The 55488-nt window shown below is 64.9% G+C and carries 53 protein-coding genes and 1 pseudogene (1 of these 54 only partly in view); 28 read left to right on the forward strand and 26 right to left on the reverse strand.

From position 1 onward, the window contains the following. From FCT00_RS19645 to FCT00_RS19670, 6 genes and pseudogenes are all read right to left on the reverse strand, one after another. Positions 1-322, reverse strand: a pseudogene (locus FCT00_RS19645) (pyrroloquinoline quinone biosynthesis protein B); the annotation flags it as partial. 3 nt (positions 323-325) lie between these two features. Then, a complete protein-coding gene (pqqA, locus tag FCT00_RS19650; protein ID WP_008335771.1) occupies positions 326-406 on the reverse strand; it encodes a pyrroloquinoline quinone precursor peptide PqqA in 81 nt (26 codons plus the stop codon). Positions 407-525: 119 nt separating this feature from the next. Continuing rightward, positions 526-1578 carry a LysR family transcriptional regulator gene (locus tag FCT00_RS19655; RefSeq protein ID WP_138424348.1) on the reverse strand — a complete coding sequence of 351 codons (1053 nt, stop codon included), beginning with the start codon at positions 1576-1578 and terminating at the stop codon, positions 526-528. An 82-nt stretch (positions 1579-1660) separates the two neighbouring features. Beyond that, complete coding sequence (locus FCT00_RS19660; RefSeq protein WP_138424349.1) at positions 1661-2782, reverse strand: Fic family protein; 1122 nt, start codon at positions 2780-2782, stop codon at positions 1661-1663. A gap of 641 nt (positions 2783-3423) precedes the next feature. Further along, positions 3424-4503 (reverse strand): ParB/RepB/Spo0J family partition protein, encoded by a 1080-nt coding sequence (locus FCT00_RS19665; RefSeq protein WP_138424350.1) that lies wholly within the window; start codon positions 4501-4503, stop codon positions 3424-3426. 3 nt (positions 4504-4506) lie between these two features. After that, positions 4507-5904, reverse strand: a complete 1398-nt coding sequence (locus FCT00_RS19670) for an AAA family ATPase (protein ID WP_138424351.1) — start codon at positions 5902-5904, stop codon at positions 4507-4509. 514 nt (positions 5905-6418) lie between these two features. Here FCT00_RS19670 and FCT00_RS19675 point away from each other — a divergent pair. After that, positions 6419-7600 carry a replication initiation protein gene (locus tag FCT00_RS19675; protein WP_138424352.1) on the forward strand — a complete coding sequence of 394 codons (1182 nt, stop codon included), beginning with the start codon at positions 6419-6421 and terminating at the stop codon, positions 7598-7600. A 2-nt stretch (positions 7601-7602) separates the two neighbouring features. Here the strand turns inward: FCT00_RS19675 and FCT00_RS19680 are convergent, their stop codons facing one another. Next, on the reverse strand, positions 7603-9558 hold the full coding sequence (locus FCT00_RS19680; protein WP_138424353.1) for an oxidoreductase: 1956 nt from the start codon (positions 9556-9558) through the stop codon (positions 7603-7605). A gap of 469 nt (positions 9559-10027) precedes the next feature. On the opposite strand from FCT00_RS19680, the gene FCT00_RS19685 reads away from it, so the two are divergent. The 6 genes from FCT00_RS19685 to FCT00_RS19710 all read left to right on the forward strand — a co-directional run bounded on the left by FCT00_RS19685 (position 10028) and on the right by FCT00_RS19710 (position 15580). Next, a complete protein-coding gene (locus tag FCT00_RS19685; protein ID WP_008327678.1) occupies positions 10028-11197 on the forward strand; it encodes a C4-dicarboxylate TRAP transporter substrate-binding protein in 1170 nt (389 codons plus the stop codon). Between the two features lie 144 nt (positions 11198-11341). Then, a complete protein-coding gene (locus FCT00_RS19690; RefSeq protein ID WP_050771922.1) occupies positions 11342-11884 on the forward strand; it encodes a TRAP transporter small permease in 543 nt (180 codons plus the stop codon). After that, positions 11881-13185: a TRAP transporter large permease gene (locus FCT00_RS19695; protein ID WP_008327674.1), complete on the forward strand. Its 1305-nt coding sequence runs from the start codon at positions 11881-11883 to the stop codon at positions 13183-13185. The genes FCT00_RS19690 and FCT00_RS19695 overlap by 4 nt, the downstream gene beginning before the upstream one ends. 31 nt (positions 13186-13216) lie before the next feature. Further along, complete coding sequence (locus FCT00_RS19700) at positions 13217-14131, forward strand: SDR family oxidoreductase (protein ID WP_138424354.1); 915 nt, start codon at positions 13217-13219, stop codon at positions 14129-14131. A gap of 1 nt (position 14132) precedes the next feature. Further along, on the forward strand, positions 14133-14936 hold the full coding sequence (locus tag FCT00_RS19705) for a sugar phosphate isomerase/epimerase family protein (protein ID WP_138424355.1): 804 nt from the start codon (positions 14133-14135) through the stop codon (positions 14934-14936). After that, complete coding sequence (locus FCT00_RS19710) at positions 14933-15580, forward strand: EthD domain-containing protein (RefSeq protein WP_138424356.1); 648 nt, start codon at positions 14933-14935, stop codon at positions 15578-15580. Before FCT00_RS19705 ends, FCT00_RS19710 begins: the two co-directional genes overlap by 4 nt. A gap of 34 nt (positions 15581-15614) precedes the next feature. Here FCT00_RS19710 and FCT00_RS19715 read toward each other — a convergent pair whose 3' ends face one another. The 5 genes from FCT00_RS19715 to FCT00_RS19735 all read right to left on the reverse strand — a co-directional run bounded on the left by FCT00_RS19715 (position 15615) and on the right by FCT00_RS19735 (position 20801). Next, positions 15615-17297: an FAD-dependent oxidoreductase gene (locus FCT00_RS19715; protein WP_138424357.1), complete on the reverse strand. Its 1683-nt coding sequence runs from the start codon at positions 17295-17297 to the stop codon at positions 15615-15617. 106 nt (positions 17298-17403) lie between these two features. Further along, the gene (locus FCT00_RS19720) at positions 17404-17961 is read right to left on the reverse strand and encodes a nuclear transport factor 2 family protein (protein WP_138424358.1); all 558 of its coding nucleotides are present in this window, start codon (positions 17959-17961) and stop codon (positions 17404-17406) included. 25 nt (positions 17962-17986) lie between these two features. Continuing rightward, positions 17987-19135 carry a thiolase gene (locus FCT00_RS19725; protein ID WP_138424359.1) on the reverse strand — a complete coding sequence of 383 codons (1149 nt, stop codon included), beginning with the start codon at positions 19133-19135 and terminating at the stop codon, positions 17987-17989. Continuing rightward, on the reverse strand, positions 19132-19506 hold the full coding sequence (locus FCT00_RS19730) for a Zn-ribbon domain-containing OB-fold protein (RefSeq protein WP_138424360.1): 375 nt from the start codon (positions 19504-19506) through the stop codon (positions 19132-19134). The genes FCT00_RS19725 and FCT00_RS19730 overlap by 4 nt, the downstream gene beginning before the upstream one ends. Before the next feature lie 11 nt (positions 19507-19517). Then, a complete protein-coding gene (locus FCT00_RS19735) occupies positions 19518-20801 on the reverse strand; it encodes a CaiB/BaiF CoA transferase family protein (protein ID WP_008327666.1) in 1284 nt (427 codons plus the stop codon). Positions 20802-20977: 176 nt separating this feature from the next. Between FCT00_RS19735 and FCT00_RS19740 the strand changes: the two genes are divergently transcribed. Genes FCT00_RS19740 through FCT00_RS19760 form a run of 5 tightly spaced genes read left to right on the forward strand, consistent with a single transcriptional unit; the run spans position 20978 to position 25103 of the window. Further along, complete coding sequence (locus FCT00_RS19740; protein ID WP_008327665.1) at positions 20978-21739, forward strand: SDR family NAD(P)-dependent oxidoreductase; 762 nt, start codon at positions 20978-20980, stop codon at positions 21737-21739. Positions 21740-21759: 20 nt separating this feature from the next. After that, a complete protein-coding gene (locus FCT00_RS19745; protein ID WP_008327662.1) occupies positions 21760-23046 on the forward strand; it encodes an aromatic ring-hydroxylating oxygenase subunit alpha in 1287 nt (428 codons plus the stop codon). Beyond that, on the forward strand, positions 23030-23497 hold the full coding sequence (locus tag FCT00_RS19750; protein ID WP_138424361.1) for a MaoC family dehydratase: 468 nt from the start codon (positions 23030-23032) through the stop codon (positions 23495-23497). The genes FCT00_RS19745 and FCT00_RS19750 overlap by 17 nt, the downstream gene beginning before the upstream one ends. Next, positions 23494-24237, forward strand: a complete 744-nt coding sequence (locus tag FCT00_RS19755) for a ThuA domain-containing protein (protein ID WP_138424362.1) — start codon at positions 23494-23496, stop codon at positions 24235-24237. The genes FCT00_RS19750 and FCT00_RS19755 overlap by 4 nt, the downstream gene beginning before the upstream one ends. Continuing rightward, positions 24234-25103, forward strand: coding sequence for an alpha/beta fold hydrolase (locus FCT00_RS19760; RefSeq protein ID WP_008327647.1), 870 nt, complete (start codon positions 24234-24236; stop codon positions 25101-25103). The genes FCT00_RS19755 and FCT00_RS19760 overlap by 4 nt, the downstream gene beginning before the upstream one ends. Here FCT00_RS19760 and FCT00_RS19765 read toward each other — a convergent pair. Together FCT00_RS19765 and FCT00_RS19770 are read right to left on the reverse strand one after the other, a co-directional pair. Then, positions 25100-25426, reverse strand: coding sequence for a Rieske (2Fe-2S) protein (locus tag FCT00_RS19765; RefSeq protein WP_008327645.1), 327 nt, complete (start codon positions 25424-25426; stop codon positions 25100-25102). The two genes, FCT00_RS19760 and FCT00_RS19765, sit on opposite strands and share 4 nt — an antisense overlap. Positions 25427-25435: 9 nt before the next feature. Beyond that, positions 25436-26599 carry an acyl-CoA dehydrogenase family protein gene (locus tag FCT00_RS19770; protein WP_138424363.1) on the reverse strand — a complete coding sequence of 388 codons (1164 nt, stop codon included), beginning with the start codon at positions 26597-26599 and terminating at the stop codon, positions 25436-25438. A 127-nt stretch (positions 26600-26726) separates the two neighbouring features. On the opposite strand from FCT00_RS19770, the gene FCT00_RS19775 reads away from it, so the two are divergent. Genes FCT00_RS19775 through FCT00_RS19785 form a run of 3 tightly spaced genes read left to right on the forward strand, consistent with a single transcriptional unit; the run spans position 26727 to position 30150 of the window. After that, positions 26727-27692: a thiamine pyrophosphate-dependent dehydrogenase E1 component subunit alpha gene (locus tag FCT00_RS19775; RefSeq protein WP_138424364.1), complete on the forward strand. Its 966-nt coding sequence runs from the start codon at positions 26727-26729 to the stop codon at positions 27690-27692. 12 nt (positions 27693-27704) lie between these two features. After that, a complete protein-coding gene (locus FCT00_RS19780) occupies positions 27705-28730 on the forward strand; it encodes an alpha-ketoacid dehydrogenase subunit beta (protein WP_138424365.1) in 1026 nt (341 codons plus the stop codon). 1 nt (position 28731) lies between these two features. After that, positions 28732-30150, forward strand: coding sequence for a 2-oxo acid dehydrogenase subunit E2 (locus tag FCT00_RS19785; protein ID WP_171043064.1), 1419 nt, complete (start codon positions 28732-28734; stop codon positions 30148-30150). 74 nt (positions 30151-30224) lie between these two features. Here the strand turns inward: FCT00_RS19785 and FCT00_RS19790 are convergent, their stop codons facing one another. Beyond that, on the reverse strand, positions 30225-30887 hold the full coding sequence (locus FCT00_RS19790) for a GntR family transcriptional regulator (RefSeq protein WP_202795869.1): 663 nt from the start codon (positions 30885-30887) through the stop codon (positions 30225-30227). A gap of 244 nt (positions 30888-31131) precedes the next feature. On the opposite strand from FCT00_RS19790, the gene FCT00_RS19795 reads away from it, so the two are divergent. From FCT00_RS19795 to FCT00_RS19805, 3 genes are all read left to right on the forward strand, one after another. Then, complete coding sequence (locus FCT00_RS19795) at positions 31132-31674, forward strand: VOC family protein (RefSeq protein ID WP_138424367.1); 543 nt, start codon at positions 31132-31134, stop codon at positions 31672-31674. A gap of 10 nt (positions 31675-31684) precedes the next feature. Then, positions 31685-32488, forward strand: a complete 804-nt coding sequence (locus FCT00_RS19800) for an SDR family NAD(P)-dependent oxidoreductase (RefSeq protein ID WP_138424368.1) — start codon at positions 31685-31687, stop codon at positions 32486-32488. 70 nt (positions 32489-32558) lie between these two features. Next, a complete protein-coding gene (locus FCT00_RS19805) occupies positions 32559-32753 on the forward strand; it encodes a hypothetical protein (protein ID WP_138424369.1) in 195 nt (64 codons plus the stop codon). Here FCT00_RS19805 and FCT00_RS19810 read toward each other — a convergent pair. Genes FCT00_RS19810 through FCT00_RS19820 form a run of 3 tightly spaced genes read right to left on the reverse strand, consistent with a single transcriptional unit; the run spans position 32742 to position 35989 of the window. Further along, complete coding sequence (locus FCT00_RS19810; protein ID WP_138424370.1) at positions 32742-34406, reverse strand: class I adenylate-forming enzyme family protein; 1665 nt, start codon at positions 34404-34406, stop codon at positions 32742-32744. The two genes, FCT00_RS19805 and FCT00_RS19810, sit on opposite strands and share 12 nt — an antisense overlap. Continuing rightward, entirely contained in the window at positions 34403-35221 is an 819-nt protein-coding gene (locus tag FCT00_RS19815; RefSeq protein ID WP_138424371.1) for a ThuA domain-containing protein, read from the reverse strand. The genes FCT00_RS19810 and FCT00_RS19815 overlap by 4 nt, the downstream gene beginning before the upstream one ends. Positions 35222-35227: 6 nt before the next feature. Next, positions 35228-35989, reverse strand: coding sequence for an SDR family NAD(P)-dependent oxidoreductase (locus FCT00_RS19820; RefSeq protein WP_008327622.1), 762 nt, complete (start codon positions 35987-35989; stop codon positions 35228-35230). A gap of 238 nt (positions 35990-36227) precedes the next feature. On the opposite strand from FCT00_RS19820, the gene FCT00_RS19825 reads away from it, so the two are divergent. The 5 genes from FCT00_RS19825 to FCT00_RS19845 are packed head-to-tail and all read left to right on the forward strand — an operon-like array spanning position 36228 to position 42378. After that, positions 36228-37013: an enoyl-CoA hydratase-related protein gene (locus tag FCT00_RS19825; protein WP_138424372.1), complete on the forward strand. Its 786-nt coding sequence runs from the start codon at positions 36228-36230 to the stop codon at positions 37011-37013. Position 37014: 1 nt separating this feature from the next. Continuing rightward, positions 37015-38442 carry a dihydrolipoyl dehydrogenase gene (gene lpdA, locus FCT00_RS19830; protein ID WP_138424373.1) on the forward strand — a complete coding sequence of 476 codons (1428 nt, stop codon included), beginning with the start codon at positions 37015-37017 and terminating at the stop codon, positions 38440-38442. Positions 38443-38451: 9 nt separating this feature from the next. Beyond that, positions 38452-39387 carry an aldo/keto reductase gene (locus tag FCT00_RS19835; protein WP_138424374.1) on the forward strand — a complete coding sequence of 312 codons (936 nt, stop codon included), beginning with the start codon at positions 38452-38454 and terminating at the stop codon, positions 39385-39387. Further along, complete coding sequence (locus tag FCT00_RS19840; protein ID WP_138424375.1) at positions 39384-41015, forward strand: GMC family oxidoreductase; 1632 nt, start codon at positions 39384-39386, stop codon at positions 41013-41015. The genes FCT00_RS19835 and FCT00_RS19840 overlap by 4 nt, the downstream gene beginning before the upstream one ends. Further along, positions 41008-42378 carry an FAD-dependent oxidoreductase gene (locus tag FCT00_RS19845; RefSeq protein ID WP_138424376.1) on the forward strand — a complete coding sequence of 457 codons (1371 nt, stop codon included), beginning with the start codon at positions 41008-41010 and terminating at the stop codon, positions 42376-42378. The genes FCT00_RS19840 and FCT00_RS19845 overlap by 8 nt, the downstream gene beginning before the upstream one ends. Here the strand turns inward: FCT00_RS19845 and FCT00_RS19850 are convergent. From FCT00_RS19850 to FCT00_RS19860, 3 genes are all read right to left on the reverse strand, one after another. Continuing rightward, positions 42375-44078, reverse strand: a complete 1704-nt coding sequence (locus FCT00_RS19850) for an FAD-dependent oxidoreductase (protein ID WP_138424377.1) — start codon at positions 44076-44078, stop codon at positions 42375-42377. The genes FCT00_RS19845 and FCT00_RS19850 overlap by 4 nt on opposite strands. Continuing rightward, on the reverse strand, positions 44075-45832 hold the full coding sequence (locus tag FCT00_RS19855) for an FAD-dependent oxidoreductase (RefSeq protein WP_138424378.1): 1758 nt from the start codon (positions 45830-45832) through the stop codon (positions 44075-44077). Before FCT00_RS19855 ends, FCT00_RS19850 begins: the two co-directional genes overlap by 4 nt. Before the next feature lie 92 nt (positions 45833-45924). Continuing rightward, entirely contained in the window at positions 45925-46884 is a 960-nt protein-coding gene (locus FCT00_RS19860; RefSeq protein ID WP_171043065.1) for an AMP-binding protein, read from the reverse strand. Positions 46885-46951: 67 nt separating this feature from the next. Between FCT00_RS19860 and FCT00_RS19865 the strand changes: the two genes are divergently transcribed. After that, the gene (locus tag FCT00_RS19865; RefSeq protein ID WP_138424380.1) at positions 46952-47671 is read left to right on the forward strand and encodes an SDR family NAD(P)-dependent oxidoreductase; all 720 of its coding nucleotides are present in this window, start codon (positions 46952-46954) and stop codon (positions 47669-47671) included. Positions 47672-47713: 42 nt separating this feature from the next. Here FCT00_RS19865 and FCT00_RS19870 read toward each other — a convergent pair whose 3' ends face one another. Genes FCT00_RS19870 through FCT00_RS19880 form a run of 3 tightly spaced genes read right to left on the reverse strand, consistent with a single transcriptional unit; the run spans position 47714 to position 50636 of the window. Then, positions 47714-48586, reverse strand: coding sequence for an SDR family oxidoreductase (locus tag FCT00_RS19870; protein ID WP_008327601.1), 873 nt, complete (start codon positions 48584-48586; stop codon positions 47714-47716). Beyond that, the gene (locus FCT00_RS19875; RefSeq protein ID WP_138424381.1) at positions 48583-49374 is read right to left on the reverse strand and encodes an enoyl-CoA hydratase/isomerase family protein; all 792 of its coding nucleotides are present in this window, start codon (positions 49372-49374) and stop codon (positions 48583-48585) included. The genes FCT00_RS19870 and FCT00_RS19875 overlap by 4 nt, the downstream gene beginning before the upstream one ends. A gap of 8 nt (positions 49375-49382) precedes the next feature. Further along, positions 49383-50636 (reverse strand): aromatic ring-hydroxylating oxygenase subunit alpha, encoded by a 1254-nt coding sequence (locus tag FCT00_RS19880; RefSeq protein WP_138424382.1) that lies wholly within the window; start codon positions 50634-50636, stop codon positions 49383-49385. Positions 50637-50750: 114 nt separating this feature from the next. Between FCT00_RS19880 and FCT00_RS19885 the strand changes: the two genes are divergently transcribed. Together FCT00_RS19885 and FCT00_RS19890 are read left to right on the forward strand one after the other, a co-directional pair. Next, positions 50751-51275 carry a VOC family protein gene (locus FCT00_RS19885; RefSeq protein WP_171043066.1) on the forward strand — a complete coding sequence of 175 codons (525 nt, stop codon included), beginning with the start codon at positions 50751-50753 and terminating at the stop codon, positions 51273-51275. Between the two features lie 62 nt (positions 51276-51337). Then, on the forward strand, positions 51338-51655 hold the full coding sequence (locus FCT00_RS19890) for a 2Fe-2S iron-sulfur cluster-binding protein (RefSeq protein WP_008327595.1): 318 nt from the start codon (positions 51338-51340) through the stop codon (positions 51653-51655). Positions 51656-51664: 9 nt separating this feature from the next. On the opposite strand, the gene FCT00_RS19895 is transcribed toward FCT00_RS19890, so the two are convergent. Together FCT00_RS19895 and FCT00_RS19900 are read right to left on the reverse strand one after the other, a co-directional pair. Then, positions 51665-52051 (reverse strand): nuclear transport factor 2 family protein, encoded by a 387-nt coding sequence (locus tag FCT00_RS19895; protein WP_171043067.1) that lies wholly within the window; start codon positions 52049-52051, stop codon positions 51665-51667. Beyond that, positions 52048-53676 (reverse strand): class I adenylate-forming enzyme family protein, encoded by a 1629-nt coding sequence (locus tag FCT00_RS19900; protein WP_138424385.1) that lies wholly within the window; start codon positions 53674-53676, stop codon positions 52048-52050. The genes FCT00_RS19895 and FCT00_RS19900 overlap by 4 nt, the downstream gene beginning before the upstream one ends. A gap of 314 nt (positions 53677-53990) precedes the next feature. Between FCT00_RS19900 and FCT00_RS19905 the strand changes: the two genes are divergently transcribed. After that, the gene (locus tag FCT00_RS19905) at positions 53991-55133 is read left to right on the forward strand and encodes an ABC transporter substrate-binding protein (protein ID WP_138424386.1); all 1143 of its coding nucleotides are present in this window, start codon (positions 53991-53993) and stop codon (positions 55131-55133) included. Positions 55134-55215: 82 nt separating this feature from the next. Further along, positions 55216-55488, forward strand: partial view of a branched-chain amino acid ABC transporter permease gene (locus tag FCT00_RS19910; protein ID WP_138424387.1) — the 5' end (the start) only. Its footprint extends 618 nt past the window's final position; 273 of the gene's 891 nt are visible here — the first part of the coding sequence; the start codon lies at positions 55216-55218; its stop codon lies off the right edge, out of view.

Below are 55488 nucleotides of genomic sequence, written 5' to 3' on the forward strand. Positions count from 1 at the left end.
CGAGGGCATCGACCTCGCCATTGGCGAGCAGGACACCCGCAATCGGGCTGTCGCGAAGCTTTCCATTGCGCGGATGCAGTTCGGGTATGTCATTGATCTGCTGGCGCAGGTCAGGCGACGCATTCACGAGAAACCAGTTCTCGCCGTCCGCGCTGAAGGCAAGCGATGCCTGCCCGTCCGCCAGCGATGGATCGCGCCGCGCGGCCTGACACGACGCGCAGTTGCAGTTCCACTGCGGAACCCCTCCACCCGCCGCGCCACCAAGCACGATCAGGCTTAGTGAACCCTGCTTGGCGGGCGCGAATTCGGATGGAGGGGTCATCGATTACTTCTGCTTCGCGCAGGCGTACATGTTGATTTCCATGCCGACCGGAATCTCGCGAACCTTCGGTGCATCCCAAGCCATGTGGACCTCCCTTTCTAGCTTTTGAACAGCGGAATTGCTGCCCTGCGAGCCTAGAAATGGCCCCCCCGATCCGGCAATCTATGGCATCCATAGAGCCATTCGTGCGCGTATGGACGCGGCTACGACGCCGGGCCGAACTCGGGCGTGGGCTTGAGCAGAAAGGGCGGCGTTTCGCTGGCGGGCGGCGGCGCATAGGTGCGCCCGGCCGCTCCAAGCTCGTCGATCAGGCAGGAATAAAGCTCCTGCCGCAGATACTGTTTCGGCAGCAGCGCGACCACGTCACGTGCCGGGAAATCGACGCGGTAAAGCCGGACACCGTCGATCACGCGATCGCCCACGACACAGGACATCGCGGGCGCCAGACAGATGCCCAGCCCGGCCCGCACCATGCCGATGGCGACCTCGAAGCTCCGCGCCTGTGCGAAGGGCCGGTTTCCCGGCATCAGCCCGTCATACCAAGCCTGCACCCGACGGCTGTGCTGCGTTCCGAAGGCGAACTGGATCGACCGGAACAGGACGTCTTGATCCTTCGCGGAAAGATCGCGCGACGGGTCGGTCACACCCGACAGGTCGAGGTCGCTGGGCACGGCCAGAACATATGGGTCGGTGCAAATGTGAATCTGCTCGAACCCGGCACTGGCCGGCGCGATGGAATTCGACGAGATCAGGCCAAGGTTGATCCGCCGCGCATAGAGCATCTCGATGACTTCCGCGGGCGCGCTTTCGTGGATGTCATAGTCGATTTCCGAGAACTTCTTGTGCAGGGCTTCCATGGCGGTCGGCACCAGTACCCTGAGAATCGAATTCAGACCCGCAAGGCGCAGCGTCCGGCGCGACCCATCCCCGATGGCGCCCAGCCCGTCCTCCAGCGACTGCATACTCTCGAGGACTTTCTGCACATGGCGCATCAACTGCCGCCCGGCCTCGGTCAGCTCGAGAGAATTGGACCGGCGCTCGAAAAGCGGCATCCCGACGATGTCCTCGAGCGAGGCGATCTGCTGTGACACCGTCGGCTGCGCCAGCCCGATCTGCTTGCTCGCCCGCGTCAGGCTCGACGCGTTCGCGACCGCCCAGAAGATCTGAAGCCGTCGAAACGTCAGCCCGCCGCCCGTGCCCCCGACCTGACGCAACTTGGCTGTATTGTCCAAGGGCCCGTTTTCTTCATTGTTCATGTTCGGTCTCTACTGCGCTTAGGCCTCACTGGATCGCAGCATCCTCGCACTTGGACTCATTGGTTTTATCTATATTCAGAATTCAAGTCTGCCTTTGCGGCCGGTCCAGGTTCAGCCAGTATCGCGTGTATCGCCGTTCCCCCGTGCGCGTGAGGGCGCCGATCTCGACCAGATTTTGCAGATCCCTCGTCGCCGTTGCACGCGAGGTTCCGGTGATCGAAAGATAGTTCTCCGCGCTCAAACCGCCCTCGAATCCATCCGGCCCTTCGCGAAACATCCGCTCGATCGCCTTCGTCTGCCGTTCGTTCAGCCTGTCGCGGTGCCGGTCATAGAAATGCGCCTTGGCGATGAAAAAGCCCACGCGGTCCAACGTGACCTGCTGCGCGGCCAGAACGGCCTCGGCGAACCAGACCAGCCAAGGCGTGACGTCCAGTGTCCGCTGATGGCGTTCAAGCTGATCGTAATACGCCTTCCGCTGTCGCTCGATGGTGAAGGCAAGCGCGATGAGGCTCGGCTGCCCGATGTTCTGCGCCAAAGACTTTTCGGCAAGGGCACGACCCAATCGCCCGTTCCCGTCCTCGAACGGGTGAATGCTCTCGAAATAGAGATGACTGAGCCCCGCCCGCGTCAACGCCGGCAACGGCGCTTCGGCATCCGGCCCGGTCCGGTTGAACCATTCGACATACCTGTCCATTTCCGCCGGAACCTGCGCGGATGGCAAGGCCTCGAAATGCACGACCGGACGATCAGGCCGGCCCGAGACGATCTGCATGGCCTCTGCGTGCTGCCGGTATGATCCAATGACCTCGAGCCGCTTGTCGAAGGCCAGCAGCATCTCATGCCACCGAAAAAGCGTCGCGTGCTCAAGGGTCTCCGAAAACGTCGAATAGACGTCGACCATCATCTCGGCCACACCCTGTTCACGCGGTTTGCCCGGATAGCTGCCCGGTTCCAGTCCAAGGTGCCGACGGAGCGAGGATTGCACGCTGCGCCGATCCAGCATCTCGCCCTCGATGGCACTGGTCTTCATCGCCTCATCGCTCAAGAGGTCGATGCGAAGCTGATCGCGCTCGGACGGGGTCACATGATGCACGGCACCCAGCACTTCACCCGAAGACAGCAGAAAGCGCTGTTCGAGCGGTGCCAATGCCTCCGGTTCATACCGGAAGTCCGGCCAACCGGGTATCTGCCAGTTCCATGCCATGAGTGACAGCGTCCTTGCCTATAACTCATCAAATAACCATTTTTGAGGCATAGACGTCAATTCTATACCTCAAACTGCCTCACCCCTGCCCTCGCTTCACCCCCCTGCCCTTCTGCTGAGGTCAACACAAGGCGATTTGGAAACGGATGGCGCCCGCTACCGGAGAGGCGCAACACACGCCGCCGCCGTGTTAGACCTGCGCTTGACCAAAACGGCAACAATCTCAGGGGCTTCGACACGTTTCTGGGTGACTTGTCCCGCGACGGGTTGCAGGGTGCCAGTGTCCACGTAAGGACCGAGTCAGTCGGCTTCTACCGCCCAAAACTCGATCACTGCGGCGCTTTTCCCTACAAAATGGCAAGCAAAGCGCCCCACCCTACCGGATCGCGTCACGCCCGATAAGTCTGCGTTTTCAGGCGCCCCGCTAAGACGCCCCAGACCATGACAACGCCCCCCCCCGAAAGCGCCCTGCCGGACCGAGCTTCCGGGTCCGATACGCTTAGCTGTCCGGACGGCCCGGACTCGCGGCCGCCCGGCCCGCTTCCTCGTGACCCTCACCCAGACAGCAGGTTTGAGAAACCAAAAAAGGCCCGCGCGATGCGGGCCCTCTTCGTTAACCTTTGGTTTCGCCGCGAAACCTGTCAGGCGCGTGACAGTAGCCCCTCGACCTCCTGTGCGATGGTGCGCATCAACTCGCCGTTGACCCGCTCGCCCGACAGCCGCAGCACCCAGTCGGAGCCGTCCTGCTCGACCTCGACCCGCACCCCGGCATCCGTCGTGCGGCTGCGCGTCGTGCTCCGCTTGGGCCGCCCGCCGCGCGACGGATCGACGGTCGCCGGGGTCATCGCCTCGATGGTCGACAGGATCACCTGAAGCTCGTCCTCTGGCGTGTCGGGCGCCGCCTGCGCCAGCGCATCGCGCAGCGCCGCCTCGCCCCCCGACCGAAGCGCCGAGGCGAGTTTCAGCCCGTCCTTTTCGCGCAGGCTTTCGGGAAAGACGAGCATGTCGCCCAACTCCTCGAAGATCAGCGCGAAGGACCGGATCTTCGACCGCTTGGCCTTGGACCCCGTCGCGAAAAGCGCATCGACCGCCGCCTCGGTGTTGACGAACGCGCCCTCCTGCGCGGCCAGCACCGAAATGCGCCCGCGTTCGAAATGGCTCAGATCGGCGCGCACCTCGTTCTCTTCGACCATCGCCACGAAGGTGCCGCCCATCGCGCCGGGGTCGCGCACCACGGCCCGGATCGCGCCGTAGCGGTCCCCGCTCCACAATTGCCGCAGGCTGCGCATGGCCATGAACCGGCGGTAGCCCGACAACAGACCATACCGCTTTTCGCCGCCCGGCTCGGACCGCTCGAACACTTCGATCGGCAGGCGCAGACCATGCGATGCGATGGACCTTTTGAGTTCCTCCAACTCCTCGGCATCCATCGACATGCGGTCGCGGATCACGGCCATCTCGTCGATCTCGTCGAGCGGGATTTCCACGATCAGCCGCCCCGCCTCCTCGGCCTCGCGCAGCCGCTCCGCATCGGTCCGGTTGCGCGCGGCTTCCGCCCGCTCCTCGGTCGAGCGCAGATCGGCGGCCTGCGCCGTGTCGGCGGCCACCTGCGCGATGGGGGCCGACATCGGCCCCTTGAGCGGTGTGTCGCGCTGGAACTCCGCTTCGAGCCGGGTCAGATCATCGGCGCTCGGCGCTTCGAGTTTACGTCGCTTGGCCATCTATCACGCCTCCTCGCTTTCCGCGTTTTCCATCTGTTGATCGCGCCACCACGACCCGAGGATCAGCGATTTGACCTCGGCCCATGTGCCGTCGAACGTCTCGCGCCCACGGACATAGGTCTCTCGGTTAAAGTCGCGGTAATCGGTCTCGTATATCCCCGATACCTGCTCGCCCGCCTGTCCGACCATGGCGGTCAGCTCCTGCCGGTAGGCGGTCATGAAGTCGCCGAAATAAGCCTGGATCACGTTCGCCAGATCGGCCTGCTGTCCGGCGTCGAACCGGGTGATGATCGCCCGGACGGCATCCCATTCGAACTGCATTTCCGGCAGGTTGTCGCGCCGCCTGACCCGGTTCTCGCCCTCCTCGATCGAGGCGAAGGTGGAATAGATCATGTCGAAGAACCGACCCGTCGAATCGAATTCGAGGAACGATGCCCCCAGAGGCACGAGCAAAATATCGGCGGCGGCCAGCGCGTTGATGGTGAGGTATCCTAGGGCAGGGGGCGTATCGAGGAGGATGATGTCATATTCATCCAGCAGCCCCCCATCCTCCAGCGCGTTCTGGAGCGCATCCCACAGCGCCCAGGACCGGACCTGCATCCGCCAGACGGGCACCTGGAATTCGGCCCAGTAAAGGTTCAGCTGCGCGCCGATCAGGTCGATGTTGGGCCAGTGCGTTTTCTGGACGAGGTTTCGCGGCGAAACCTGCATCGCTTCGGTCAGGCTTTCGTCGAACGGGTAGGGGGCCTGCCCGGAGCGTTCGCGCACCTCGTTCTCGGCGGCCAGCGTCTTGGCGAAATCGCGCGCGATCAGGGGGAAGGCGGTCATCCATTCGTCCTCGACCTTGCCGCCGAGGATCGAGGTCATCGACCCCTGGCTGTCGAGGTCGATCACAAGCACCTTGTAGCCATCCAGCGCCGCGCTCATCGCGAGATGGGCGGCGGTCGAGGTCTTGCCGACGCCGCCCTTGAAATTCGCGACCGCCACAACCTTGGCCGGAAGCCCCTCGGGCCGCCACGATTTGTAAGCTTTGCCGGAAGCGCCTTCGGTGGCGAAGTGGTCGCGAATCTCCATCACCTCTTCCAGCGTGAACCACTTCGCGCCCGCTTCGCCCTCGCCCTGCGGGAGATCGGGGTTGGCCTTCAGCACACGCCGCAGGTGGGCGGCGGCGACGGGGATCAGGTAGCGGGTGATTTCCCAGATCGAGAACTTGCGGAGCCGTTTGTTGCCGTCGGGCGCATAGCCGCGTTTGGCGAGGTCGTCGCGGCCGCGCATGGCGAAGGCGGCGGCTTTTGCGAATCGGGACGTCTCGATAGGATCGGCCAGACGTTTCGCGGCGAAACCCGGATCGATGTTGAAGTAGGGGGGGAGATCCTGTTTGCCCGGAGATTTTGGTGCCATGAGTGCCTCTCAATGTTCGCTATTTCCTGCGATATCGTGGAAACTATCGCACATGCCGGGGCACAAGTGAATCGGTTTGGATTGTGCATCGAAAAATCCTGAAGAATTTAGAAAGCACAGACCGCCCGTTTAAGTTTTCTTTCAGGACTTTAAAGACTTTGACCGAATAAAATATCGACTTTCCAATGCTTTACGGCCAAAAGCGGACCTGAATACGGGTCGAAGGGCGCCTGAGGTCGGGATGAAAGGCACCCGGATACGGGAGGAGGGACTCCGATTCGCAGGGCAAGAGCGGCGATTCGTTCGGAAACAAGGGTTTTCTGCCGTATTAGGGCCTTTTCCGACTCGCGCGCCCGGACTTGTCCACAGCCCCGTCCCGTAGGCGGGTCCCTTTCGCCCGTGGCTCGATCCGTCAGGAACCCGGATACGGGACGGGCGCATAGGTGCCAAGAGCAGACTTGATCGCGGGTGCCTTATCGCGGAGACTGAAGAAAAAGAACGAGCAGGTGACAGTATGGACGAGATTGCGCGGGATCGGCTGACCGGTTCCCTTAGACGCGGGGCCGTGAAGAAACACGTGGCGGCCATTCACGTGTCGGGAAAACTGACTCTATTACAGCGGAAATTGAGCAATGTGCTGCTGCTCAACGCCTATGACACGCTGACCACCAGCCGCCGCCACCAGATCGACGCGCGCACGCTGTGCATGATGATCGGCTACAACTCCAACGATTTCGACACGCTCAAGGACAGCCTGCGCGGGCTGGCCGAGACGGTGGCGGAATGGGACATGCTGGACGAGCAGGGGCGGCAGGAGTGGGGCGTGTCCTCGCTTTTGTCCTATGCCAAGCTCAAGGGCGGGATCTGCGAATACGCCTATTCCGACGCGCTGGCCGAGAAGCTGCACGACCCGAAAGTTTTTGCGCTCATCAACCTGAACATCCAGCGGCGTTTCACATCGGGTCACGCGCTGGCGCTTTATGAGAACTGTTACCGCTTCGTGCGGACGGGGAGCACGGGGTGGTGGTCGCTCGACCTGTTCCGGCGGCTCATGGGGGTGGCCGACAGCGCGTATTATGAAAGCTACAAGCACCTGAACGCGAAGATCATCAAGCCGGCGGTGGCCGAGGTGAACAAGACGTCGAACATCATCGTCACGCCGGAGGTGAAGAAGATGGGGCGGCAGGTCACCGATATTCGGTTCCTGATCGAAGAGAACCCGCAGCTCGCGATCCTCGATCTTGACGACGGCGAGGGCATCCGCAATGGCCCGGTCTATCGACGGTTGCGCGACCTTGGGGTGAGCGACCGGCTGGCGCGCCAGTGGATCGCGGAACATGGCGAGGCCTATGTGACGCGCAAGGTCGATTACGTCGCCGGGCAGGACGGGGTGCGCGACCCGGTGCGGTATCTGTCGGCGGCGCTGAAGGCGGATTACGGCGGAGAAGGGCAGGGGGCCGCGACCCCAGCCCCGTCGAGCGAGCGGGCACGGCGGCTGGCCCGGATCAAGGCCTTGGTCGAGGGGCGCACGCCGACGCAGCGGGATGCGGACAAGCGCATGTTCCTGTCGCGGCTCGACGGTGCGGCGCGCGACGATTTCGAGCGGCACGGCTGGATGAGCGCGCTGAACGCCGAACGGATCGCGGCGTTCTGGGAGGAACTCGTGCCGGGCGCCTTCGAGGAGGACGCGGTGTAGCCTCAGATCAGGCAGGCGTTTTCATAGGCCTGTCGCGTGGCGTGCAGGATGCGGTTCGGCACATAGGCATCGCCGAAGATCTGCACCTCGGGGCCTTTGCCTTTCAGGGCGTCATAGAGCCCGGCATCGGGGGTGCCGCCGCAGGCCAGAACCACGGTGTCGAAATCCGTCATTTCGCTTTCCATGCCGGAATAGACACATTTCAGGGTGATTTTGTCGGGAGCGATCCCGGCCACGCGGGTCATAACGGTGAATGTCGCGCCCTGTCCTGTGAGTTTGCCCAGAATGCCACCGATGGAATACTTGCCGACGCCGGGCGCGACGCCCGGTGTCTGATAGATGACCCTGACCGAGCAGCCGCGTTCGAGAAGCGCGCTGGTCACGGTCAGGGGCTGCATGTGATCTTCGCGCGCGATGACGACGACGTTCCGGCCCACATCGGCGGTGCCCATCAGCACGTCGCGCGCCTCGACCACGAAGGGTGCATCGACGCCGGGGGCATCGAGGCTGCGGGGCCGGGTGCCGGTCGCGAGCAGGACCACATCGGGCGCGTCCGCGAGGATGGTGTCCGCCGTCGCCTCCTCCCCCAGTTTCAGGGTCACGCCCGCTTCGGTGAGGCGCGCGGTCTGGTGCTCGATGAAGGCGAGGTAGGCCGCGTTTTCAGGCACCGCGCCCGCGACGCGCATGAGGCCGCCAAGCTGGGGCGCGCGGTCCCAGAGTGTGACGCGATGCCCGCGCTCGGCGGCGACGGCGGCGGCCTCCATCCCCGCCGGGCCGCCGCCGACAACGGTGACGCGGCGCGGTGACGGGACCGGTGCGGGTGCCGGCTCGGCCTCGCGCCCCGCGCGGGGGTTCACGGAACAGCCGAAGGGCAGGCCGTCGATGGCGGCGGCGTGCAGGCAATCGTTGCAGCCGATGCAGGGGCGGATGGTGTGGGCGGCGCCGGCGCGGGCCTTGGCGACGAAATCCTCGTCGGCGAAGAACGCGCGGGCGATGGAGACGACATCGGCGTGACCCTCGGCAAGCACGGCTTCGCCCGCCTCGGGGTCGCTGACGCGGCCACCGTAGATGACGGGGATCGACAGCGCCGCGCGGAACCTGCCCGCCATGTCGGCCCACTGGGCGCGTCCGAAGACGTGCGGCTGGACATAACTGGGGGCGCCCCAGTTGTTGCCGATCACGCAATGGAGGTAGTCGATATGCCCCGACGCCTCAAACGCCTGCGCGATGCGGATGCCTTCGGCGAGGTCGTAGCCGCCCTCGAAAAACTCGTCCATGTTGAAGCGCATTCCGATGACGAAGCCGGGGCCGGTGACGGCGCGCATGGCGGCGAAGGCTTCCATGGGGAAGCGCAGGCGGGCGTCGAAGTCGCCGCCGTAGGCATCGGTGCGCCGGTTGGTGTAGGGCGAGATGAAAAGCTGCATGACGTCTTCGTGGTTCGCGTGCATTTCCACGCCGTCGAAGCCAGCCGCCTCGGCCTCGGCCGCCGTGAAGGCGTATTCGTCGATGGTGCGCTGGATCTCGTCATAGGTCAGGATGTGGGTGGGCTGGTTGTTGGTGTAGTTGGCGAGCACGCCCGAGGCCGAGTGCGGCTGCGCGCCCTGCATGATGATCTGGGCGGTGACGGCGGTGCCTTCGGCGTGCATGTCGTCGGCGAACCGCGCGAACACGTCGCGGAAGTTGGGCTTGCGCATGGTGCCGCGCTTGACCGCGCCGAGACCGGAGAGGCGCAGGCCCTGCGGCAGCATCCCGTTGTCGATGAAGGCGTTTACCCCGTCCATCCAGCCCAGCCCGGCGCGCGCGCGGGTGAGCCAGTAGGCGGCATATTTGTCGTATTCCCGCTCGGACACCTGCGGATCGGCGATGATGCGGCCGTGGGGCGGGGCCATGATGCGATTTCGCAGCGCCATGTCGCGGATACTGAGTGGGGCGAACAGGTGGGGGAAACGGGCGGTCATGAGCGGGCCTTTTCGGGTCTTTCAGGGGGTGCCACGATGCCCCGAACCGAGACCGAGCCGCGCCCTGCGTGTGTAATTATCCCGCTCATGTGTATTTTTGGAATGGGAGTCTGTCTACACTTTGCACAGCTCCCGAAATGCGCGAAACTCGGGATGCGGTCACGGGCCGTTTCGCGCTAATGGCGCTTTTCAAAGTGATTCTGAGCGAATCTCGGTGCCCGTCCGTCGCGATTTTTTCGCGCGTTGCGGGGCCGTCGATCCGCCGCAGGCCCCCCAAAAACACCAAAATCGCACCAGATTGTGCATATGGAAGAGATTTATATATACACAATGGAAAGTTTCGGTAATGCTATCGGGGCAGACGACTGGCGCCCGAAGCGGTCAAGGTCGTTGTGGCGGGTGGAGGAGACCTGCCGCGTGACATAACGAAGGTCGGTCGGGCGAAGGTCCGACACATTGGGAGGACGACATGACACTCATTCAGGACTTCAAAGGGTTTTCCGGGCTCAAGGGCGCCGCGGTCGCGGGTCTCGCGCTGGGTGCGCTGACCGTGGGCGGGGCACAGGCGCAGACGTTGCGCCATGCCGTCGGCCTGCCGGAAACCAGCTACAACTACGACGCCGCCGTGGCGTTCGGCGAGGCGATCGAAGCCAACACCGATCTCGAAATGAAGGTGTTCGCGCTGTCGCTTCTCAGCCTTGCCGAGATGTCGGGCGGTATCCGCGACGGTCTGGCCGACAGCGGGTTCACGCTGTTCCCGTATTTCCCGGCGGAATATTCGGAAATGAACCTGCCCGCCGACCTGTCGCTTCTGGCGATCTCGGACCCGGACACCAAGTGGCCCGGCCCGGCGGTCATCGGCGCGTCGATGGAATACGTGATGCTGAACTGCCCCGACTGTCAGGAGCAGCTCAAGGGTCTGAACTCGGTCTATCTGAACGGGGCGGCCGCCGTTGAATACGGTCTGGTCTGCAACAAGCCGGTGAAATCCATCGCCGACCTCGAAGGTCTGAAGGTGCGCACGGGTGCCGCCGATCAGGGCCGTTTCGCGGATTACTTCGGTGCCGTGCGCGTGGCGCTGTCGGGCAACGAAATCTACGACGCCCTGTCGACCGGCAACGTGGACTGCTCGTTCAACCAGGGTGAGAACCTCGTCGGCCTGCGTTACATCGAGATCGCGGATCACTTCACCACCGGCATCATGGGGTCCATGTTCGCGGGTCTCGCCACCACGATGAACCGTGACACCTGGCAGGGTCTGTCGGAAGAGAACCGCCGCGGCATCCTGACCGCCGCCGCCGTTCAGCCGATCGTGAGCTGGATCCTGAACAAGGAGCGCAACATCTCGGCCATCGAAGAGTTCCGCGCCGCCGGCAAGAACGTCTACGAGGCGTCGGCCGAGGATCAGGAAAAGATCGCCGAATTCATCGCCCAGGACCTTGAGGTCGTTCGCGCCGAATACAACGAGAAGTATGGCCTCGAAAACGTGGACGAGAAGATCGAGACGGTGACGGCCCTGATCGAGAAGTGGAAGGGTCTGACCAACGAGATCGACGTGATGGAGCAGGAGCCGTTCATCCAGCTTTACCTCGACGAAATCATGTCGAAGGTCGACGTCGCCTCCTACGGCATGGATTGATCCAAGCGGGCGGGCGCCTGACCGGGCGCCCGCCGTCTTCAAACCCGGAGGGGCCGCCATCGGTGGCCCGTCCCTGACCAACCCCAGAACAGGCCCCGACCGCATCCCGGTACGGGGCGGAGGCGAACCGGCAAGATGAGATCCGTGCTGAAAGTCGTCGACGCCATCACCCTTGTCCTGAGCATTCTGGCCGCCTTTGCGATCGTCATCATGATGGTTCAGGTCACGCTCGACGTGGTGATGGAGTTGCTCTTCAACAAACCGCTGCCCGCGACCCTGACACTGGTCGCCAAGTATTACATGCCGATGGTGACGTTCCTGCCGTTGGTCTATGTCGAACGGCTGAACCAGCATGTCGCGGCGGACGTGGTGACCCAGTTCCTGCCGATGCGGGGCCAGAAACATCTGGCGGGATGGATATTCCTTTTGAGCGCGGCGGTCTGTGCGCTGCTCACCTATGCCACCTGGGTCGAGGCCGTGGACAAGTTCCACACCGGGTCTTTCGCGATGGAGCGCAACATGAAGGTGCCGATCTGGCCCGTCCGGTTCGCAGCCCCTGCGAGTTACGGGCTGCTCACGCTGCTCTTCGTGCTCAAGTTCATCGCCTACATCGCCCGCAGCACTGCATTCGAAGACAAGCGGCATCCGTTTCCCGGCTTCACCGCGACCGGAGGGTATGACGAATGACCGACGTTCAGATTGGCCTTGCCGGGATCGGCATCCTGCTGTTCCTGATCGCCATGCGCGTGCCGATCGCCATCGCGCTGTTCACCGTTCCTTTCGCCGGCATCTACGCCATGTTCGGCTGGCGCCCGGCCTTCGGCGCGCTGAAGGTCATCCCCTTCGATTTCGCGGCGAGCTGGGAGCTGTCGTCGATCCCGATGTTCCTGTTGATGGGCTATCTGGCCTATCACTCCGGCATCACGGCGGGGCTGTTCGATGCCGCGAGGGTCTGGCTCGCGCGATTACCGGGCGGACTTGCGGTCGCCAGTATCTTTGGCGCGTCCGGGTTCGCGGCGGTCACCGGGTCGTCGGTCGCCACGGCGGCGGCGATGGGCCGGATCGCGGTGCCGGAAATGCTCAAGCACGGATACGATCCGCGCCTTGCCACCGGGACGGTGGCGGCGGCGGGCACTATCGGGGCGCTCATTCCACCAAGTATCCTGCTCATCCTCTACGGCATCATCGCCGAGGTGCCGATCAACAAGCTGTTCCTCGGCGGGGCAGGGGTCGGCCTGTTCTCGGCCTTCGCCTATGTCGTGCTGGTGATCGGCTGGGCGACGCTGAAGCCCGAGGTCGCGCCGCGGTCGGACGAGAAGCATTCGCTGCGCGAGAAGTTCACCGAATTGCGCAAGGTGGCGCCCGCGCTGCTTCTGGCCTTTCTCGTGTTCGGGGGCCTGTTCGCGGGCCTGTTCACGCCGACCGAGGCCGGGGCCGTCGGGGCCGCGCTGTGCGTGTTGATCGCGGCGGGGCAGCGCAAGCTCACCTGGCGCAACTTCATCACCTCGGTGGCGGAAAGCTTTACCACCACCTCGGCGCTTCTGTTCATCGTGATCGGGGCCAACCTCTTGGCGCGGTTCGTGGCGCTGTCGGGTGTGGACAGCTACATCTCGGACGTGATCGCGTCGATGAGTTCGTCGACCTACCTGTTCCTTGCGGGCGTCGTCATCATCTATCTGATCTTGGGCATGTTCCTCGAACCCACGGGTGCAATGATCATCACGCTGCCCATCGTGCTGCCGGTGGCGGCGACGCTGGGGGTCAATGAACTCTGGTTCGGCATCTTCCTCGCCAAGCTCCTGGAGGTGGGCATGATCACGCCACCCATCGGGCTCAACGTCTTCGTGCTGAACGGGGTCGTGGGGAAAGTGTCACTGGGGCAGATCTTCCGTGGCACGGCCCGGTTCATCGGGGCGGACATGGTGGTTCTGTTGCTGCTGGTGCTGATGCCGGGGATCGTTCTGTATCTTCCGAACCTCTTGAACTGACCCGCGCCGGAGGGCGCGAAAGGAGGCCGATATGAAAATCGCCGTGTTTTCCGCGACCGGGGATCAGGGGATCGCGCAGGTGCGCGAGGCGGCAGCGCAGGGGCACGAGGTCACCGCGATCTCGCGCAACCCCACGCGGGCCGATCTGCCCGAGGGGGTCGCGCCGCTGGCCGCCGATTACGGCGACCACGACAGCCTGCGCCGCGCGATGGCGGGGGCCGAGGCGGTGCTTCTGAACCTGCCGTCCACGTCGTTTCAGGCGGCCGAGCCGCTGCTGGCGGCCGTGCGCGTGATCGCCGAGGCGGCGGCGGCGTCGGACAGCCTGAAGGTGCTGGTCTTCAACACCTCGATGCCGGTCCCGGCGGAGCGGATGGGGATCGCCGCGCAGGACGCGCGGCTTGAGATGCGCGAGATCCTGATGGAAAGCGGTGCGCCGGTCATCACGATGCAGCCGGTGGTCTATATCGACAACCTGCTGCAAGGCTGGGCCTGGCCGTCGATCGAGCGGGACAACCTTTTGTATTATCCCCATGCCGAAACGCTGGACGTGTGCTGGATCAGCCATGCCGATCTGGGCAAGCTGATGGTGGCGGCGGCAAAGCGGCCGGAGCTTGCGGGCCGGATTTTCGACGTGGGCGGGGCCGAGGCCATTCGCGGTCCCGATCTGGCGCGGCGGCTGTCCAAGGTCTGGGACATGCCGCTTCGGTTCGAGAGTATGCCGCTGGAGACCTGTGGAGAGATCATGGCCGAGGTGTTCCGGGGTGTCGCGACGCTGGACGCCGATGTGCTCGCCCGCGAAATGACCAAGAAATACGCGTGGTACAACGACCCGGACGACAGGCCGTTTTTCGTCGATATGGGGCCGGTGCTGAAAGAGCTGCCGGTGGAGATGACCAGCCTCGAAGACTGGGCGGCGCGTCAGGTGCTGCCTGCGCGGGCGGGCTGAGATGGAGCGGCTTTCCCTGCACCAACTCGTGGCGATCACGGCGCAGCCGGAAGAGATGGTCGAGATCGCGGCGAAGCTGGACTGTCCGACCGTCACGCTGTTCGCCCAGCACAGCAAGAACAGCGGCGCGCCTTACGTGGAAAGCGTCGAGCGGGCGCGGGCGCTGAAAGCGAAGGCCGACGATCTGGGGGTCGGGGTCTACAGCCTTGAGGTGTTCGGGCTGGGGCCGGACGGGATCACCGACGACCTGCGCACCGGGCTGGAGGTCGGCGGAACGCTGGGGGCCAAGCGCCTGACCGTGGTGATCGGGGACGACGATCTTTCCCGCGCGCAGGACACGCTGGCGGCGTTCGTGCCCTTGGCCGAGGCGTATGGGATGTCGCCGCATGTGGAGTTCCACGCCTTCGGCAAAATCACGACCTATCCGCAGTTGTGCGACTTTCTGAGCGGGGTCGATGCGACCACGGCGATCAGCGCGGACGTGCTGCATTTCTACCGCAACGAGGGCGGAATAGGGTCGATGTCGCAGCCCTGCGCCGTGCCCATCGGTCACGCGCAACTGTGCGACGGGCCGCTGGAGCGGGCGCGGGACGAGTGGCTGTTTGAAGCCGTGAACGACCGCAAAATCCCCGGCGAGGGGGCGTTCGATCTGATCGGGTTCCTGCAAGCCCTGCCGGGCGACGTACGCATCGACGTGGAGGTGCCGACGGAGCCGGCACGCTTTCCGAACGGCACGCATTACGAACGCTGCGAGGCGGTCATGTCCGCTGCCCGCCGCATCCTGAACCAAGCGGGGGTCGCATGAGCGAGACGAAAGCGAACAAGCGGGTCGTGCTGATCGGCGCGAAGGACGGGATGACCCCGGCCGAGTTTCACGCGCACTGGTCCGGCCCGCACGCCGAGATCGCCAAAGACCTGCCGGGTCTGAGCCATTACGTGCAGAACCATGTGATGCGGACGCTGTGGCAGGGCGGCGGGGCCGAGGATCGGTTTCTGGGGATTCCCGAAGTGATGTTCGCGGACCCCGACCGGCTGCACGACACCATCGAGACATGGCCCCGGCGCGACGAGTTGAAAGAGGACGAGGCGCGGTTTCTGGGCGCGCGGATCGGGAACTGGGTGGCCCATGCGGACGACGCGCCGCCCATCGGACACCGCCGGATCATCGTGCTCTTGACCGCGGTCGGCGAGGCCGAGGTGCAGGCGGCGGTCGAAGCGATCGGCGCGGTCGCGCCCTGTCACGGCGAGCGGGTGGTGGACAGCGAGCCGGGCGGCGTCGACTGGATCATCTTCGTGGAACTGTCGCCGGAAGGGCAGGGGGCCGAGGCGGCGCAGGCGCTGCTGGCGGCGGACGGTCCGGTCCTGTCGCATGTGACGGGGATCGGTGGCACGGGGCTTGCCTATCTCACCTATTCTCAGGTCAACCGGCTGCCCTTCGACGTGATGTGACCCGCGCCGGTTCGTCCGGCACGGGTCGGCGCGGTCAGTTCGCGCCCGTGATGTCGCGCGACACGAGGTAGGCCATCGCCAGCCCACGCCCCAAGGCGATCCCGCTGTTATAGCCGGTGCCGGAAACCGTCTGCGCGGTGCAGGAGCCGACGGCGTGGAGGCCCGGAATGGGTTTGCCGTCCTCGGACAGCACCCGGCCCTCGCCATCCACATGGATACCGCTGTTGCCGACCGAGGCCGCGACGAAGCGCAATTTCATGCCGTGGAAGGGCGGCTTTTCGATGGTGCCGAGCACCGGGTTCGGCTTGTTGTTGGGGTCGCCATAGAAGCGGCGGACGAATTCCTTGGTGCCGCGCCCGAACTCCGCATCGTTATCGGCGGCGACGTAGCCGTTGAAGGTCTCGGCGGTCTGCGTGAGCCCCTCGGGGTCGATCCCCAGTGCTTCGGCCAGTTCGGCCAGCGTGTCCGCCGTGGTCACGAGGCCGTCGGGATAGGGCTCGCCCGGCGGGGTCATGCCCAGCCCGTATTTCTGGTGGCTCTGCTCGTCGAAGATCAGGAAGAAGGGCAGGTTTTCGTCCCGGTTGCTCATCGTCTTGTCGGCCACGTCGGGCCAATAGCTGTCGTCGCAATACCGCTTGCCCGCGCGGTTCACGATCATGGTGTGCGGCATGGCGGTGTCGGGGCCGTAGGAGAAGCCTTCGTTATAGTCCGACTTCCACCCCGGCTGCATGGTCTGGGCGGTGGGGGGCAGATTGACGGTCGCGCCGCCGACCTGACGCACCAGCTTGATCCCGTCGCCGCGCAGGGTCTTGGGGCCGACGCTGCCCCATTGATCCGGCTCCAGCCCGACGAATTCGCGCACCAGATCGGGGTCGTTGTCGAAGGTCGAGGTGGCGAGGACCACGGGGCCGTCAAACTCCGCCTCGCCGTCGTCGGTGGTGGCGATCGCGCCGGTCACGCGCCCGTCTCCGTCATGCTTGAGGCCCGTGACCCGGTGCTTCAGCTTGATCGTGATCCCCGGTTCGCGCGCCACGCGGGCGAGGAAGCTGGCGACGACGCCGGTGCCGAAGGTGAGCATGTCGGGCATGTCCGATCCCGCAGGCTCCGCATCGCGGCGTTCGGACTGGCCGAAGCCCTGCATCTGCTTCGGCTCGGCATCCTCATCCTTCATCACCGACTGGCGGCGGCCCTTCGCGAAGAGTTCCGCATAATCGGTGCCGACCGGGAAATAGGGGCTGACGAGCAACTTGTCCTTCCATTCGCCCAGCTCATCGGAAGGGAAGGGGACGTTGGTCAGGTAGCGGCCAGCGGGGCGGGCCCCGTCGGAGGCGTTGAAATAGTCGGCAAGACCGGGAATGACGGCCCATTTGATCGCGCCTACGTCTTCCCAATACCGGATCGCGTCGGGGGCGGTGTCGATCCAGCGCTTCATCGCGGCTTCGTCCAGAAACTCGGGGTTCCGGTGCGCGATGGCGCGGATGTATTTCTCGGCCAGTTCCTTGGTGTCGCCTTCGATCCCCTCACGCTCGGCCACATGGTTCGCGCCCGCCCAGACTTGCCCGCCGGAATAGGCGGCGGCCCCGCCCATCTTTTCCCCGGCTTCGAGGATCGTTACGGCGCGGCCCCGTTGCGCAAGGCCAAGGGCGGCGGCAAGGCCGGAAAGGCCCCCGCCCACCACGACGGCGGGTTCACGGTGTTCGGAATGGGTCTGGGTCATACTGGCTTTCCTGAAAATATCCCGCAGCACGCAGGGTTTCGCCCGCCCGCCCGAAAAGGGGGCAGGCGGTGGTCAATCGTTTCACGCCGTGGGGCGCGGGGCCGGGTCAGGCGTTTTCGTAATGCTTGGCCCAGGTGTTGTAGCAATCGAACGTCTCGGGGTAGTCCGCGTCGCGCTGATCGCCGTAGGCCCGCATCCGTTTCTTCGATCCGAGCGCCTCGGCGTATTCGTGGACCGGCACGTAGTAGAGGAACTTGAGCGTGCGGCTGGAGAACTGCCAGACGCCGTTCACGCGCTGGTAGGTGTCATCGTAGCGCAGGCTGCCGACGAGGGTTTCGCCGTTGCGGTGCGCCTCGGCATGGCAAAAGCATTCGCCGGTGGCCTGGTCCGGGTCGTTTTCGTCGAAGGTGATGATGTTGTCGTGGGTCCAGTGGACCGAGATGGCGAGCACTTCGAAGCGTTTGCGATACATGTCGAGCACGCCGTCGCGGCCGATCCCCTCCATCATGCCGTCCTGCGATTTGACCACCGCGTCCTCGGTGAAGATCGAACGCAGAAGCGGCACGTCGCGGTCGTCGCAGGCCTTGCAGTACTTTGCGATGAGTTCGAGGATCTCGTTGCGGCTTTCAAGCCGGTCGATCCGTTTCAGAATGTCTTGATCCATGTCTTTCCTCCCTGAAAGCGCTGGGTCACGCGGTGTCGGGCGACCCGAAGATAAGTGTGGCTTGGCTCGACAGCACACCGCCGTTGCCGTGGCTGACGGCGATGTTCGGGCTGCTGAGTTGGCGGTCTCCGGCCTCGCCCCGCAACTGGCGGACGGCTTCGACAATGGTGAACAGGCCGTACATGCCGGGGTGGCAGCAGGACAGGCCGCCGCCGTTGGTGTTGACGGGCAGGGCGCCGCCGGGGGCGATGGCGCCGGACGAGACAAAGCGCCCGCCTTCGCCCTTGGGGCAGAACCCGAGGTCTTCGAGGAACAGGATCGTGTTGATCGTGAAGGCGTCGTAAAGCTGAACGCAGTCCACATCGTCCGGCGTGATCCCGGCGGCCTGCATCGCTTGCGGGCCGGTGATCGCGGCCCCGGTGACGGTGAGGTCGGGCATCGCCGCGATTTCCTTGTGCGTCACGGTCTGCGCGCCGCCCAGAAGCGGGATCGGCGCGCGGGTGCTTGCTGCCCGGTCGGCGCGGGTCATCACCACGGCGGCGGCCCCATCGGTCACGAGGCAGCAGTCGCGGGCGGTCAGCGGGGTCGAGATCATCCGGGCGGAGAGCACATCGTCGAGCGTCATGTCGCCCTGCCGGAACGCCTCGGGGTTCTTGTTGGCCCAGGCACGGGCGGCAAGCGCCACATGGGCAAGGTCTTCGCGGGTCGTGCCGAAGTCGTGCATGTGCCGATTCGCGGCGAGCGCGTAGCCGCCCACGGGCATCATCGGACGGTGCGGGGTTTCATAGACGGAGGAACGGAGCGCCGAGACCAGCCCGCCCGAAGCGGTGCGCTGATTCGAGCCGTAGGTGATGAGCGCCACGTCGATCATCCCGGCGTCCAGCGCGAGCGCGGCGTGGATCGCATGGCACAGGAAGGACGAGCCGCCGGTGCGGTTGTTGTCGGTGATCTTGGGCTGGATGCCGAGGTATTCGGCCAGCGCGAGGCCGCCGAGGAAATCGTCGGGCAGGGCGGTGAACAGCCCGTCGACCTGATCCAGCGTGATCCCGGCGTCGTCCAGCGCGAGATGCGCGGCCTGTGCCGTCATTTCCATCGACGACCAGCCGGGGCATTCGCCCAGCCCGAAGGTGGACGCGCCGACGACGGCGGTGCGGGCGCGGGGAAAGCCGGTCATGCGCCCGGCCCGGCGGGTTCGAAGATCACATGCGGCGTCTCGGCATCAGCCACGATGCGGGCCTGCACGGCATCCCCTATGGCGACCGCATCGGCCGCGACCCCGGTCATCTGCGAGAGCATCCGCCCGCCTTCTTCCAGATCGACGAGCACGATGGCGCGGGCCTCGGCGTCGCGTTTCTGTTGGATCGTCACCGCATGGACGGTGCCGCGCCCGGACATTTCGGCCCAGTCGCCAAGCGGCGTGCCGGTGCCGGGCATCCGCAGGCGCGGCGGAAACACGGCGCGGCCCGAGATCGGATCGCGTTGCAGCATGAACCGACCCTCGGACAGGTAGGCGAGAAACTGGGCCTCGGTTCCGGTATCGGTCATGGGGTGTCCCGTCAGATGATGTTGCGCGCCCGCAAATCTTCGATCTGCTCGTCGGTCAGGGTCAACCGTTCGCGCAGAAGCGACTCGGTATGTTCGCCGGCGAGCGGGGGCGGGCTGTTGTAGACGACCGGGGTGGCCGAGAACTTCAGCGGGCTGCCGACGACGCGCACGTCGCCCATCACGTCGTGATGCAGGGTCACGAACATATCGCGTTCGGCAAGCTGTTCGTCCCGCTCGATGTCGGCCATGTCGTTGATCGGCCCGCAGGAGACCTTGGCGCCGTTGATGACCTTCATCCAGTGGTGTTTGCCGTGGTGCGACAGCGCCTCGGTCATGTCCTTGGACAGTTGCTTGCGGTTGGCAAGACGGTCGCGCGAACGGGCGTATTTCTCGTCCGTCGCCCATTCGGGGTGGCCCAGCACCTCGGCCAGACGCGCGAATTCGCGGTCGTTGAAGGTGGCGATGAGGATGTGACCGTCGGCCACCTGAAACACGCCGTTGGGCACGGCGGTCGGGTGATCGTTGCCGGTGCGCGGCAGCGGGGCCTTGGCGTTGAGCCAGGCCGACAGCGAGTTGAGCAGAAGCGCCACCTGACTGTCGAACAGCGAAATGTCGATCTGCTGACCCTTGCCGGTCTTTTCCCGGTCGATGATGGCCGCGAGGATGCCGATGACCGCGTTGTTGCCCGCCGTGATGTCGGCGATGGGCACGCCTACGCGCATCGGCCCGGCGCCGGTCATCCCGTCAGGCAGGCCCGTGACGGCCATCTGCCCGCCCATCGCCTGCACGAGATAGTCGTAGCCCGAGCGGTCGGAATAGGGGCCGGTCTGGCCGAACCCGGTGATCGAGCAGTAGATCAGGCGCGGGTTGATCTTGGCGAGGTCGTCGTAGCCCAGCCCGTAGCGGGCCAGCGTTCCGGTGCGGAAGTTCTCGATGAAGATGTCGGCCTCGGCCACCAGACCGCGCAGGATCTCGGCCCCGTCCGGGTGCGCGAAATCGAGGGTGAGCGAGCGTTTGCCGCGGTTCACCGTCTGGAAGTAGGTGCTTTGTTCGAGGTCGTCGGTGGGCGAGGTCACCCAGGGCGGGCCGAGGGTGCGCAGATCGTCGCCGCCGCCCACGCGTTCGATCTTGATGACGTCCGCGCCCAGATCGGCCAGCGTCTGTCCGGCCAGCGGTCCGGCGACAACGCGACTGAGGTCGAGCACTTTCATCCCAGCAAGGATTCCGCCGCCTACGCCGCTTGCGACCTGCGCAGCATTGGTTCCGGGGCTCGCTTTCGCCGAGCTGTCGTTCATGCGTTTCCTCCCTTGGTCCCGTTCCCGATGTGTGACATTTCGCCGTTATGCGGAAACAAGTTTCTGGGTATACAATAGGGCGGTCATGATATACCTGTAAAGAGCAATCATGCGCCATTGCCCGTTGCATCCGTGATTAGGACGCACGACCATGTGAGAGAGGGAGGACAGCTGACATGGAGCTTGGCCTGAAGGGAATGAAGGCAGCCGTGACCGGGGGAAGCCGGGGCATCGGCAAGGCGATCGCCATGCATCTGGCGCAGGAAGGATGCGACGTATCCATCTGTGCACGGGGTGAAGAGGGAATCGCCGCGACTCGGGCCGAGATCGAGGCGGAAGGCGTCAGAAGCTTCGGAACCGCGCTTCAGGGGCGCGACGGCGATGCGGTGCGCGGCTGGATGCGCGAGACCTGCGACGTGTTCGGCGGACTGGACCTTCTTGTATGCAGTTTGTCGGGTGGCGGTGGCACGAACGAGGAAGGCTACTGGCGCAGATCGTTCGAAATCGACGTGATGAGCGCCACGCGCGCGGTGGACGAGGCCTATCCGCATCTCAAGAAAAGCGGCAAGGGTTCGATCCTCGTGATCTCGTCCATGGCCGCTGCCGAGACATTCGTGTCGCCGATGGCCTATAATGCGATGAAGGCGTCGCTGGTCACGTGGTCCAAGCAACTGGCCGAGCAATATGCGCCCAAGGGCATCCGCGTGAACTGTCTGGAACCGGGGCCGACCATGTTCCCCGGCTCGAACTGGGAAATGATAAAGGTCGCCCGCTCGCGCACCTATGCGGGCGTCCTGCGCCAGCAGCCGACACGGCGCATGGGCGAGGTGGACGAGATTGCCAAGTCCGCCGTGTTTCTGGCCAGCCCGGCGGCAAGCTGGGTCACCGGCGCCACGCTGCGCGTCGACGGCGGATACACCAAGGGCGTGCAATTCTGACGTCGCATGAGGAGAGAGTGATGACCATTCAACGCGTCAAACCCGGCGATTTCACCAAGACGCCGGTGGACAAGACCGAAGACCCGGATTTCGGGACCGAGATGATTCCCAAGGAGCGGTATACGAGCCGCGACTTCATGCAGAAGGAATGGGATCGGCTCTGGACGAAGGTCTGGAACTGGGGCTGCGCCTCGCAGGATATCGAAGAGCCGGGCGACTACATCGTCACCTCGCTGGGCAAGGAGGAGATCCTTTTGACGCGCCAGCCCGACGGCACCGCGAAGGGCTTTTACAACGTCTGCCAGCATCGCGGGAACCGGCTGATGATGGGGCAGGGGAACGCGACCACGTTCAAGTGCAACTATCACCACTGGGAATACAAGCTGACGGGCGAGTTCGAGAACATCCCCGATATCGAGACCTTCCCCCAAGGTGCGCCGCCCTGCGGCGGGCTAACCGAGGTGCGGGTCGAGGAATGGAACGGGTTCGTCTTTTTCTGTCTCGATCCCGACGGCGAATCCTTCGACGATTTCATCCACCCGCTGAAGGAACACCTCGGCCCCTATCACTTCGACCGGATGGTGAAGGTCACCGACTGGACGGTAGAGTGGGAGTGCAACTGGAAGACCAGCGTGGATGCGTTCAACGAGTCGTATCACGTGCAGGGCATCCATCCCGAGCTGCTTTACTTCATCGAGGACAAGCACCTTCAGATCGACACTTATGAAAAGCACAACCGCTATCTCATCCCCTTCGCGACGATCAGCCACCGGGTGAACGAGACGACCGAGATCCCGCACCTCATCAAGCACGCGATGAAAGAGGCGGGGATGGACCCGGCGGATTTCGACGGGCGGATCAGCGAAATTCGCCCCGCGCTTCAGAAATGGAAGCGCGAGCATGGCGCCGAGCAGGGGCTGGATTACAGCGATCTGAACGACGAGCAGCTGACGGACGATTATCACTACATGATCTTCCCGAACATCACGATGAACACCCATGCGGATGATCTGATGCTGTTCAGGCAGCGCCCGCACGAGACGGACCCGGACAAGATGTATTTCGACGTCCAGATGTTCAAACTCCTGAAAAAGGACGAAGAGAAGCCGCGCCGCAAACCCAAGAACGAGCGTTTCAAGCATGGCGAGCGGTCGATGGGTCTGGTCATCGATCAGGATGCGGCGAACCTGCCGGGGGTTCAGCGGGGGATGCATTCGGAAGCCTACGAAGGGCTTTGGCTGGGCGATCAGGAACTGCGCATCCGGCATTTCCACAAGGTGCTGATGGATTATGTCGGCGAAGACTGATCCGCATCCCGCGCGCAAATGGGAAGACCTCGAGATCGGGGAGGAGACGACATCCTCGCCGCTGACCGTGACCGCCGAGGACATGGTGGAATTCGCGGGCCGCTATGATCCGCAGTATTTCCACAACGATGCCGAGGCGGCGAAGGAGTCGCTGTTCGGGGAACTGGTGGCGAGCGGTATTCACACCGCCGCGCTGTGGCGGATCATGGATCACGAGGTGAACGGGAACATCGACTGGGTCTGCGGGGTCCAGTGGGACAACGTGCGCTGGAGCCGCGCGGTGCGGGCGGGGGACACGCTGACCGCGCATTCGCGGGTGGTGTCCAAGCGGCCCAGCGAAAGCCGCCCCGGCGTGGGTCTGGCCGTGCTGGAGCATTGGGTGGTCAATCAGGACGGGGTGACGGTGTTCAGCTTCGCCTCGACCGATCTGGTGTATCGGCGGGCGGCATGAGGCTGCCGCCCCGCGTGGACGTGCTGCTGATAACCGGCGGCCCCTATCACGACATGGATCACGCGCGGCTGGCGCTGCTGGGCTATATGGCCGAGCACGAACGGATGCGCGTGACGGTGCGCGATGGCTATGCCGCAGACGATATCGCGGCGGCGGACGTGATCGTGACCTATACCTGCGACAGGGTGCCGGATGATCCCGCGCTCGATGCGCTGACGGCCTTTGTCGAGGGTGGCGGGCGGTGGTTCGCGCTGCACGGCACGAACAGCCGGATGGTGCTGGACGGCGACAAGCCCGTGGTCTGCCCGCCCTTGCCGGAGCGGTTGCTGGACCTGTTGGGAAGCCAGTTCGCCGCGCATCCGGTGCCGGGACGGTTCAAGGTGAAACCCGTGGGCGCGCATGACCTGACGCGCGGGCTGTCCGCGTTCTTCGTCGAGGACGAGCAATATCTTCAGCATCACCTGCCGGGCAACGAGGTGCTGCTGGAAACCGAGTTCGAGGGCGAGACGCCCCTGTTCGAGACGGCGCAGTGGGCGCGGGCGGCACATCAGGTGATGTATCTGCGCGCGCGGGGCGAGGGGGCGGTTCTATACCTGACGCTGGGCCACACGCGCGGGCGCTACGACATGCGGCCCGTGGCCGAGGAATACCCGTTCGTCGAGCGGGGGTCGTGGGATCACCCCGATTTTCAAACGCTGATCCGGCGCGGCCTGCGCTGGACGATGAAAGAGACGATATGACCATCCAGACCTGCGAGCCGGGCGCGACGCGCGTGACCTACAAGATGGACGACGGCGTGACGCTGGTGGGCGAGGCTTTCGGTGCGGCGGATGCGCCGCCCGTGATTCTGGCCCATGGCGGCGGGCAGACGCGCTATGCCTGGAGCCGGGTCGCGCAGCGGCTGGGCGATGCGGGGTGGCAGGCGGTCGCGCTCGACCTGCGTGGGCATGGGGAAAGCGACTGGCACGAGGGCGGCGATTACTCGATCCCGCGCTTCGGCCACGACCTTGACCATGTCGCGCGGCAGTTCGGGCAGAAACCCGTGATCGTCGGGGCCTCGCTGGGCGGGAATGCCGGGCTTCTGGTCGCGGGGCAGGGGGCCGATGCGCCCTGTCGCGGGCTGGTGCTGGTGGACATCACGCCGAAGATCGACGAGCGCGGGGTGGACAAGATCATCGGGTTCATGGGCCGCCATATGGACGAGGGTTTCGCCAGTTACGACGAAGCGGCCGAGGCTATCGCCGGATACACGAACCGCAAGGGGCGCAAGTCGAACCGCGACAGCCTGCGCCGGTATCTGCGCGAAGGCGAGGACGGGCGGCTGAGGTGGCACTGGGATCCGGCGTTCATCGTCGGGCGCAAGTCGTCGCGCATGGCGCCCGAAAGCCTTGGCCAGCTCGAAGGGGCGCTGGCCGCCGTGACCGTGCCGATCCTGCTTGTGCGTGGGTCGAACAGCGATCTGGTGAACGACGAAAGCGTGGCCGAATTCCTGAAGATCGCACCGCAGGCGCAGTTTCGCGACGTGACCGGCGCGGGCCACATGATCGTGGGTGACCGCAACGACGTGTTCGCCGAGACTCTGGACGATTTCCTGAGCGGGCTTTAGCGGTTCGGCTTCACCAGCACGCGGCGGCCTTCGATCTTCACGTCGAACTTCGGCAGGTTCGGGCAGGCGGATTTCGCCTTGCCCGTTTTTATGTCGAAGCGTGCGCCGTGGTGCGGGCAGGTGATTTCGCCCCCCTCCACCTTGCCGCCGTCGAGCTTGCCGAAGGAATGGGTGCAGAAGCCGGAGAAGGCCACGATCTCGCCGCGTGCGTCGCGTGACAACATGACCTCCTGACTTCCGATGGAGGTGAAGAAGACGCCCGTTTTCGGCACCTGCATGGTGGAACAGGCGTCTTCATAGTCTTTTTGTCCGCCGGGTAGCATCGCGCCCCCTCAGTTGGCCCGTTGGTTGAAGCGCCGCCCGACCATGGCCGAGGCGATGTTCACTTTCTGGATGTCGATCGCGCCGCCCGCAATCCCCCAGCCCCAGCTATCGCGCAGGCGCCGTTCCATCGGGTACTCTTTCGAATAACCGTAGCCGCCCATAAGCTGCACCGCCATGCCGGTCACTTCGCGGCTGATCTCGTTCGCATAGCACTTGGCGACCGAGCTTTCGAGGATCGAGGGCATCCCGTCCTGCGCGTTCGACGCCGCGCGGTGGATGAGCAGGCGCGCGCCTTCGCATTTGATCTGCATCTCGGCCAGCTTGATCTGGACCCCCTGAAACTCGACGATGGGGCGGCCAAATTGCTTGCGCTCCTGCACGTATTCGGTGACGTCCGCCAGTGCGCCCGAGGCTTGGCCCAGCGACATCGTGGCGTTGCCGCAGCGTTCGAGGTCGAAAGCTTCCATCAGCTTCTTGAAGCCACCCGCAGGCACGATCACCGCGTCGAGCGGCAGTTCCACGTCGTCGAAGTTGAGGTCCGAGGACGGCACGCCGCGGAACCCCATGAGTTCCTCTTGCGGGCCGAAGGACAGGCCGGGCGTGCCCTTTTCGACATAGACCGCGCCGATCCCCTTGGCGCCGGGGTCGTCGGACATGCGGCAGTAGACGACGTAACCGTCCGCGTGACCGCCGCCCGAGCACCAGCGTTTCGTGCCGTTGAGAATCACCTTGTCGCCGTCGATGACCGCGCGGGTTTTCAGATCGGTCAGCGCCGAGCCCGCGTCGGGTTCGGACATGGACACGGCCACGACCGCTTCGCCTGCGCAGACACGCGGGATCACCCGTTCCTTGAGGCTGTCCTGCGCGAAATGTTCGATGGCGCGCACGGGGCCGACGCAGCTTTCAAAGACCGGGAAGGCGACGGCGGAGGAAATCTTGGCGAATTCCTCGACCACCAGCAGGGCTTCGAGATTGCCGAGGCCCAGCCCGCCGTACTTTTCGGCCACGTTGATTCCAAGGAACCCCATCTCGGCGTAGCGGGCGAGCCACTCGGCCGGAACGGGTTCGCATTTCGCCTCGAGCTCCTTTGCAAGCTCGGGCAATTGCTCCTGCGCGAAACGCCGGGCGGCTTCTTGCAGGCTCTTCTGATCGTCGGTCAGCTTGAAGTCCATTCGGCCCTCTCCTCCGCTGTGAATACAAAAACAGGTCTTTTCATATACACAAAAATCTGAGATGAGTATATGCAATCGCTCAAAAAGCCGAGAAAGTGGGCTTTGGGGGCACAAACGGGAGGATACAATGCAGCAAAGCCCGGATCAGATCCGGCAGGCCTATCGCCAGATGCGGTTGATCCGCGAGTTCGAAGAGCGCCTGCATGTCGAGAACCCCAAGGGCGAGATCGCCGGGTTCACGCACCTCTATTCGGGGCAGGAGGCGATTGCGGTCGGCGTCTGCGAGAATCTGCGCGACAACGATTACATCATCTCGACGCACCGGGGGCATGGTCATTGCCTTGCCCGTGGCTGCGACCCCAAGGGGATGATGCACGAGATTTACGGGCGGGCCGACGGGCTGTGCAAAGGGCGCGGCGGCTCTATGCACATTGCCGATCTGGACAAGGGGATGCTGGGCGCGAACGGCATCGTGGGCGGCGGTCAGCCGATCGCGGTGGGCGCGGCGGTGGCCTGCAAGGCACGCGGCGACGGGTCGGTTTCGGTCAGCTTCACCGGCGACGGTGCGTCGAACCAAGGCACCGTGTTCGAGGCGATGAACATGGCGGTGGTGCTGAAGCTGCCCAAGGTGTTCGTGCTGGAAAACAACGGGTATTCGGAACACACCGGGGCAAGCTATGGGATCGGCGGCGATCTCAAGACCCGGACCGAGGGCTTCGGCATCCCGGTTTGGGAAGCCGACGGGTTCGACTATTTCTCTGTATACGAAGTGGCGGAAAAGGCCATTGAACATGCCCGCGCGGGCAACGGGCCGAGCGCCATTCTGGCCACGGCGACGCGGTATTTCGGCCATTTCGAGGGCGATCCGCAGAACTACCGCGCCAAGGACGAGGTGAAGAACTTCCGCGAAACCGTCGATGCGCTGAAACAGATGCGCGAAAAGGTGACGGGTGCGGGCATTTTCACCGCCGAGGAACTGGACGCCATCGACGACGAGGTTCTGGCGCTGATCGACTCGAGCGTCGAGAGCGCGCGCACCGGCCCGACGCCGGGCGCGGACACGATGATGTCCGATGTCTACATCGATTACTGAGGGAGGCGCGTCATGGCTGTTTTGACGATGCGCGATGCGCTGAACCAGGCGCTGCATGAGGAAATGGAACGCGATCCGAGCGTGATCGTGATGGGCGAGGATGTGGCTGGCGGGTCCGGCGGCACCTCGGGCAATATCGAGGCTGCGGGGGGCATCTTCGGTGTCACCAAGGGGCTGAAAACGAAATACGGCGCGGACCGGGTGATCGACACGCCGATCTCGGAAAGCGCGATCATCGGGCTGGCCAACGGGTCGGCGCTGGCCGGGATGCGGCCCGTCGCCGAGTTGATGTTCGCGGATTTCGTGGGCGTCTCGATGGACCAGATTTTCAACCAGATGGCCAAGTTCCGCTACATGTTCGGCGGCAAGGCCAAAACGCCGGTTGTACTGCGCATGAGCATGGGGGCGGGCATGAACGCCGCCGCCCAGCATTCTCAGACGATCTATCCGATGCTGACGATGGTGCCGGGGCTGAAGGTCGTGATTCCGTCGAACCCGGCGGATGCCAAGGGTCTGATGAAACAGGCGATCCGCGACGACGACCCGGTGATGTTCTTCGAGCACAAGGCGCTTTATTCCAAGAAGGGCGAGGTGCCGGAGGGCGAATACCTGACCCCGTTCGGGGAGGCTGATCTGGTGCGCGAGGGCAAGGATTGCACCGTCGTCGCGCTGGCCCGGATGGTGCCGTTCGCGATGAAGGCGGTCGACAAGCTGGCGGAAGAGGGGATCACCTGTGACCTGATCGACCCGCGCACCACGTCGCCGCTGGACGAGGATACGATCCTTGAAAGCCTGTCGATGACCGGGCGTCTGGTGGTCGTGGACGAGTCGAACCCGATGTGTTCGATCGCGTCAGAAATTGCGAGCATCGCGGCCTCCAAGGGCTTCGGCAGCCTGCGTGCGCCGGTCGAAAAGGTGACCGCGCCGCATACGCCGGTGCCGTTCGCCCGCGAGCTCGAGCGCCTCTATGTGCCCAGCCCCAACGATATCGAAGCCGCGATCCGCCGGACGCTGGCCAACCAAGTGGAGGGCGTGTGAGATGACCGGGATTACGCCGATCACGCTCCCCAAATGGGGGCTGGAAATGTCCGAAGGCACGGTGACCGGATGGCATCTGGCCGAAGGTGACAGCGCCGAGAAGGGCGCCGAGCTTGTGGACGTGGAAACCGACAAGATCGTCAATGTCGTCGAGTTGGATCAGGCCGGAACGCTGCGCCGGATCGTCGTGCCCGAGGGCGAGACGGTTCCCGTGGGTACCCTGATCGCCGTCTTTGCCGATGCCTCGGTGGATGACGCGGCCATCGACGGATTCATCGCCGACTACAAACCCGTCGATGCCTCGTTCGAGCCGGGGGCGGATGCACCCGCCGCGCCTGCCAAGCCCGAAGCGCCCGCGCCGGAGCCTGCGAAAGACGTGAAAGCCACGCCGCTCGCCCGCCGCGCGGCCGAGGCCGGGGGCGTCGATCTGGCCAGTGTCGAGGGCACGGGCCGGGGCGGCAAGGTCACCAAAGACGATGTGGCCAAAGCTTCGGGCGGTGCGCCCAAGCGCAGCCCCGAAGAGGTCCGCGCCGAGAACGACGGCGTTCATGCCAGCCCCATCGCGCGCAAGTTCGCGAACGAGGTCGGGCTTGGGATGAAGGGTCTGACCGGATCGGGCCGCAAGGGCCGGGTGTCGCTGGAGGATGCGCAGGAGGCCTCGATTGCGGGCGGTCTGTGGACCCGTCCGGCGCCCGTGTCCCGTGGGCCGGTCGCCACGGCGGCCCCCGCCGGGGCCGGGGCCGAACAGCCGTTCACGGGAATGCGCAAGTCCATCGCCAAGGCGCTGGTGCAATCCAAACAGACGGTGCCGCATTTCTATACGACCGTGGATATCGAGGTCGACGCGCTCATGGACCTGCGAAAGGGCATGAACGGTTCGGCGGACGAGGGCGATCCGAAGGTGTCGGTGAACGACTTCCTACTGAAAGCCTGTGCGCTGGCGCTCGCCAAGCATCCGGGCGTGAACGTCCATGTCTCGGACACCGGGGTCACGCCGTTCGAGCAAGCCGACATCGCCATGGCCGTGGCCATCGACGGCGGGTTGATTACCCCCGTGGTGCGCAACGTCGGCGGGCGTGGCCTGCGCGACATCGCGGCGGATGCCAAGGCGCTGGCCGGAAAGGCGCGCGACCGGACGCTTTCGGGCGACGAGATGACGGGCGGCACCTTCACCCTGTCGAACCTCGGCATGTTCGGGGTGCGGGAGTTCGATGCGATCATCAACCCGCCGCAAGCCGCGATCCTCGCCGTGGGTGGCCCGCGCCGGGAAGCGCGCGAGGTGGACGGTGGGGTTGGCTTTGTCAGCGTCATGTCCGTGACGCTGTCCGCCGATCACCGTGCCGTGGACGGGGCGCTGGCCGCCGAGTTCCTGCGCACGCTCAGAGGTTTGATCGAAGCTCCCCTGCGTCTGGTTTCCTGACGCGCCTTCGATCGAACAAAAAACCGCCGGGTCTCCTCCCCCGGCGGTTTTTTTCGTTTCGCGATGGTGTCGGGTCAGCCGTTGGCGGCGGCCATCTGACGGTCGCCGAGCGCGATGTATTCGGCCAGCACGTCGCCCTGCACGTTGGTGTGCTTGCGGAAAAGGTCGGCGGCAAGGTCGTAGTCGCCCGCGCAGATCGCCTCCATGATCGCTTCGTGGTCGCGCAGGTTGTTTTCCGAGCGGCCCGGATAGTTCAGCTGGAAGCGACGATAGGGGACGAGCTTGATGCCGAGGCGGTTTGTCGTCTCGATCAGTTCGTGGTTGTGGGTGCCTTCGATGACCATGAGGTGGAACTTGCGGCTCAGAAGGTAATACTTGTCCTGATCGCCGGTATCGAAGGCCTCGACCGAGGCTTCGTGCAGCTTGCGCAGCGCCGTGCGTTCCTGCGGCGTCATGCGGCGGGCGGCGAATTTGGCGCAGATCCCTTCAAGCTCCGACATCACCTCGAACAGGCGGATCATGTCGGACAGGTCGATCTGGGTGACGATCGCGCCCTGACGCGGCTTCTTTTCGACGAGGCCGGACTGGATGAGCTGAAGCATCGCCTCGCGCACCGGGGTGCGGGAGACCGAGAACCTTCGCGCAAGCGCTTCTTCATCGAGGGAGGCGCCGGGCGCCAGACGACCGGAGAAAATGTCGTTCTCCAGCGCGAGTCGCACCGTTTGCGCGTGTGTCATGCCCGAGGTTTTTGCCATCGACAGCCAGACCTTTCCGAGTTCTCGTTACTCACCATTCGTGTTTTTTACAGTAGCATTTGGAATACCTGACTTTCCAGACTTTTGCGCAACCACAGGACGATTCCGGCCACTTTCTTGGGCGGCGTGGCGGGATTTCGCAACAAACCCCGGTTTTTGGCAGAAGTTTCCCTTTCATACGGTATGCGAAGGGTGATATTTTGGTATACAAGAGAGGGAGGAGCGCATGAGCCGCATCTTTGGCGAGATCCGACAGGTCGCCTATATCACCGACGACATGGACAGGACGCTGGCGTTTCTGAGCGAAACGGCCGGGATCGGTCCGTGGTTCGTGGCGCGCGACGTCACGCTGAAAGACGTCACCTATCGCGGCACGACCTGCGATCTGAGGATCGGGGCGGCGCTGGCCAATTCGGGCGCGTTGCAGGTCGAGGTGATCCAGCAGCACAACGACGCGCCCTCGATGTACACCGAGTTCACCGGCCGCAACGGATTCGGGCTGATCCCGCAGCATTACTCGGCCTGGCCCACAGACTACGACGCCACACTGCGTCGGGCGCTGGATGCCGGGTTCGAAGTCATTCAGGAGGGGCGGTCGGCCTATGGGCCGCTGTCCTATCTTCAGCATCCCGAGACGCCGGATTTCTACATGGAGCTGACCGAGCTGACGGCGGAGCGGAAGTCGATTTTCGATCAGGTGCGGGACGCGGCGGACGGCTGGGACGGCAGCGACCCGGTGCGCGAAGGCTGGCCCACGCCGAAGGTATGAGGAGAGGGACATGACAGGACGACTGAACGGCAAGCGCGCGATCATTCTGGGCGCGGCGGCCGAGGGCAACCTCGGTCAGGTGACGGCGCGCCAGTTCGCCGCCGAGGGGGCCAAGGTGCTGGTCGCGGGCCGGCACGAGGGGCCGCTCAAGGCGCTGGCGGATGAGATCGGCGGGGCTTATGCCCTGTGCGACATCACCGACGAGGGGCAGCTTGCCGCGATGGTGGCGAAGTGTGTCGACAGCTTCGGCGGTGTCGATCTGGCGGTCAATTGCACCGGCTGGGGCCTGCTGACCCCGTTCCTCGACAACACGCGCGAAGAGCTGGAGAAGATGTGCGCCCTGCAATTCGTCGGGCCGTTCCAGTTCTTTCAGGCGGTTCTGCGCGAAATGGCGGATGGTGGATCGCTGGTTCAGGTGTCGTCGGCCACGGCCAAGATCATGATGGACGATCATTCGGCCTACATGGGCACGAAAGCGGGGATCGACCACGTGATCCGCACCATCGCGAACGAGTTCGGGTCGCGCGGCATCCGTGCCAACAGCGTGGCGCCGGGGTTCACCGCGTCGCCCATGACGGAACGCGCGGCGAAGAACCCGGCGGTGGTCGGGGCCTTCGCGAAGGAATATCCGCTGGGCCGGGTTGGCACGCTGGAAGACACCGCCGAGGCGATCACATGGCTTTGCACCGACGCCTGCTTCATGACCGGCGAAGTGGTTCAGGTGAACGGCGGCGTGACGCTGCGCCGCAACCCGACCAACGCCGAAATCGTGGCGGCGGCCAAGGCGGCCAAGGCTGCGCGTGAGGCTGGTTGATCCCCGAAGGGTTTGTTCGGCGCATCCGATGGCGTAGCATTTCCAACGTCGCGTCATCGGAGGTTGCCACATGGACGACACGCACGGCGAGGGGCCGAAAGCTGAGAGCACTGACGCCCGGCTTGGCACGCAAGATGCTTTGCGGCGGCTGCTTCAGCCCCGTCAGGACGGGCGCTTTGTGTCGCTCGACTCAGGCCGTGCGCAGACGCAGCGGATGCTGAATCGCAAGCGCGCCGAGCTGACGGGCCGGGGCCTATTGCCGTGACTTCGGGTCGATCTTTTCATCCCGGCTGAAATCGCGCGGGAGCTTGAATTTCTGGATCTTGGTCGTGGACATCGGCCAGTCCGACACGATCCGCACGTAACGCGGGATCTTGTAGCTGGCGATCTGGCCGATGCAGTGGTCCACCACATCCTCGGGCGTGAGGGATGCGCCGGGGACAAGCTCGACATAGGCCGCCGCGACTTCGAACAGGTGGTCATCCTCGACCCCGATCACTTGCGCGATCTGGATGTCGGGATGGGCGCAAAGGTAGGTCTCGATCTCGAGCGCGGCGACGTTTTCGCCGCCGATCTTGAGCATGTCCTTGAGGCGCCCGTCATAGGTGATGTGGCCATCGTCCGACACGTATCCCATATCGCCCGTGCGCAGCCACTTGCCGCCGTCGACCAGCGTTTCGGCGGTTTTCTCGGGGTCTTTGTAATAGCCGTCAAAGAGGCAAAAGCCGCCGATCCAGATCTCGCCGCGCTCGTCCGGGCTGCAATCTTTGCCGGTCACCGGGTCCACGGCCTTGGCGAGCACCCCGTCGAACACGCGGCCCGACACCTGCGTCGCCTCGGCGGGCGGGTCATTCGGGTCGGTGTAGCAGCACACGCCCGTCGCCTCGGTCAGACCGTAGGCGTTCACGTATTGCGCGCCTTCGAAAGCGCGGGTGTATTTCTCCATCAAGTCCGCCGGGCCGACCGTGTGGAGGAACCGCAGCGCCGACAGGTCGCGGGTTTTGAAATCCGGGTGCTGGATCACCTGATTGACCAGCGTCGGGAACGACAGGTAGCCGAAGCTCACCCGCTCCTCCTCCATCTGCCGCAGCGTGCGGGCAGGCTCGAAATGCGCGGTGCAGATCTGGGTCGCGCCGGAGGCACGGCAGGCGGCCATCGGCAGCATCGTGGACATATGGAAGAAGGGTAGCGGGTTCATCACGCTGTCGTCCGGGGTCAGCCCGAACCGCTCGGCGAAGCTGGCGCCGATCATCGACAGGGTGCGATGGGTAATCATGCAGGCCTTGGGATGGGCGGTGGTCCCCGACGAATACATCATCAGCGCATGATCGTCGGGGGAGGTGGCGCGGGTGAGCGCGTCGATCCGGGCGTCCGGCACCTTGTCCGTGCCTTCGAGGAAGGTGTCGCGGGTCGGCCAGACCGTCTCACGCGGGTCACCGAGGTTGAAGACGGCGCGCAGGCGCGGGGCTTCTTCGAGGTCCAGCGGCCCGCCGGTCCAGATGTGAAGGTCCGGGTAGATGCGGGTGAGCATCTCGCGGAAATCCATGTGGGGCAGGGCGTGGCCCCCTATGAACAGCACGTCCATGTCGGAATGATGGACGGCATAGGCGAGGTCGTCGTCCTTGAACCGCGCGTTGATGGTCAGGGTCACGGCCCCGATCATCCCGGCGGCGTAGAACAGGCGCACGTAGTCCATGCAGTTGGGCATGAGCACGCCGACATGGGCACCGGGGGCGACCCCGGCGGCACGCAGGGCGCGGGCCCAAAGGCGGGCTTCGGTGTAAAGCTCGGACCACGTCAGGCGCTCGTCGTCCACGATTACGGCGGTGGCGTCGGGCCATGCGGCCGCAGCTTGGGCGAGCATGGTGGCGGCGGTTTCGGCCCCGGCGGCGGTGACGCGGTCGCTGGGTTCGGTCATGCCGCGCGCGCCCAGTCGGCGGCCGCGTCACTGGTCACCCAGTCGATCGCGTTGCGCAGGAGGGTGCGGAAATTCGCGTCGCCATAGGTCGAGGCGTCGTTGCCGCACAGGATCGTCACGGTGGGCGCGTTCCCGGCCTTTTTCGCCCAGGCGATCAGGTTCGTGCCGGGGCCGTGGCTCCAGCCGTCGCGGGTCCACATCCGGGCATTGAGCGCATTGGCGGCGGAATAGAAATTGTCCTGCTCGAAGGCGTAATCGGCGCGCAGGAGCGGCACGATGTCATCCTCGAGCATGTCCATGAGATAAAGCTCGTCGGTCAGGGTAAAGCCCCCCTCAAGCCCCTTGGTCACCGGGTGATCGCCCTCGGGCGTCATGGTGAATTCGACGGGGAACAGGTAGCCGCTGTCGGGATAGTCGCGGCCCTTGTAGGTGCCGGGCTGATAGAAAAAGCGCGTGCCGATCGCCTCGGCATACTCGTCCCACAAAGGCCAGCCGGCCACAGCGTGATGCAGGAAAATCATCGGTTTGCCCGCGTCCAGAAGGCCGCGAAAGCCGGTCTTGAACGTCTCGGACGGTTCGATGAGTAGCGGGGGTTTGGGCGTTTTGAACTGGAGCCCCGGCACGTCGTAGAAAAGGAGCGCGTCGAAATCCGACGCGCCCTCAGGAGACATCAGCGCCGTGGTGGCGGGCTGTTCCACATGGGTCCAGGTCATGCCGCGCATGTCGTCGAACATGCCGAAGAACGCGGGCGTGTCGAACGGATGCCCCTTGGTCGAAACCAAAAGGTTCAGGGGCGCATCATAGCGGATGACCATGGTGGATCAGAACTGCACGCGCTTGGTAAAGCCGCCGTCCACGATCAGGTTGGTGCCCGTGACCCAGCTTGCCGCGTCGGACGCAAGGAAGGCGATGCACTTGGCCACTTCGTCGGCTTCGCCCATGCGCCCGTCGGGCTGCTGCGCGAGGATCGAGTTGAAGAACGCTTCGTCCGAGTCGCGGATCTGCGCCCAGGAGCCGCCTTCGATCAGGATCGGACCCGGCGAGACGACGTTGAAGCGGATGCCGCGCTTGCCGTGGAACTGGCTCATCTGCTTGGCATAGGTGATGAGCGAGGCCTTGATCGAGTTGTAGGGCATCGGCGCGATGAAGGTTTCGACGGCGGCGGTGGTCGAAATGAACACGACCGAGGCGTTGCCCGAAGCCTTCATGTAGGGAAACAGCGCGTCGAAGCCGCGCACGCAGCCCATCAGGTCGATCTCGAACGCTTTGTACCAGCTTTTCTCGCCGTCCATGCCGCCGCCTGCGGAGACGCCGGGAACGAAGATGTCGCAACCGCCCAGCTCTTCGGCGGCGTCCTTGAGCCACTGCTGGTAGCCTTCGACCTCTTTCACGTTGGCGGTGCCGCCGACGACCTTGACGCCCTTGCCTTCGAGCTCGGCCACGGTCGCTTTCACGTCGTCTTCCGAGCGCGCGCAGAAGGCGATGTCGCAGCCTTCTTCGACCAGAATGTCGAGCAGCGCCCGGCAGATGCCCTTGGTGCCGCCGGTGACGATTGCTTTTTTCCCTTTCAGGCCAAGATCCATGCCTGTTCCTCCCGTTTGATTCCGGCCCGGTTCGGCCCTTTCGCTTCCGTATACAGAAAAATCGGTTTTCTGTCCATTGGCAAGGGCTACAATGCCAAAGCCTGCGCAATACGTGCCATCGGAAACCGGAAAAGCCCTGTTTTTCAAGGCATGTTGTATCCTGCGTTTTGAATACGGAAATTGCTCGCTTTACACACAAGCCTCAAATTCCGTATACGAGTAGCGGGAGGATTTGCGCATGAGCGAGCTTGTCGTCGTGACGAAAGACGGGGCGGTGGCCGAACTTCGGTTCAACCGGCCCGAGGCGCTGAATGCGCTGGATCTGCCGATCTCGCGCGCCTTTGCCGCCGCCGTGGCCGATGTGACCGCCGATCCCGGCGTCCGCGCCATCGTGCTGTCGGGCGAAGGGCGGGCGTTCGTCGCGGGCGGGGATGTGTCGGCCATGGCCGCCGATCCCGACCGGGGGCATGAGGTTGTCGATGCGCTGCTCGAGGTTCTGAACCCCGCGCTGATCGCGCTGCGCGAGAACGACGCGCCGGTGATTGCCGCCGTGCGCGGGGTCGCCGCCGGGGCAGGGCTGTCGCTGGTCGCGAATGCCGACATCGTGGTGGCGGACGACAAGGCGAAATTCGTCATGGCCTACGATCAGGTCGCGGGGGTGCCCGATTGCGGCGGCTCGTGGTTCCTGACCCACCGCCTTGGCCGCGCCCGCGTGATGGACATGATGCTGACCGGCGCGCCGCTGACGGCGGCGGAGGCGCAGATCGCGGGTCTTGTATCGCGGCTGGTGCCTGCGGACGAGGTCGACACCACCGCCCGCACGCTCGCCGCCAAGATCGCCACCGGGCCGACCGCCAGTTTCGGGCGTTTCCGCCGGCTGGTCGATGCCGCGCCGCACACGACACTGGCCGACCAACTGGCCGCCGAACGCGCGGCCTTTGTCGCCGCCGCACAATCCGACGATTTCCGCGAAGGCGTCGCGGCCTTCACCGCGCGGCACAAACCTGAGTTCAAGGGACGATAGAATGGCAGACTACGACATCATCGTGATCGGCGGTGGCCCCGGTGGCTACACCGCCGCGATCCGGGCCGCGCAACTGGGGATGAAGGCCGCCGTGGTCGAGCGTGAGCATCTGGGGGGCATCTGTTCCAACTGGGGCTGTATTCCGACCAAGGCGCTTTTGCGGTCCGCCGAGATGCTGACGCATATGAACCACGCCGCCGATTTCGGGATCGACCTGTCCGGCAACGCCAAGCCGAACGTCGCCGCCATCGTCAAACGCTCGCGCGGGATCGCCGAGCGGATGAACGGCGGGGTCGGGATGCTTCTGCGCAAGAACAAGGTGGACGTGATCTGGGGGCAGGCCAAGCTGACCGCGCCCGGCACGGTCGAAGTCGGCGCGCCCGACAAGGCGGCGTGCGAACCGCAGGCGCCCGCGCCTAAGGGGGTGAAGCCGCATGGAAGCTATTCGGCGGATCACATCATCATCGCCACGGGCGCGCGCCCGCGCGTTCTGCCGGGGCTTGAGCCGGACGGGGACCGCATCTGGACCTATTTCGAGGCGCTGAAGCCCGAAGCCGCGCCGAAAAGCATGGCCATCGTCGGGTCGGGCGCGATCGGGGTCGAATTCGCGAGCTTCTATGCCGCGATGGGGACCGAGGTGACGGTGGTCGAGATGGTCGACCGCATCCTGCCTGCGGAAGATGCCGAGGTGTCGGCCTTCATGCAGAAGGCGCTCGAAAAACGCGGGATCGCGTTCCGCACCGGGGCGAAGATCGACAGCGCCAAGGTGGGCAAAAAGGACGTGACCCTGACGCTCGAAGGTGGCGAGACGCTGAAGGTCGAGCGGGTGATTTCCGCCGCCGGGGTCGTCGCGAATACCGAGGGGCTGGGGCTGGAAGGCATCGGGATCACGCTGGAAAAGGGTCTGATCCCGACGACCGGGGCCGGGGCCACGGCGGCCAAAGGCGTCTATGCCATCGGTGACATCACCGGCGCGCCGATGCTGGCCCACAAGGCCGAGCATGAGGCCGCGCTGTGTGTCGAGGCCATCGCGGGCGAAGCCGTGCACCCGATGAACAAGGACCGTATTCCCGGTTGCACCTATTGCGATCCGCAGGTCGCCTCCATCGGGCTGACCGAAGCGCAGGCCAAGGAAACAGGGCGCAGCCTCAAGGTCGGCAAGTTCCCGTTCCTCGCCAACGGCAAGGCCATCGCTCTGGGCGACGATCAGGGCATGGCCAAGGTGATTTTCGATGCCGACACCGGCGAATTGCTCGGCGCGCATCTGGCCGGCCCCGAAGTGACCGAGCTGATCCACGGCTTCGCCACCGCGATGGAGCTGGAAAGCACCGAGGCCGAGATTATCGACACGATCTATCCGCACCCGACGATTTCCGAGGTGATGAAAGAGGCCGTGATGGCCGCCTATGGACGGGCCGTGAACATCTGAGGAGGGGTCATGGAATACCGCAATCTTGGACGCTCAGGACTGAAAGTCTCGACCGTCGGGCTGGGCTGCAACAACTTCGGCTGGACCATCGGGCTTGAGGACAGCCGCGCGGTGATCGACGCGGCCATCGACGCCGGGATCACGTTCTTTGACACCGCGAACGTCTATGGCAAGGGCGGCGGGTCCGAGACGATGATGGGCGAAATCCTTGGGGATAGGCGCAAGGATATCGTGCTGTCCACCAAGGGCGGGCTGACGATGCCGGATGGCTCGACCGGGGGCAGCCGGCGCAACATGCTGCGCGCCTTCGATGAGAGTCTGATCCGGCTGAAAACCGATTACGTCGACTTCTACCAACTGCACTGGTCCGACCCGGACACGCCGATAGATGAGACGCTGCGGGCGATGGACGATCTGATCCGGGCGGGCAAGGTGCGCTATATCGGCTGCTGCAACCTCGCGGCGTGGGAGATGGTCGAGGCGGAATATGTCGCACGCGAGCTTGGCACCGACCGCTTTATCGGGACGCAAGCGGAACTGAGCCTGCTCATCCGCGACAATGAAAAGACCCTGATCCCGGCGCTTGAGGCGTATGGCATCGGGCTGCTCCCGTATTTCCCGCTGGCGAGCGGGCTGCTCACCGGCAAGTACAAGCGCGACGCGATCCCGGAGGGGAGCCGTTTTGCCAAGCTGGACAGCATGGCCGACCGCTATCTGACGGACGCGAACTGGGACAAGACCGAAAAGCTTGCCGCGTTCTGCGAGGCGCGGGGGCGGTCGCTGGTCGAGCTTGCCTTCTCGTGGCTGCTGACGCGCCCGACGGTGGCCAGCGTGATGGCGGGGGCGACGAAGCCCGCGCAGATCGAGGCCAACGTCGCGGCGACGGATTGGGCGCTGACCGAGGAAGACCTCAAGGAAATCGACAAGATCACGGGGGCCGCATGAGCACGTTTGATTACATCGTCGTCGGGGGCGGCTCGGGCGGGGCGGTCATGGCCACGCGCCTGTCGGAAATCAAAGACGCCCGCGTTCTGCTGCTCGAAGCCGGGCCAGAGGACAAGGCGTTCTGGATCACGCCGCCGATGGGATACCCGATGCTGTTCACCAACCCCAAGGTGAACTGGATGTTCGAGACCGAGCCGGAGCCGGAACTGAACGACCGCCGGATGTATCAGCCGCGCGGCAAGGTTCTGGGCGGCTCCTCCGCGATCAACGGGATGCTCTATGTGCGCGGCCATCCCGAGGATTACGACGGCTGGCGGCAGATGGGAAACACCGGCTGGGGCTGGGACGATGTGCTGCCCTATTTCAAGAAGGCCGAGGACAACACGCGCGGGGCCGACGATCTGCACGGCACAGGCGGGCCGCTGCGCGTGTCAGATCAGGCGGGCGGGAACGAGGTGGCGGATGCCATCGTCGATGCGGCCTGTGAAGCCGGTCTGCCGCGCAACCCCGATTTCAACGGGCCGTGGCAGGAGGGGGCCGGGTATTTCCAGACCACCACCAAGGATCGGCGGCGACACTCGACCGCGCGCGCTTACCTCAACCCGGTGCGGGGCCGTGCGAACCTGACCGTCATCACCGAGGCGCAGACGACGCGGGTGCTGACCGACGGTCGGCGCGCGACGGGCGTTGAATACAAGCGGCGCGGGCAGATCGAAACCGTGACGCTGTCGGACCGGGGCGAGGTGGTGCTGTCGGCCGGTTCGTTCGGCTCGCCGCAGATTCTGCTGCAATCCGGGATCGGGCCGGGGGAGCATCTGGCGGACCGGGGCGTGCCCGTAGTGCACGACCTGATGGGGGTGGGTGAGAACCTGCGCGACCACTTCTATTGCTCGCTCATGTTCCGCTGCAAGAAACCCGTGACGATCAACGAACTGGCGAACAGCCCGATCAAGCAGGTGATCGCGGGTGCCCAATATGTGCTGATGAAGCGCGGGCCGCTGGCGTCGAATGGGATTTTCGCGGGCGTCTTCGCCAAATCCTCGCCCGACAAGCATCGGCCGGACATTCAGATCAACACGAATATGTGGACCGTTGGCAGCCGGACGAAATCGGGGATGAAGGCGCATCCGTTCCCCGGCTTCACCATGAGCCCGGTGCATCTCGACCCGCGTTCGACGGGAACGATCCGCTTGAATTCGACCGATCCGACCGCGCCGCCTGAGATCAAGATGAACTTTTTCCGCGACCCGGTGGACCGGGCCACCATGGTCCGCGCGGTCAAGCTGGTGCGCCACATCGCATCCCAGCCCGCGCTGTCGGGGTACGTCGAGCACGAGATCGCGCCGGGGTCCGAACATGCCACGGACGCCGAGATCGAGGCGTGGTTGCGCGGGGCGGCCATCGCCAACCTGCACCCGGTCGGCACCTGCCAGATGGGGCCGGACCCGGCGACGGGTGCGGTGGTGGACGAACGGCTGCGGGTGCACGGCATGACGGGTCTGCGCGTCGTGGACGGGTCGATGATGCCGCGCCTGCCCTCGGGCAACACGAACGCGCCGATCATCATGGTGGCCGAGAAAGCCGCCGACATGATGAAGGCCGACCGGAAGGAGCCAGCGCATGTCTGAGCGCGATTATGACGTCATCATCGTCGGCGCGGGCGGGGCGGGTCTGTCCGCCGCGATCGAGGCGACCGAGGCAGGGGCGCGGGTGCTTTTGATCGAGGCCGGGGCCAAGGCGGGCGGATCGACCGCACTGTCGGGCGGGGTCTATTGGGCCGCCGGCACCTCGCTGCAACGCGAGGCCGGGATCGAGGACGACGCGGACAGTCAGTTTCATTACTACATGACGGTCAACCAATACAAAGTGGACCCGGCTCTGGCCCGCCGCTACTGCGACCTGTCGGCCCCGACCTTCGAATGGCTCGTCGGCTTGGGCGTGAATTTCCCGCTCGAAAACCTTTATGTCTCCGGCGTCGACAAGATCCGGCGCGGGCACCGGGCCGAGGGGCACGGGGCCGAGATCGCCGAGGTGCTGGAGGGCGCGCTTGCAGGCCGGTCTGTGGACCTTGCGACCCACACGCGGGTTCAGGATCTGTTGATCGAGGACGGCGCCGTGACCGGGGTGATCGTCGATGGCGACCCGGTGCGCGCGGGGGCGGTGGTCATCGCCTCCGGCGGGTTCGGGAACAACCGGCGGCTCTGGGCCGAGCTGTATCCGTCCGCCGCCAAGCAGGGCGAGTTGGCATGGTACATCGGGGCGGATGAGTGCCGGGGCGACGGGCTTGAAATGGGCCGTCGCGCGGGGGCAGACCTGACGCGGCCCGACATCGGGCTGCTTCTCATGACGCCGGGGTTCGCCCATGACGTCGAAAGCTACCTGCCGCCCTGGGTCGTGCATGTGAACCACGAAGGGCGGCGGTTCATCGACGAGGCGACGGAATATTCCGTGCTGTCCGAGGTTCTCTCGACCCAGACGGCGGGCGAGTGTTTCGCGATCTTCGACGAAGCCGCGCGGGCCGAGGCCAAGGCGCATCCCGCCCCCAACTGGGCCGCCGACCGTCTGGCGGAATTCGCGAAAAAAGGCCCGGTGGTGAAGGCGGACACGCTGACCGAGTTGGCCGAGCGGATCGGGGTGCGCCCCGAAACGCTGGTGACGACGGCCGAGCGGTATTCGGCGGATGCACGGGCCGGGGCGGACAGCGCGTTCTTCAAGACCCCCGCGCATCTGCGGCCCATCGAAACACCGCCGTTCTACGGCGTGCGCATCCGGCCCGCCATCGTGTGCTGGACCGGAACCGGGCTGAGGATCGACGCCGAGGCACGCGTTCTGGATCAGGCCGACCGTATCATGCCGGGGCTGTTCGCGGCGGGCGAGACGACCGGGGGCTTTGCCGGGCCGTGCTATGCGGGCGGCGGGGCATCCATCGGGAATGCGGTGATCTTTGGCCGCATCGCCGGGACGAACGCGGCCAAGCTCGCGCTGGGTTAACCCGCGCGCGCCCGATCCGCCGCGTGGTTCGCGGCCCGGTAGGCAAAGGTCATGCCGGGCCCCAGCGTGCCGCCACCGCCGGGATAGGCGCCGCCGAACGCATTGGCCATGTCGTTGCCCACCGCATAAAGGCCGGGGATCGCCCGGTCGGAGGTGTCGAGCACCTGCGCGTTCTCGTCGGTCGCGATCCCTTTGAAATTGCCGATCTCGCCCGCATAGACCCTGACCGCGTAGAACGGGCCTTTGCCGAGCGGGCGCAGGCTGGGGTTCGGCGCCTGGGTCGCGTCGCCGTGGTAGCGATCATAGGGCGCGCGGCCCCGGTGAAACGCGGGGTCTTCGCCCTTGGCGGCATGGGCGTTGAACGTGGCGATTTCATCGGCCAGCGCGGCGGGGTCGATGCCCGCTTTGCTCGCCAAAGCCTCCAGCGTCTTGGCCATGAGAAGATAACCCGATTGCACATGGCGGCCCATCGGCATCGGCCACGGCTTCACATGGCCGATCCCCCATTGCCGCACCGCGCGCGCGTCCCCGATCAGCCAGGCGTGATCGGCCCCGCGGTCCGACATGGCCGCGATCATCTCGCGCCCCAGATCGTGATAGCTGGCGGATTCGTTGGCGAAGCGGCGGCCATCGGGCAGCACCATGACGAAGCCGGGCTTGTAGCGGTCGACGAGGTGGGGCCAGACCCCGGTGAAATCCTCGACCCCCGGCAGTTTCGACACCGGCATCCACGCGGCGGCATTGGCGGCGTTCGACTGGAACCGCGCGCCCACGGCTTCGGCCATGTTCGCCGCGTCGCCGGTGTTGCCCGTGGGCAGCGGCGCGACGAGCGGTTGCGTGTTCACCGGCGCAGGATGTTCGGCGGCACGGCGGTTCGGATCGCGGGCGTAACCCCCGGCGGCCAGCACCACGGCACCCGCGTCGATGCGCAAAGGCCCCTCGGGCGTGTCCAGCATCGCGCCCGTCACCGCGTCGCCCTCGCGGATCAGCGCAGTGGCGGGGGAGGCGAGCAGAATCTCGACGCCCGCCTCGTGCGCGCTTTGGGCCAGCCGCGCGATCAGGGCGCGCCCTGTGGTGAGCTGCTGCGATTGGCCGTAGCGCAGCATCTGGACCGCATGGCCGGACATGCGTTTCGCCACATGTTTGAACGCGGTCCATGACCGGGTGGCCGAGAAGAACAGCTTCACTTCCGCGCCCGAGCGCATGGTCATCCCCATGAAGGATGTCTGCGGCAATTCGCGTTTCAGCTTGTCCGCCAGAGGGCCGAGATTGCGCAGGTCGTAAGGGACGGTAAAGAGCGAGCGGACGGACGACGCCCCCTCTTGTTCGGAGTGATAGTCGGGAAAGGGCATGGCCATGAATTGCACATGCGTCTTGCCCTCGAGAAAGTCGATCATGCGCGGGCCGTCGTCCAGAAACGCGTCGATCTTGGCGGGGTCGAGGTGCTGACCGCTTTCAATCTCAAGATACCGCTGGGCGCGGGCGCGGTCGTCGGCCTCCCCTGCCTGCGCTTCGATGGTCTTGGAGTGGTGGTTGCCCGGCACCCACAGCCCGCCGCCCGAGGTGGCGGTGGTGCCGCCGAACACCGGGGCCTTTTCGGCCATGATGACCGAAAGCCCCCGGTCGCGGGCGGCAAGCGCGGCGGTGAAGGCCGCGCCGCCGGTGCCGATGACAAGCAGGTCGCAGGTGCGAGGTGTCACTCCGCCGCCTCGGGCAGGGTTTCCGGGGCAATGCCGGGGAGGGTCTTGCCCGCGCTTTCCGCGATGTGGCGGGCCGCGATCCATGCAAAGACCATGCCCGGCCCGATGGTTCCGCCCGCGCCGGGATAGGCACCGCCGAACACGTTGGCCTGATCGTTGCCGACCGCGTAAAGCCCGCCGATCGGCTGGTCGTCATGGCCCAGAACGCGGGCGTATTTGTCGGTGGCGAGGCCTTTGTAAGACGTGATCTCGCCCGGATAGATGCGCACGGCGTAGTAGGGGCCGGTCTCCAACGCGCCGAGCGCGGGGTTCGGCTTGTGTTCGTCATCGCCGTGGTGCTTGTCATAGGGCGTCGCACCACGTTGGTATTCGTCGTCGCGTCCGGCCTTGGCGAAGCCGTTGAACCGGGCGACGGTGGCCTTCAGCTCTTCGGCCTCGATCCCGCAGATGCTGGCAAGCTCGTCCAGCGTCTTGCCGCGCTTCAGATACCCGTTCTTGATGTAGCGCCCACGCGGGATCGGGAAGGGGCGGACAAAGCCGATGCCCCAACGCTTGACCGCGCGGTGATCCGCGATGAGCCATGCGGTGTCGGTGCCGCGTTCCTCAAACGCGTCGATCATCTCGATCACGAGGTCACGGTAGTTCTGCGATTCGTTGGCAAAGCGCCGCCCGTCCGGCGTGACCATGATGAAGCCGGGCTTGGTCCGGTCCACCAGATGCGGCCAGACGCCAGTGTAATCGGTGGCACCGGGCAGCTGCGAGGTGGGCATCCATGCCGCCGCCGAGGACAGGTTGCCATTAAAGCGCGCGCCGACCGCTTCGGCCATGCGCGAGCCGTCGCCGGTGTTGCCCATCGGGACGGGCAGGACCGGGTCCATCGTCGCGGTGACGCCGGGGTGATGTTCGCGCCGCCGCGCGCGGTCGCGCGGATAGCCGCCGCCGGCCAGCACGACGCCGTGACGCGCGCGCACCTCGACCTCGCCGTCGGGGGTGTTCAGCCGCGCGCCGACCACGCGGCCGCCTTCCTCGATCAGGGACGTCGCCGGGCTTTCCAGCCAGAACGGCACGCCGTCATCGGTCAGCGTGCGGGCAAGCCGCGCGATCAGGGCGCGGCCACGCACGATGCTTTGGGTCGAGCCATGCAGGGCCACGTCGCGGAAATGGCGGATCATGCGTTTCGCCACGAAGGCCATCGCTTTGGGCGAGCGTCCGGCCTTCATGAAGGTCTTCATCTCAAGCGATGAGCCAAGCGCGAGGCCGAGGAACAGGGTCTGCGGAAGCTCGCCCTTCAGCGTCTTCATCAGCGGCCCCATCTTGCGCGCGTCGTATTCGACGGACCCGAGCGAGCGGATCGACGAGGCGCCGTCTTCTTCCGGGTGGTAGTCGGGGAATTCCATCGAATGGAATTTGACCTCGGTGTTGTCCTCCATGAACGCGACCATGGTGGGGCCGTGTTCGAGGTAGGCGTCGATGCGCGGCTCGTCCACGTATTGCCCGGCCTCGATGTGCAGATAGGTGCGCGCATCCTCCAGCGTGTCGGTGACGCCGATGGTCTTGCCGAAGGGTTCGGCGTGGCGGTTCATGGGAATCCAGATGACCCCGCCGGACGTGGCGGTCGTCCCGCCGAACACCGGCTCTTTCTCGGCCACCAGAACGTCGAGCCCGGCTTTGCGGGCCGTGGCGGCGGCGGTCAGTCCCGCGCCGCCCGAGCCGATGACGAGCACGTCGACAGTGCGATCGGTTTTCTTGTCCATGCGATCCTCCCTTTTGCGGATTGTATCAAGTGGGGGATCGTTCTGTATACGAAAATATCGCGCAATGGGCGAATTGGGGTGCTTTCCGCCCCTTACCAGCCGCTCAGAAGCACCTCTTCCTCGGCTTTCGGGAGGACGAGCCGCCCCTCGCTGTCGAGATGGCCCAGAATGCCGGTGCGGAAGAATCGGTCGGTGAAGCCCGCGCCGGGTTTCCCGGCGTAACCCAGAAACACCCCGGTGCCGCGCAGCCAGACTTCACCGGTCTGGTAGAGCAGAACGTCCATGCCCGTGCGCGGGTCGACGATCATCACCTCGACCCCGCCGACCGGGCGCCCCTTGGTCGTGGTGATGGTGCCGGTCGGGTCGCGCGGGTCGCTGGACAGGGCCAGCCCCATCGTCTCGGGCAGCGACAACCCGTTCACGATCCGGGTGTCGGGCTGGGCCGCCGCGACCTCGGCCAGCCGGTCGCGGCCGGCGTCGAGGTGCAGGCGTTTCAGGTGGGGCCGGGGGGTATAGGCGGCGACGGCCTCGCGGTCGATGAGCCATGCGGTCGTCGCCCGATCCATGTCGCCCGACAGGTCCAGCGCCGCGCCGGAGGCCATGCAGGCGGCGAAAACCGCCCAGAATCCGGGGTCGGACACGCGCGCGGCGAAAGCGATCCGGTCGTCTTTCGTGAATCGTTCGCGCAGCGCGATCGCCGCGCCGATATGGGCCGCGTCGGCGGAGGCATGGCAGACCGCATCGACGCTGCCGTCGGCGCGGGTCGCGGGGAACACCATGTCGGTGCGCGGGGGCAGGGGGGCGGAGGTGTCGGTGAAATGGAACACTTCGCCACGGGCGAGATCGGACAGGACGGCGAGCGTCTGGGCCACCGGACCGTCGCCCAGGGCCGAGCCGTCGGCAAGCGCGGCACGGGCGTCGGCCCATGTCAGCGTATGGTCCGCGTCGATCAGGGCGGGGCGATCCGCGAACCGATCCGCCGCGCGGTCGAGCAGGGTGAGAAGCGTCCGGTGTTCCCCCGTTCGCTGCGCTTCGTGCGCCGTGGTTGCCATCGCGCTTCCCCCCGTCAGGAGTTTGTGTTTCAATGAGTAGTCTAATGTATACGGGAGGAAACGTCCAATGCCTTTGGCACTGATTACGGGAGGGGCCGCCGGATTGGGCGCCGCCATCGCGCGGGAGGCGCATGACCGGGGATACGAGGTCGCCGTCATCGACCTGACCGCGTCGAAAGACGTGCCGTGGCGCAGCTTTGTCGGCGACGTCACGGATGAGGCGAGCCTGATCCGCGCGCTGGACGATCTGGGCGCGGTGCCCGACCTTCTGGTCAACAACGCGGGGATCGTTCAGTTCGCCCCGCTGCTTGAAACGACGACCGAGAGTTTCGCCAAGACCATCGCGATCAACCTGACCGGCGCGTTCACCATGGCGCGGCTGGTGGCCAAGGGCATGGTGGAGCGCGGGTCCGGCCATATCGTCAACGTGACCTCGACGGCGGGCATCGCGACCTCGCCGGGCGTGAATGCCTATGTCCCGGCCAAGCGCGGGCTGGCCGGACTGACCGAGCTTATGGCGCAGGAGTGGGGGCCGTCGGGCGTGCGTATCAATGCGGTCGCGCCGGGGATGATCGACGGCGGCATGTCGACGGGCATCTACAAGAACGACGCCGCGCGCAAGCTGCGGTCGAGCGCGGTTCCGTCGCGCCGTCTGGGCCGCGAAGAAGACATCGCGCAGGCGGTGATGTGGCTGGACAGCGACGGTGCGAGTTACATCAACGGGCACGAACTGGTCGTTGATGGCGGGGTGACCAAGGCGGTCATGTCGCTGATTCCGCGCGACTGAACGGCACGGCGCCGAGGCGGGAGGCCCCGGCGCCGCGATCCCTTAGTATTTCTGGAATTGCTCCGGCACGCCCGCGGGCCAGACCACGCCCCACATGCGCATCCCGCCGTCGATGGTCAGCACCTCGCCGGTGATGAAGTCGCCGGACGGAGCCGAAAGGTAGACGACGCCTTCGGCCACGTCCCAGCTATCGCCCATGCGGAACATCGGGTTCACGTTGTTGAACCGCTGCGTCGCCTCGGGCGGGTAGTTCGACAGGCCCTCGGTCGCGATGGCACCGGGGGCGACACAGTTCACGCGGATGCCGAGCGGCCCCCATTCGGTCGCCACGGTGCGGGTCAGGTAGATCACGCCCGCGCGCGCGGCACAGGTGTGCGCGGCCTGCGGCATCCCGCGTTCGACATGGGCGACGTTGGACACCACATGCCCCGGCTCGCCCCGGTCGCGCCAGCGTTGCGCCGCGCCCTGCATCATCCACCACGTGCCGTTGAGGTTCAGGTCGATGACCGATTTCCAGCCCTTGCGGGAAAAGTCGATGGCGTTCTGCGGATACTGCCCGCCCGCGTTGTTCACGAGCGTATCCAGACCGCCGAATTCCTCGAACGTCTCGTCGAGAAGCGCGTCCACCTGATCCTCGTCGCGGATCGACATCGGGCGGTAATGGATGTCGGCCCCGATCAGATCTTTCGCCTGTTTCTGGGTCTCTTGCAGCAATTCCTCGCGCCGCCCGCAGATCATCACCTTGGCGCCAAGCCGGGCGCACAGAAACGCCATCGCCTTGCCCATGCCCTGCGAGCCGCCGGTGATGAGGAAGCGCTGCCCTTCCAGCAGGTCGGGGGCGAAAATCGTCTTGTGCGTCGCCAGTTCCTCGGGCGTGAGGCCCCAGTTGGGTTTCTGCGGTGCCTGGTCGGTCATTCTGTCCTCCGGAAATTTGCGTCGCGTTTCTCGGCATAGGCCGCGATGCCTTCGCGGCTGTCCTCGGAACGCATCAGCCTGTCTGCATTGGCGTGGCCCCGGTTGATCGCAGCGGGGAGCGGTTCGTTCTGCGCGTCGTTGAACAGCGCCTTGCCGAAGCGGATCGCCTTCCACGAATTGGCGAGCATTGTGTCCGTGAACGCCAGCGCCTCCTCCATCAGCCGCTCGCGCGGGACGACCCGGTTCACGACGCCAAGGTCATAGAGCCGTTCGGCGGGGAAGAGGGTGCCGCAGGTGATGATCTCCATCCCGATCTGCCGGGGGAGTTGCTGGGCCAGCCGCTGCACGCCGCCGGTGAAGGCGACCATGCCGCGTTTGACCTCAGGCAGGCCGAAGAGCACGCCTTCGGCGGCGATGAGGCAATCGCAGGCGAGTGAGATTTCCAGCCCGCCCGCGACGGCCGCGCCGTTGATGGCGCCGATCACGGGTTTTTCGATCACCCGTTCGGTCACGCCGCAGAAGCCCGCGCCCGGCACCAGCCCGTGACCCGCGCCGCGCTCGGCGGCTTCCTTCAGGTCCATGCCCGCGCAGAACGCCTTGTCCCCGGCGGCGGTCAGGATGATCGCGCCCACCTCGGGGTCGGCCTCAGCCTCACGCACGTATCGGTCGACGAGGTAAGACCCCTCCGCGTTCATCGCGTTCGAGACGTGCGGGCGGTTCAGCGTGATGACGCAAACCGCCCCCTTCCGCTCGGCAAGAACCGGCGGCTGATCTGGCTGGACGGACATGGGGTGCGTCAGCTTTCGGCGGGCACGGAGGCTTTGGCAGGGGTCAGATCGACCTCGGTGATCCAATCGCCCAGCTTGTCGGGCACGCGCATGTGTTCCGGCACGTCCGCCTCACCGATCCGTTTGTCCAACTCGGCGTGCCAGTGGTAGATGCGCCGCTCCTGATAGTTCAGGGGGAAGCCGCGCAGGCCCGCGCTTTCGACCGACTTCTGGATCTTGTCCGCGAATTGCAGGTCTTCGTCGAGGATGTCGACGAAGTTCTTGATCCGCATGTCCCACCGCTCAGGCCGCTCGCCGTCACCCCAGGAGGGGGCGAACCAGTGCACTTCGATGGTCATGGTGTCGATCGAATCCGGCCAGAAGCACAGCACCGGGATACCGGCGGGCGCGACGGGCGAGACGAAGTTCGGATAGGCGAAGAGCGAGTAGTTCGTGTTCTCGAAGAACGGGTCGACGCCTTCGACCTCGGGCAGGCCTTTGACGCCCGGATCTTTCCAACCCTCGCGCTTGTAGGGCGTGACCATCCGGCTGTGGCCCTTGTCCCACAGCGTGATCGCCGTGCCGCGATGGTCGAGGAAGCGGTCGACCGTGTTCTGGTGGATCGACTTCAGGTGATAGGTCTCCATGAAGGCATCCAGAAGGATCTTCACGTTGCAGTTCACCTTGATCGCCTGCTTGTCGACAAGGATCAGCGTGTCGGGTTTCACCTCGTCCAGATCGCGGGCCGCCGGTCCAAGATAGTCGCGCAGCGGCTCGGCCTCGGGGTCGAGGTTCACGAAGTAGAGGTTGCCGATGTTTTCGCAGCGGACCTGAATGAGACCCCGGCACGACATGTCCAGATCGACGAAATCGCGGCGGTCGCGCAGGTTAATCAGCTCGCCGCGCGTGTTGTAGGTCCAGCCGTGGTATTTGCAGGTCACACCGCGCGACTTGCCGTTTTCCTCGGTCACGACCGGCGCGCCGCGATGGCGGCAGGTGTTGTAGAAGCAGCGAACCTCGTTGTCCTCGCCGCGAATGAAGAACAGCGGCTCGCCAAGGCGGGTCCACTGGACGTAGGAGCCGACCTCGGGCACCTCGTCGGAGTGGATCGCGTAGACCCAGGACTTGTGCCACATGCGCTCGATCTCGAGCTTGTTGAACTCGGGGTCGACGTAGCGGTCGCCGGGAATGTCGGGGAGCTGCGGGAACCCCTCGGGCGGGCCGCCGCGCTTGGATTCGTAAGCCTGCTGGTCCTTGATGGCCTGCACTTCGTTCGGATTCATTTCAACCTCCTCCCCGACTCGCGGGTATGGTGACGCGCGTTTCCGTGGTTCCTTGTATTTTATCAGCCGCTCTCGTATATGCAAACCATAAGTTCTGTATTTTTGGGGGCGAAGATGTCGCAGCGGTTCGGCAAGATCATGCAGCTTGGATACGTGGTTCACGATCTCGACGCCGAGGTGGACCATTGGACCCGCGTGATGGGTGTTGGCCCGTTCTTCGTCACCGGCACGGTGCCTTATGATACGGTGACGTTCCGGGGGGCGCCCTGCGATGCCGAAACGCGGGTCGCGATTGCCAGCCATGACGGGATGCAGATCGAAATCATTCAGCAAACCGGGGGTGGCGCGTCGACCTTTACCGAGTTTCTGGAGGCGACCGGAGGCGGGCTGCATCACGTCTGCGCGCTGACCGACGACCTCGAAGCCGACATTGCGGCCTGGGCCGCGCGGGGCGTGGATGTCTTGCAAGGCGGCGTGACCAAGGCCAAGATCCCGTTCGCCTATATGGACACGGACCCGGACAACCGGGGGCGGGTGCTGGAGCTGGTTCAGCCCAGCCCCGGATTGCTCAGGTTCTTCGACAAGATCGAGACGACCTGTGCAGGGTGGGACGGGCAAACCGCACGAATCGACCTGTGAATTGTATGCGTTGACCGCATTATCTGGATACAATACTCTGACCCGGTAACACGGAGGACCACATGCCCAAGATCAACGCCACCGACCGCGACGGGACCGAAAAAGTCATCGAGGCCGAGAACGGCCTATCGCTGATGGTGAACCTGCGCGACAACGGCGGGCTGGACATCGCGTCGATCTGCGGCGGCATGTGTTCCTGCGCCACCTGCCATGTCTATGTCGATCCCGACTGGATGGACAAGATCGGCGCACAGGAACCGGACGAATACGAACTGGTCGAGTTTTCCGAGCACTACAAGGAGAATTCGCGCCTGTCCTGCCAGATCGAGATGTCGGACGATCTGGACGGGATCAAGGTGACGCTGGCGCCCGAGGACTGAGCCGGGCGCTCAGAGCGGCCGAAGCGTATAGCGGCTGATCTTGCCGTCCGCGATTTCGAACCAGACGAAGAAGGGCTTGGTTTCACCGCCCGGCCCTTCGACCAGCCCAAGAAACGCGCCTTTGCCGTCCTCATAGACCATCGTGTCGATCCGGTGCCGGATTTTGGCTTCGGCCAGTTGTTCGACACGGGCCGACAGGAAATCCTGCACTTCGGCGCGGGACGAAAACCCCGATGGCTCCGCGCGGGCGAAACCGTGATGCGCCCAGACCTGAGCATGGGACCAGTCCACATCCTCGGCCAGCGCCGAAGCCGCGCGCACCATGTCGCCCGAGTCGATGCCGTCGTAATAGGTCGTCTGAATGAGGTTGATCGCCTCGTCGCGTGTGGCCGTCATTGGTCCAGCATCTCCCGCAGTTTGAACTTCTGGATCTTGGACGAGGACATCGGCCATTCGGTGATGTAGTGCACCTCGCGCGGAACCTTGAAGCTTGAGAACTTGTCTTTGCAGAAGTCGATGATCTCCTGCGGGTCGGGGTTGGCGCCCGGCACAAGCTCCACAAAGGCGACGGGCACCTCTTGCAGGCGTGCGTCGGGCTTGCCGACGACCTGACAGAACTTGACCGCGTCGTGGCCCGAGACGACCGCCTCGATCTCCTGCGCCGCGACGTTTTCGCCGCCGACCTTGAGCATGTCCTTCAGACGGCCATGATACATCAGCGTGCCGCCCGCATCGAAAGCGCCCAGATCGCCGGTGTGGAACCAGCCGTCGCGCTTGGCCTCGGCGGTCTTTTCGGGGTCTTTGTAATACTCGGTGAACACCGAATAGCCGCGCACGCAGATCTCGCCGATCTCATCCGTGCCGCAGGGGCCGGTTTCCGGGTGCACGATCTTGACCTCCAGCCCGTCGAAGGGCTTGCCCAGACGGCGGGTCCGTTCCTCGTAACTGTCGGTCGGAAAGCTCGTGGTCACGGTGCCCGAGGTTTCGGTCATGCCGAACGTGCCCACCTGAATGGCGTTCGGGATCTTGTTCTGGATCGCCTTGGCGAAGGCCGCGGGCTGCATCGCCATGTTCGAGTTCATGATGCGGATCGACGACAGGTCGCGCTTGTCGAAATCCGGGTGATAGATCATGTCGCCGATGAAGGTTCCGAAGCTGGGATAGGTGACGGTCGCGCGTTCCGCTTCGATCATTTCCAGCGCCACGCCGCCGTCGAAATACTGCATCGACAGATAGGTGGCCCCGACCGAATAGGCGGCGCAAAGCGGGAACATCGCCCCGATGTGATACATCGGCAGCGGCGACCAGAACACGTCGTCCTCGGTCATGTCATAGCGTTTCGCCATCGCCTGCCCGGTGCGGATCAGGCTTTCGTGCGAGATCATGCAGCCCTTGGGATGCGACGTGGTGCCCGAGGTGTAGAGCATGAGCGCGGTGTCGCGCACCCGCACGCGGTTGCGCAGGGCGTCGATCGTCTCGGCGGGCACGGTTTCGGCGATCTCGCGGAACGCGGCATCGGTGGTGAAGCCGGGGGTTTCGTCGGACCCGATCAGGATCAGGCGCTTGAGCACGGGCATGTTCGGCAGGTCGAGGTCGGCGTTCACGGGCTGCGCGCTCAGGGCGGGGATCGCCTCGTTCAGGCGGGCGACGAAATCCAGCCCGTCGGTCACGCGGCCTTGGGTCACGATGGCCTTGATGTCGGCGTTTTCCACCACGAAGCCGAGTTCGTCCCCCCGGTACCGCGCGTTGATCGGGACCGAGACGGCCCCGAGCAGGGCGATGGCGAAGAAACATTCGACGGTTTCGAGACTGGAGGGGAGCAGGATGCCCACGTGATCGCCCGGACGCACGCCGAGCGCATAAAGCCCGCGTGCCCGGCGAAGGGTGTTTTCCTGCAATTCGGTGAAGGTCAGGCGGCGGTCCGGGAACACGATCGCGTCTTTTTCCGGATAGACCGCTGCGGTTCTGAGCAGCAGATCGCCAATGGTGGTTACGGCCGTGAATGCCTTGAAATCGAGCATGTGCGCTCCTCCCGTCCTGTCCATATGGGCCTCCCTCGTGCGCATTGAGTATGGAAGCACCGCTTACTGTATACAAGAGAAATTCGCACAGAGCCCCTGTGAAATAGAGTTTTAGCGCATCCGGGCCGTGGGGCGTAAGCGGATTCCGACCGGTTTTCGGGCCGAAGTGTACTGGCTGGTGAACACATTGATGTTGATTGTTGTGTATATTTATGACCAGTTCGGCCATACAAAACCCGAACAGATGCACGCCGTCGATCCGTTCGGAAGAAAAAAGACATTGAATTGTTACGGCATCGAAATGGGAGGAATCCATGAAATTCAAGACACTTATGCTTTCGGCAACCAGTGCGGCAGCGGTTACGCTCGCAGGGGTCGCCGCGCATGCAGAAGACTACAAAGTGGTGATTCTACAGTCGTTGACCGGCGGTGCGGCCTTTATCGGCAAGAACGTCGCGGACGGCGCCGTGCTGGCCGCGGAAGAGCTGAACGAACAGGGCTTTTTCGGCGAGGGCAACCAGATGGTGTTCTCGGTCGAGGATGACGCGACCGACCGGACGCAGACCCTGTCGCTCATCACCCGTCTCGCCGCCGACGAGGACGTTCTGATGGTCATGGGCCCGACCTCGGGCTCCGTCGCCATGGCGGGCGCCAACGTGGCGAACGAGCGGGAATTTCCCGTGATGACCACCACCAACTCGATGGAAGTGGTGGAGAACGGGCCGTGGTCGTTCATCATGACCCAGCCCGCCAGCATCACCATGCCCTTCATCGCGGATTACACCGCCGAAACGCTGGGTCTGGAACGCTGCGCGATCATCGGCGTGAAGGACAACGAGGCCTACGTCGCGCTTCAGCGCATGTATGAAAGCCTGATTACCGAAGCCGGGGTCGAGATCGTGTCGCAGGACGGCGTGGCGCTGGCCGACAGCGATTTCTCGGCGCTCGCCACCAAGATCGCGACCTCGGATCAGGATTGCGTGTTCATCGGCACGCCCGCCGCGCAGGGGGCCAACATCATCCTGCAACTCAAGCAGGCCGGGCTGGATCCGTCCACGCCGATCCTCGGCCACAACGCCTTCGCCTCGCCGACCTTCATCGAAAAGGGCGGTGCGGCTGTCGAGGACGTCTACCTGATCGGGGCCTGGGTGCCGGGCGGCGACGACGACTTCTCGTCCGCCTTCGCCGAGAGCTTCGAGGCGAAGATGGGCTTCCCGGCGGACGAATGGAACGCCATGGGATATTCCGGAATGCAGGTCGTGGCCCATGCGGTGCGCGATGCCGCCGAAGCGGGCAACCTGACCCGTGACGGCGTGCGTCAGGCGCTTGGCGAACAGAAGGACATCCCGGTGGTCGTCGGCACGCATACCTACAGCTACGACGAAGAGCGCGTGCCCTATTTCGGCATGAAGGTTCTTCAGGTCAAAGACGGCGCCTTCACGGTCGCGCCCGAATAACACCTTGCACGATGCCGGGGGCGCCCGTTCGCCCCCGGCACCACGTTCATCGGGGTCCGGCCCCGCAATCTGGGTGGATCACATGCTTTCACAGCAAATCCTGAACGGCCTTGTCTCGGGCTCGGTCTATGCGCTGTTCTCCCTTGGCTTCACGCTGATCTTCGGCGTTCAGAAACTTCTCAACTTCGCGCATGGCGCCACCTTCATGGCGGGCGCGTTCATTGCCTATTACTGCACGATCAGCGGCTTGCCGTTCCTGCTGGCCATCGGGTTCTCGATGCTCGCGACGGGTCTGATCGCGCTTCTGATCGACCTGATCGCGTTCCGAACGCTGCGCAACCGGGGCAACGCCGAG

It is taken from the genome of Maritimibacter alexandrii (genome assembly GCF_005871115.1).
Classification (GTDB): domain Bacteria; phylum Pseudomonadota; class Alphaproteobacteria; order Rhodobacterales; family Rhodobacteraceae; genus Maritimibacter; species Maritimibacter alkaliphilus.

Excerpts from the sequence above, each read along its gene's own strand:
- pqqA (WP_008335771.1), bottom strand. The coding sequence starts at position 406 with ATGGCTTGGGATGCACCGAAGGTTCGCGAGATTCCGGTCGGCATGGAA.
- FCT00_RS19655 (WP_138424348.1), bottom strand. The coding sequence starts at position 1,578 with ATGAACAATGAAGAAAACGGGCCCTTGGACAATACAGCCAAGTTGCGT.
- FCT00_RS19660 (WP_138424349.1), bottom strand. The coding sequence starts at position 2,782 with ATGGCATGGAACTGGCAGATACCCGGTTGGCCGGACTTCCGGTATGAA.
- FCT00_RS19665 (WP_138424350.1), bottom strand. The coding sequence starts at position 4,503 with ATGGCCAAGCGACGTAAACTCGAAGCGCCGAGCGCCGATGATCTGACC.
- FCT00_RS19670 (WP_138424351.1), bottom strand. The coding sequence starts at position 5,904 with ATGGCACCAAAATCTCCGGGCAAACAGGATCTCCCCCCCTACTTCAAC.
- FCT00_RS19675 (WP_138424352.1), top strand. The coding sequence starts at position 6,419 with ATGGACGAGATTGCGCGGGATCGGCTGACCGGTTCCCTTAGACGCGGG.
- FCT00_RS19680 (WP_138424353.1), bottom strand. The coding sequence starts at position 9,558 with ATGACCGCCCGTTTCCCCCACCTGTTCGCCCCACTCAGTATCCGCGAC.
- FCT00_RS19685 (WP_008327678.1), top strand. The coding sequence starts at position 10,028 with ATGACACTCATTCAGGACTTCAAAGGGTTTTCCGGGCTCAAGGGCGCC.
- FCT00_RS19695 (WP_008327674.1), top strand. The coding sequence starts at position 11,881 with ATGACCGACGTTCAGATTGGCCTTGCCGGGATCGGCATCCTGCTGTTC.
- FCT00_RS19700 (WP_138424354.1), top strand. The coding sequence starts at position 13,217 with ATGAAAATCGCCGTGTTTTCCGCGACCGGGGATCAGGGGATCGCGCAG.
- FCT00_RS19705 (WP_138424355.1), top strand. The coding sequence starts at position 14,133 with ATGGAGCGGCTTTCCCTGCACCAACTCGTGGCGATCACGGCGCAGCCG.
- FCT00_RS19710 (WP_138424356.1), top strand. The coding sequence starts at position 14,933 with ATGAGCGAGACGAAAGCGAACAAGCGGGTCGTGCTGATCGGCGCGAAG.
- FCT00_RS19715 (WP_138424357.1), bottom strand. The coding sequence starts at position 17,297 with ATGACCCAGACCCATTCCGAACACCGTGAACCCGCCGTCGTGGTGGGC.
- FCT00_RS19720 (WP_138424358.1), bottom strand. The coding sequence starts at position 17,961 with ATGGATCAAGACATTCTGAAACGGATCGACCGGCTTGAAAGCCGCAAC.
- FCT00_RS19725 (WP_138424359.1), bottom strand. The coding sequence starts at position 19,135 with ATGACCGGCTTTCCCCGCGCCCGCACCGCCGTCGTCGGCGCGTCCACC.
- FCT00_RS19730 (WP_138424360.1), bottom strand. The coding sequence starts at position 19,506 with ATGACCGATACCGGAACCGAGGCCCAGTTTCTCGCCTACCTGTCCGAG.
- FCT00_RS19735 (WP_008327666.1), bottom strand. The coding sequence starts at position 20,801 with ATGAACGACAGCTCGGCGAAAGCGAGCCCCGGAACCAATGCTGCGCAG.
- FCT00_RS19740 (WP_008327665.1), top strand. The coding sequence starts at position 20,978 with ATGGAGCTTGGCCTGAAGGGAATGAAGGCAGCCGTGACCGGGGGAAGC.
- FCT00_RS19745 (WP_008327662.1), top strand. The coding sequence starts at position 21,760 with ATGACCATTCAACGCGTCAAACCCGGCGATTTCACCAAGACGCCGGTG.
- FCT00_RS19750 (WP_138424361.1), top strand. The coding sequence starts at position 23,030 with ATGTCGGCGAAGACTGATCCGCATCCCGCGCGCAAATGGGAAGACCTC.
- FCT00_RS19755 (WP_138424362.1), top strand. The coding sequence starts at position 23,494 with ATGAGGCTGCCGCCCCGCGTGGACGTGCTGCTGATAACCGGCGGCCCC.
- FCT00_RS19760 (WP_008327647.1), top strand. The coding sequence starts at position 24,234 with ATGACCATCCAGACCTGCGAGCCGGGCGCGACGCGCGTGACCTACAAG.
- FCT00_RS19765 (WP_008327645.1), bottom strand. The coding sequence starts at position 25,426 with ATGCTACCCGGCGGACAAAAAGACTATGAAGACGCCTGTTCCACCATG.
- FCT00_RS19770 (WP_138424363.1), bottom strand. The coding sequence starts at position 26,599 with ATGGACTTCAAGCTGACCGACGATCAGAAGAGCCTGCAAGAAGCCGCC.
- FCT00_RS19775 (WP_138424364.1), top strand. The coding sequence starts at position 26,727 with ATGCAGCAAAGCCCGGATCAGATCCGGCAGGCCTATCGCCAGATGCGG.
- FCT00_RS19780 (WP_138424365.1), top strand. The coding sequence starts at position 27,705 with ATGGCTGTTTTGACGATGCGCGATGCGCTGAACCAGGCGCTGCATGAG.
- FCT00_RS19785 (WP_171043064.1), top strand. The coding sequence starts at position 28,732 with ATGACCGGGATTACGCCGATCACGCTCCCCAAATGGGGGCTGGAAATG.
- FCT00_RS19790 (WP_202795869.1), bottom strand. The coding sequence starts at position 30,887 with ATGACACACGCGCAAACGGTGCGACTCGCGCTGGAGAACGACATTTTC.
- FCT00_RS19795 (WP_138424367.1), top strand. The coding sequence starts at position 31,132 with ATGAGCCGCATCTTTGGCGAGATCCGACAGGTCGCCTATATCACCGAC.
- FCT00_RS19800 (WP_138424368.1), top strand. The coding sequence starts at position 31,685 with ATGACAGGACGACTGAACGGCAAGCGCGCGATCATTCTGGGCGCGGCG.
- FCT00_RS19805 (WP_138424369.1), top strand. The coding sequence starts at position 32,559 with ATGGACGACACGCACGGCGAGGGGCCGAAAGCTGAGAGCACTGACGCC.
- FCT00_RS19810 (WP_138424370.1), bottom strand. The coding sequence starts at position 34,406 with ATGACCGAACCCAGCGACCGCGTCACCGCCGCCGGGGCCGAAACCGCC.
- FCT00_RS19815 (WP_138424371.1), bottom strand. The coding sequence starts at position 35,221 with ATGGTCATCCGCTATGATGCGCCCCTGAACCTTTTGGTTTCGACCAAG.
- FCT00_RS19820 (WP_008327622.1), bottom strand. The coding sequence starts at position 35,989 with ATGGATCTTGGCCTGAAAGGGAAAAAAGCAATCGTCACCGGCGGCACC.
- FCT00_RS19825 (WP_138424372.1), top strand. The coding sequence starts at position 36,228 with ATGAGCGAGCTTGTCGTCGTGACGAAAGACGGGGCGGTGGCCGAACTT.
- lpdA (WP_138424373.1), top strand. The coding sequence starts at position 37,015 with ATGGCAGACTACGACATCATCGTGATCGGCGGTGGCCCCGGTGGCTAC.
- FCT00_RS19835 (WP_138424374.1), top strand. The coding sequence starts at position 38,452 with ATGGAATACCGCAATCTTGGACGCTCAGGACTGAAAGTCTCGACCGTC.
- FCT00_RS19840 (WP_138424375.1), top strand. The coding sequence starts at position 39,384 with ATGAGCACGTTTGATTACATCGTCGTCGGGGGCGGCTCGGGCGGGGCG.
- FCT00_RS19845 (WP_138424376.1), top strand. The coding sequence starts at position 41,008 with ATGTCTGAGCGCGATTATGACGTCATCATCGTCGGCGCGGGCGGGGCG.
- FCT00_RS19855 (WP_138424378.1), bottom strand. The coding sequence starts at position 45,832 with ATGGACAAGAAAACCGATCGCACTGTCGACGTGCTCGTCATCGGCTCG.
- FCT00_RS19860 (WP_171043065.1), bottom strand. The coding sequence starts at position 46,884 with ATGGCAACCACGGCGCACGAAGCGCAGCGAACGGGGGAACACCGGACG.
- FCT00_RS19865 (WP_138424380.1), top strand. The coding sequence starts at position 46,952 with ATGCCTTTGGCACTGATTACGGGAGGGGCCGCCGGATTGGGCGCCGCC.
- FCT00_RS19870 (WP_008327601.1), bottom strand. The coding sequence starts at position 48,586 with ATGACCGACCAGGCACCGCAGAAACCCAACTGGGGCCTCACGCCCGAG.
- FCT00_RS19875 (WP_138424381.1), bottom strand. The coding sequence starts at position 49,374 with ATGTCCGTCCAGCCAGATCAGCCGCCGGTTCTTGCCGAGCGGAAGGGG.
- FCT00_RS19880 (WP_138424382.1), bottom strand. The coding sequence starts at position 50,636 with ATGAATCCGAACGAAGTGCAGGCCATCAAGGACCAGCAGGCTTACGAA.
- FCT00_RS19885 (WP_171043066.1), top strand. The coding sequence starts at position 50,751 with ATGTCGCAGCGGTTCGGCAAGATCATGCAGCTTGGATACGTGGTTCAC.
- FCT00_RS19890 (WP_008327595.1), top strand. The coding sequence starts at position 51,338 with ATGCCCAAGATCAACGCCACCGACCGCGACGGGACCGAAAAAGTCATC.
- FCT00_RS19895 (WP_171043067.1), bottom strand. The coding sequence starts at position 52,051 with ATGACGGCCACACGCGACGAGGCGATCAACCTCATTCAGACGACCTAT.
- FCT00_RS19900 (WP_138424385.1), bottom strand. The coding sequence starts at position 53,676 with ATGCTCGATTTCAAGGCATTCACGGCCGTAACCACCATTGGCGATCTG.
- FCT00_RS19905 (WP_138424386.1), top strand. The coding sequence starts at position 53,991 with ATGAAATTCAAGACACTTATGCTTTCGGCAACCAGTGCGGCAGCGGTT.